53 protein-coding genes (1 of these 53 only partly in view) are annotated in these 56489 nt (G+C 64.2%); 32 read left to right on the top strand and 21 right to left on the bottom strand.

Features of this window, described 5'->3' with window-relative positions; translation table 11 throughout:
• Positions 1–337, bottom strand: the 5' portion of a protein-coding gene (locus tag JQ616_RS12490) for an efflux RND transporter periplasmic adaptor subunit (protein WP_212014682.1). Its footprint begins 833 nt before the window's first position; only the first 337 of its 1170 coding nucleotides appear in the window; the start codon lies at positions 335–337; its stop codon lies off the left edge, out of view.
• 182 nt (positions 338–519) lie between these two features.
• Here JQ616_RS12490 and JQ616_RS12485 point away from each other — a divergent pair, with 182 nt between their 5' ends.
• The 7 genes from JQ616_RS12485 to JQ616_RS12455 all read left to right on the top strand — a co-directional run bounded on the left by JQ616_RS12485 (position 520) and on the right by JQ616_RS12455 (position 7182).
• On the top strand, positions 520–981 hold the full coding sequence (locus JQ616_RS12485; protein ID WP_212014681.1) for a MarR family winged helix-turn-helix transcriptional regulator: 462 nt from the start codon (positions 520–522) through the stop codon (positions 979–981).
• Positions 982–1107: 126 nt separating this feature from the next.
• Entirely contained in the window at positions 1108–1347 is a 240-nt protein-coding gene (locus JQ616_RS12480) for a hypothetical protein (protein ID WP_212014680.1), read from the top strand.
• Between the two features lie 250 nt (positions 1348–1597).
• Positions 1598–4159 carry a TonB-dependent receptor gene (locus tag JQ616_RS12475; protein WP_212014678.1) on the top strand — a complete coding sequence of 854 codons (2562 nt, stop codon included), beginning with the start codon at positions 1598–1600 and terminating at the stop codon, positions 4157–4159.
• A gap of 20 nt (positions 4160–4179) precedes the next feature.
• The gene (locus tag JQ616_RS12470; protein WP_212014676.1) at positions 4180–4869 is read left to right on the top strand and encodes a Fe2+-dependent dioxygenase; all 690 of its coding nucleotides are present in this window, start codon (positions 4180–4182) and stop codon (positions 4867–4869) included.
• Positions 4870–4872: 3 nt separating this feature from the next.
• Positions 4873–5907, top strand: a complete 1035-nt coding sequence (exbB, locus tag JQ616_RS12465; RefSeq protein WP_212014674.1) for a tonB-system energizer ExbB — start codon at positions 4873–4875, stop codon at positions 5905–5907.
• A 3-nt stretch (positions 5908–5910) separates the two neighbouring features.
• On the top strand, positions 5911–6375 hold the full coding sequence (gene exbD / locus JQ616_RS12460) for a TonB system transport protein ExbD (RefSeq protein ID WP_212014672.1): 465 nt from the start codon (positions 5911–5913) through the stop codon (positions 6373–6375).
• Between the two features lie 12 nt (positions 6376–6387).
• Positions 6388–7182 (top strand): TonB family protein, encoded by a 795-nt coding sequence (locus JQ616_RS12455; RefSeq protein ID WP_212014670.1) that lies wholly within the window; start codon positions 6388–6390, stop codon positions 7180–7182.
• A 107-nt stretch (positions 7183–7289) separates the two neighbouring features.
• Here the strand turns inward: JQ616_RS12455 and JQ616_RS12450 are convergent, their stop codons facing one another.
• A complete protein-coding gene (locus JQ616_RS12450) occupies positions 7290–8285 on the bottom strand; it encodes a DMT family transporter (protein ID WP_212014668.1) in 996 nt (331 codons plus the stop codon).
• 80 nt (positions 8286–8365) lie between these two features.
• Here JQ616_RS12450 and JQ616_RS12445 point away from each other — a divergent pair, with 80 nt between their 5' ends.
• Positions 8366–9442, top strand: coding sequence for a helix-turn-helix domain-containing protein (locus JQ616_RS12445; RefSeq protein WP_212014666.1), 1077 nt, complete (start codon positions 8366–8368; stop codon positions 9440–9442).
• A gap of 12 nt (positions 9443–9454) precedes the next feature.
• On the opposite strand, the gene JQ616_RS12440 is transcribed toward JQ616_RS12445, so the two are convergent.
• The 4 genes from JQ616_RS12440 to JQ616_RS12425 form a co-directional block, all read right to left on the bottom strand.
• Positions 9455–10675: an ABC transporter substrate-binding protein gene (locus tag JQ616_RS12440; RefSeq protein WP_212014664.1), complete on the bottom strand. Its 1221-nt coding sequence runs from the start codon at positions 10673–10675 to the stop codon at positions 9455–9457.
• A 196-nt stretch (positions 10676–10871) separates the two neighbouring features.
• The gene (locus JQ616_RS12435) at positions 10872–11279 is read right to left on the bottom strand and encodes a hypothetical protein (protein ID WP_212014845.1); all 408 of its coding nucleotides are present in this window, start codon (positions 11277–11279) and stop codon (positions 10872–10874) included.
• Between the two features lie 101 nt (positions 11280–11380).
• Positions 11381–12061: a site-2 protease family protein gene (locus JQ616_RS12430; protein WP_212014662.1), complete on the bottom strand. Its 681-nt coding sequence runs from the start codon at positions 12059–12061 to the stop codon at positions 11381–11383.
• Positions 12062–12146: 85 nt separating this feature from the next.
• Entirely contained in the window at positions 12147–13049 is a 903-nt protein-coding gene (locus JQ616_RS12425; RefSeq protein ID WP_212014659.1) for a DMT family transporter, read from the bottom strand.
• A gap of 94 nt (positions 13050–13143) precedes the next feature.
• On the opposite strand from JQ616_RS12425, the gene JQ616_RS12420 reads away from it, so the two are divergent.
• Positions 13144–14010 (top strand): LysR substrate-binding domain-containing protein, encoded by an 867-nt coding sequence (locus tag JQ616_RS12420; protein ID WP_212014657.1) that lies wholly within the window; start codon positions 13144–13146, stop codon positions 14008–14010.
• Here the strand turns inward: JQ616_RS12420 and JQ616_RS12415 are convergent.
• The 4 genes from JQ616_RS12415 to JQ616_RS12400 form a co-directional block, all read right to left on the bottom strand.
• A complete protein-coding gene (locus tag JQ616_RS12415; protein WP_212014655.1) occupies positions 14007–14753 on the bottom strand; it encodes an SDR family NAD(P)-dependent oxidoreductase in 747 nt (248 codons plus the stop codon). The two genes, JQ616_RS12420 and JQ616_RS12415, sit on opposite strands and share 4 nt — an antisense overlap.
• A 25-nt stretch (positions 14754–14778) precedes the next feature.
• Positions 14779–15510, bottom strand: coding sequence for an SDR family oxidoreductase (locus tag JQ616_RS12410; RefSeq protein WP_212014653.1), 732 nt, complete (start codon positions 15508–15510; stop codon positions 14779–14781).
• Positions 15511–15629: 119 nt separating this feature from the next.
• Positions 15630–17468, bottom strand: coding sequence for an IlvD/Edd family dehydratase (locus tag JQ616_RS12405; RefSeq protein WP_212014651.1), 1839 nt, complete (start codon positions 17466–17468; stop codon positions 15630–15632).
• A gap of 211 nt (positions 17469–17679) precedes the next feature.
• The gene (locus JQ616_RS12400) at positions 17680–18708 is read right to left on the bottom strand and encodes a LacI family DNA-binding transcriptional regulator (protein ID WP_212014844.1); all 1029 of its coding nucleotides are present in this window, start codon (positions 18706–18708) and stop codon (positions 17680–17682) included.
• A 206-nt stretch (positions 18709–18914) separates the two neighbouring features.
• Here JQ616_RS12400 and JQ616_RS12395 point away from each other — a divergent pair, with 206 nt between their 5' ends.
• The 15 genes from JQ616_RS12395 to JQ616_RS12325 all read left to right on the top strand — a co-directional run bounded on the left by JQ616_RS12395 (position 18915) and on the right by JQ616_RS12325 (position 34466).
• Complete coding sequence (locus tag JQ616_RS12395) at positions 18915–19982, top strand: ABC transporter ATP-binding protein (protein WP_212014650.1); 1068 nt, start codon at positions 18915–18917, stop codon at positions 19980–19982.
• Between the two features lie 91 nt (positions 19983–20073).
• Positions 20074–21393, top strand: a complete 1320-nt coding sequence (locus JQ616_RS12390) for an ABC transporter substrate-binding protein (protein ID WP_212014649.1) — start codon at positions 20074–20076, stop codon at positions 21391–21393.
• A gap of 110 nt (positions 21394–21503) precedes the next feature.
• Positions 21504–22463, top strand: a complete 960-nt coding sequence (locus JQ616_RS12385) for a carbohydrate ABC transporter permease (RefSeq protein ID WP_212014648.1) — start codon at positions 21504–21506, stop codon at positions 22461–22463.
• Between the two features lie 65 nt (positions 22464–22528).
• A complete protein-coding gene (locus JQ616_RS12380) occupies positions 22529–23452 on the top strand; it encodes a carbohydrate ABC transporter permease (RefSeq protein ID WP_212014647.1) in 924 nt (307 codons plus the stop codon).
• Between the two features lie 69 nt (positions 23453–23521).
• Positions 23522–24508 carry a D-erythronate dehydrogenase gene (gene denD, locus JQ616_RS12375; RefSeq protein ID WP_212014646.1) on the top strand — a complete coding sequence of 329 codons (987 nt, stop codon included), beginning with the start codon at positions 23522–23524 and terminating at the stop codon, positions 24506–24508.
• Between the two features lie 24 nt (positions 24509–24532).
• Positions 24533–25489, top strand: coding sequence for a sugar kinase (locus JQ616_RS12370; RefSeq protein WP_212014645.1), 957 nt, complete (start codon positions 24533–24535; stop codon positions 25487–25489).
• Positions 25486–26136, top strand: coding sequence for a bifunctional 4-hydroxy-2-oxoglutarate aldolase/2-dehydro-3-deoxy-phosphogluconate aldolase (gene eda / locus JQ616_RS12365; RefSeq protein WP_212014644.1), 651 nt, complete (start codon positions 25486–25488; stop codon positions 26134–26136). The genes JQ616_RS12370 and eda overlap by 4 nt, the downstream gene beginning before the upstream one ends.
• A 44-nt stretch (positions 26137–26180) precedes the next feature.
• Positions 26181–27353, top strand: coding sequence for an acetyl-CoA acetyltransferase (locus JQ616_RS12360; protein ID WP_212014642.1), 1173 nt, complete (start codon positions 26181–26183; stop codon positions 27351–27353).
• A 1-nt stretch (position 27354) separates the two neighbouring features.
• A complete protein-coding gene (locus tag JQ616_RS12355; protein ID WP_212014640.1) occupies positions 27355–28893 on the top strand; it encodes a class I adenylate-forming enzyme family protein in 1539 nt (512 codons plus the stop codon).
• A 143-nt stretch (positions 28894–29036) separates the two neighbouring features.
• Positions 29037–29240: a hypothetical protein gene (locus JQ616_RS12350; RefSeq protein WP_212014638.1), complete on the top strand. Its 204-nt coding sequence runs from the start codon at positions 29037–29039 to the stop codon at positions 29238–29240.
• 262 nt (positions 29241–29502) lie between these two features.
• Positions 29503–30702: a CaiB/BaiF CoA transferase family protein gene (locus JQ616_RS12345; RefSeq protein WP_212014636.1), complete on the top strand. Its 1200-nt coding sequence runs from the start codon at positions 29503–29505 to the stop codon at positions 30700–30702.
• A gap of 11 nt (positions 30703–30713) precedes the next feature.
• Entirely contained in the window at positions 30714–31880 is a 1167-nt protein-coding gene (locus tag JQ616_RS12340) for an acyl-CoA dehydrogenase family protein (RefSeq protein WP_028344637.1), read from the top strand.
• A gap of 145 nt (positions 31881–32025) precedes the next feature.
• The gene (locus JQ616_RS12335; RefSeq protein ID WP_212014634.1) at positions 32026–33162 is read left to right on the top strand and encodes a thiolase family protein; all 1137 of its coding nucleotides are present in this window, start codon (positions 32026–32028) and stop codon (positions 33160–33162) included.
• Positions 33159–33518, top strand: a complete 360-nt coding sequence (locus JQ616_RS12330; protein WP_212014632.1) for a Zn-ribbon domain-containing OB-fold protein — start codon at positions 33159–33161, stop codon at positions 33516–33518. Before JQ616_RS12335 ends, JQ616_RS12330 begins: the two co-directional genes overlap by 4 nt.
• A 420-nt stretch (positions 33519–33938) precedes the next feature.
• Positions 33939–34466, top strand: a complete 528-nt coding sequence (locus JQ616_RS12325) for a carboxymuconolactone decarboxylase family protein (protein WP_212014630.1) — start codon at positions 33939–33941, stop codon at positions 34464–34466.
• Between the two features lie 181 nt (positions 34467–34647).
• On the opposite strand, the gene glsA is transcribed toward JQ616_RS12325, so the two are convergent.
• Both glsA and JQ616_RS12315 read right to left on the bottom strand, forming a co-directional pair.
• A complete protein-coding gene (gene glsA, locus JQ616_RS12320; protein WP_212014628.1) occupies positions 34648–36507 on the bottom strand; it encodes a glutaminase A in 1860 nt (619 codons plus the stop codon).
• 282 nt (positions 36508–36789) lie between these two features.
• Entirely contained in the window at positions 36790–37011 is a 222-nt protein-coding gene (locus JQ616_RS12315) for an acetyl-CoA carboxylase biotin carboxyl carrier protein subunit (RefSeq protein ID WP_212014625.1), read from the bottom strand.
• Positions 37012–37141: 130 nt separating this feature from the next.
• On the opposite strand from JQ616_RS12315, the gene JQ616_RS12310 reads away from it, so the two are divergent.
• Complete coding sequence (locus JQ616_RS12310; protein ID WP_212014623.1) at positions 37142–38116, top strand: IclR family transcriptional regulator; 975 nt, start codon at positions 37142–37144, stop codon at positions 38114–38116.
• Complete coding sequence (locus JQ616_RS12305) at positions 38046–39605, top strand: acyl-CoA carboxylase subunit beta (protein WP_212014621.1); 1560 nt, start codon at positions 38046–38048, stop codon at positions 39603–39605. The genes JQ616_RS12310 and JQ616_RS12305 overlap by 71 nt, the downstream gene beginning before the upstream one ends.
• 128 nt (positions 39606–39733) lie before the next feature.
• Here JQ616_RS12305 and JQ616_RS12300 read toward each other — a convergent pair whose 3' ends face one another.
• The gene (locus JQ616_RS12300; RefSeq protein WP_212014619.1) at positions 39734–40897 is read right to left on the bottom strand and encodes a patatin-like phospholipase family protein; all 1164 of its coding nucleotides are present in this window, start codon (positions 40895–40897) and stop codon (positions 39734–39736) included.
• Between the two features lie 260 nt (positions 40898–41157).
• On the opposite strand from JQ616_RS12300, the gene JQ616_RS12295 reads away from it, so the two are divergent.
• Positions 41158–41943: an acetoacetate decarboxylase gene (locus tag JQ616_RS12295; protein ID WP_212014617.1), complete on the top strand. Its 786-nt coding sequence runs from the start codon at positions 41158–41160 to the stop codon at positions 41941–41943.
• A gap of 35 nt (positions 41944–41978) precedes the next feature.
• On the opposite strand, the gene JQ616_RS12290 is transcribed toward JQ616_RS12295, so the two are convergent.
• The 3 genes from JQ616_RS12290 to JQ616_RS12280 all read right to left on the bottom strand — a co-directional run bounded on the left by JQ616_RS12290 (position 41979) and on the right by JQ616_RS12280 (position 45208).
• The gene (locus JQ616_RS12290; protein ID WP_212014615.1) at positions 41979–43283 is read right to left on the bottom strand and encodes an MFS transporter; all 1305 of its coding nucleotides are present in this window, start codon (positions 43281–43283) and stop codon (positions 41979–41981) included.
• 135 nt (positions 43284–43418) lie between these two features.
• Positions 43419–44615: an acetyl-CoA C-acyltransferase gene (locus tag JQ616_RS12285; RefSeq protein WP_212014613.1), complete on the bottom strand. Its 1197-nt coding sequence runs from the start codon at positions 44613–44615 to the stop codon at positions 43419–43421.
• Between the two features lie 425 nt (positions 44616–45040).
• Positions 45041–45208: a hypothetical protein gene (locus JQ616_RS12280; protein ID WP_212014611.1), complete on the bottom strand. Its 168-nt coding sequence runs from the start codon at positions 45206–45208 to the stop codon at positions 45041–45043.
• Between the two features lie 278 nt (positions 45209–45486).
• Here JQ616_RS12280 and JQ616_RS12275 point away from each other — a divergent pair, with 278 nt between their 5' ends.
• Both JQ616_RS12275 and JQ616_RS12270 read left to right on the top strand, forming a co-directional pair.
• On the top strand, positions 45487–46746 hold the full coding sequence (locus JQ616_RS12275; protein ID WP_212014609.1) for an MFS transporter: 1260 nt from the start codon (positions 45487–45489) through the stop codon (positions 46744–46746).
• Positions 46713–48296: a sensor histidine kinase gene (locus JQ616_RS12270; RefSeq protein ID WP_349629987.1), complete on the top strand. Its 1584-nt coding sequence runs from the start codon at positions 46713–46715 to the stop codon at positions 48294–48296. Before JQ616_RS12275 ends, JQ616_RS12270 begins: the two co-directional genes overlap by 34 nt.
• A 33-nt stretch (positions 48297–48329) precedes the next feature.
• Here JQ616_RS12270 and JQ616_RS12265 read toward each other — a convergent pair whose 3' ends face one another.
• The 3 genes from JQ616_RS12265 to JQ616_RS12255 form a co-directional block, all read right to left on the bottom strand.
• On the bottom strand, positions 48330–50609 hold the full coding sequence (locus tag JQ616_RS12265; protein WP_212014607.1) for an FdhF/YdeP family oxidoreductase: 2280 nt from the start codon (positions 50607–50609) through the stop codon (positions 48330–48332).
• A gap of 198 nt (positions 50610–50807) precedes the next feature.
• Positions 50808–51401: a DUF1349 domain-containing protein gene (locus JQ616_RS12260; protein ID WP_212014605.1), complete on the bottom strand. Its 594-nt coding sequence runs from the start codon at positions 51399–51401 to the stop codon at positions 50808–50810.
• Between the two features lie 72 nt (positions 51402–51473).
• Positions 51474–52244 (bottom strand): enoyl-CoA hydratase, encoded by a 771-nt coding sequence (locus JQ616_RS12255; protein ID WP_212014603.1) that lies wholly within the window; start codon positions 52242–52244, stop codon positions 51474–51476.
• A gap of 134 nt (positions 52245–52378) precedes the next feature.
• Here JQ616_RS12255 and JQ616_RS12250 point away from each other — a divergent pair, with 134 nt between their 5' ends.
• A complete protein-coding gene (locus JQ616_RS12250; protein WP_212014601.1) occupies positions 52379–52915 on the top strand; it encodes a PaaI family thioesterase in 537 nt (178 codons plus the stop codon).
• Positions 52916–52989: 74 nt separating this feature from the next.
• Positions 52990–53598, top strand: a complete 609-nt coding sequence (locus JQ616_RS12245) for a TetR/AcrR family transcriptional regulator (RefSeq protein ID WP_212014599.1) — start codon at positions 52990–52992, stop codon at positions 53596–53598.
• Between the two features lie 153 nt (positions 53599–53751).
• On the opposite strand, the gene JQ616_RS12240 is transcribed toward JQ616_RS12245, so the two are convergent.
• Together JQ616_RS12240 and JQ616_RS12235 are read right to left on the bottom strand one after the other, a co-directional pair.
• On the bottom strand, positions 53752–54261 hold the full coding sequence (locus JQ616_RS12240) for a ParB N-terminal domain-containing protein (protein ID WP_212014598.1): 510 nt from the start codon (positions 54259–54261) through the stop codon (positions 53752–53754).
• A 254-nt stretch (positions 54262–54515) separates the two neighbouring features.
• Positions 54516–56078 carry a winged helix-turn-helix domain-containing tetratricopeptide repeat protein gene (locus tag JQ616_RS12235; protein WP_212014597.1) on the bottom strand — a complete coding sequence of 521 codons (1563 nt, stop codon included), beginning with the start codon at positions 56076–56078 and terminating at the stop codon, positions 54516–54518.
• Positions 56079–56251: 173 nt separating this feature from the next.
• Between JQ616_RS12235 and JQ616_RS12230 the strand changes: the two genes are divergently transcribed.
• Positions 56252–56485, top strand: coding sequence for a DUF1127 domain-containing protein (locus JQ616_RS12230; RefSeq protein WP_212014596.1), 234 nt, complete (start codon positions 56252–56254; stop codon positions 56483–56485).
• Positions 56486–56489 lie beyond the last annotated feature (4 nt).

Below are 56489 nucleotides of genomic sequence, written 5' to 3'. Positions count from 1 at the left end.
TTGCCTGATAGGGCCGCGGATCGATCTCAACCAGCGTATCGCCCGCCTTGACGAACTGGCCTTCCTTGAAGGCGATCTTGGTAATCTGGCCGTCGACCCGGGTGCGGACCTGGACGGTGTTGAATGCCTGCACGGTGCCGAGACCGGTCAGATAGACCGGAAAATCGGCCTTTTCGACCGGCGATATCTTGACCGGAACGGCCGGGCGCTGGGCGGATCGCTTCTGCGCGGCCTCAATCGCCTGCTGGTTGAGCGAGTATTTTTGCCAGCCGAAATAACCGGCGGCGCCGACCGCAGCGATCACTAAAACCCAACCGATGGTGCGTGACTTTGACATGCGGACTCTTGGGTTCGACGTAACAATAAAGGGTGATCGAAACGGTTCACAGAGCTTGCGGATATAATATGCGTGCACTTAATGTGTAAACACACCAAGGCTTGAGAATCCTAAACATTTGGAAAGGTTTAGGCCAGAAACGAGCAGAAACAATACACCTGGGAAACGCACCGAGGATGCCTATGTCGCGCGATCTCAAACGCCAGTTCATTGCGCAGCTCGTCGAGAGTTCCCGGCTGCTGCGCAACTATATCGATCATCGCGCCAAGGCGCGAGGCACCACACGTGCTCAATGGATCGTGCTCTTCCGTTTGCGCGAGCAGGAGGGCTTGTCCCAGGTCGATCTTGCCGACGTCCTCGAATTGCAGCCGATCTCGCTGGTGCGGCTGCTCGACCGCCTCGTTGAGCATGGCCTGCTCGAGCGCCGTCCCGATCCCCGGGATCGCCGCGCCAATCGCCTGTTCCTGACCAACAGCGGGCGCCGGCTCGTCGACGATCTCGACAGTCTGCGCGATGCGATTGCCTGCGACGTGCTGCGCGATGTCTCGGACAAGCATGTCGAGAGTGGCCTCGCCACGCTCCGCGCGGTCAAGGACCGCATCAAGGCGCTCGGCGAAGAGGCGGAGCACATCGCCGCGAAATAGCGCGCGTCTCGTTGGCAGGCGGTCTGCTCTCTATCGGTTCATCTGTCGGGTTTGCGCGACGCGGTTGAAACGCCGTGGGATGTCGTCCATATCGCGCAGCGACGATATGAGTGGATGAGGACAACGATGGATGAGTTGAACGGGCGCATGATGGCGTGCCAGCTCCTGGTGACAGGATTGATCGCGCGCGTCGCCAACGAGCAGCGTGACCCGCTGCGTTTCCTCACCGACTTCCGTGACGAGATCAAAGCGGTCGCCAACGGCGTCAATATCGCCGGTCTCGAGAACAGCGACCGCGTGCGGCAGGTCGCGCAGCGGACCATCGACGAGCTGTTTTCGCTGATGAAGCCGCCAAGCGCCGAGTGATCGGAAAGGCGCATCGGCCGGTGCCTGCAACCATGCGAGGCATCAATTTAGAATGATTATTAGAACACTTAAAAACTAGAGTTTAGAATGATTTCAAACAAGAGATTAGAATCGCTTTGAATTGGGGCGATTCAAGCGAAGTGTTGCGCTCTCCGCATTGATAAAAAAAGTCACGCTCGATAACCGAAAGAGACAGTTCGTCGCACCGTGATTTCGCGAACGAACTTGGTTTTCTGGGGGCGTGCAAGAGATGAGCAATGTGAAGGCGCCGAGATCGCTGCGCTTCGATGCAGCGGTCGGTTCGGCTGAGGATACGGGTTATTCCGCGACGAAGGTCTCCGCGGTCGCGAGCCTGATCGCGATGGCGTCGTTGACGGGAGCTGAGGCGCAGCAGTCGAGCCTGCCGCCGGTGAATGTCGATGCCCCGGTCGCACGTCCGAAGCCCGTCTCGTCCAAGCCGACATCGGACCAGGTCCGCGCCCGCAACGCGCTGCGCCGCGCCGCGCGCCGCACCAACCAGCAGGCACAGCAGGCGCCGGTGCCGTTTCCCAACGCCGGCGGTCTTCCTGCCGACCGCGACCGCTATGCCGATCCGGCCGCGCCCTACAAGGGCGATCGTTTGCAGGCATCGGGAAAGTATCCCGAGCCGATCCTGAACACGCCGAAATCGGTCACCGTGCTGACCAAGGATGTGCTCGAAGACAAGAACGCCACCTCGCTGAAATCGGCAATCCTGTCGACGGCCGGCGTCACGCTCGGCACGGGTGAGGGCGGCAATGCGTTCGGCGACCGCTTCTTCATCCGCGGCTTCGATGCGCGCAACGACATCTTCATCGACGGCGTGCGCGACGCCGGTGTCAGCGTCCGCGAGAACTTCTTCACCGAGCAGGTCGAGATCCTGCGCGGCCCGGGCTCGTCCTTCGCCGGTCGCGGCACCACCGGTGGCGCGATCAACATCGTCACCAAGCAGGCGACGACGGACAAGAGCTTCTACAACATGGACACCTCGTTCGGCACCGATCGCACCAAGCGCGTGACGCTCGATGTCAACCAGGTGATCAGCCCGACGCTGGCGATCCGCGCCGGCGGCCTGTTCCAGGATGCCGGCGTCGCCGGCCGCAGCTATGTCACCGACAATCGCGACGGTGCATTCGTCGCCGGCACATGGAAGCCGGTCGACGCGGTGACGATCAGCGGTAACTACATTCACACCGAACTCACCGGCATCCCGGACTTCGGCGTGCCGTATTATCGGCCGAGCACCGCGAGCACGGCCGGCGGCCCGTTCCCGGATTTCGGCGTCAACCGCAACAATTTCTACGGCTTCGTCAATCGCGACTTCTTCAGGACCGGGCAGGATATCGGTACGATCAATGCCGAGGTGCGGATCACGCCGGACCTGACGATCAGCAACAAGATCAGGGAATCGCGCTCGACCCAGAACTACATCGGTACGCTGCCGGAATCGCCGACGCTGGCCGCAGGCGCTCCGTTCTCGGCGTATACGCTCAGCGCCAATCCGCAGAGCCGCTACCAGGTCACCGACGTGTTCGCCAATCAGACCGAGGCGACCTACAAGTCGGTCGACGGGCTCGGCTTCAAGCACACCACGACGGCCGGCGTCGAATACGACAACGAGCGCTCCTCGATCGACAGCTATACCGGCCTGGCCTCCGAAATCACGACCGGCGGATCGGCCTTCACGGGGACCGGCTCGCTCTCCGGCGTCAGCGTCTTCAACCCGCAATACACGAACATCCCGTTCACGAACACCGCGAGCCTCAGCGGCAGGCCGACCAAGATCGGGATCGACACCGTGAGCGGATACGTGATGGATTCCGCCAACTACAATGACTTCGTCATCCTCAATGGTGGCGTCCGCTACGACGACTACAAGATCAACACCTCCGGGTACGCATCGTCCGGCGCCTTCGGCCAGCAGTCAGCCGAGTTCGGGATGCCGAACTTCAACCTCGGGCTGACGTTGAAGCCGCTGCCGAACGGCAGTGTCTACGCAGCCTATGCGACCTCGTCCAATCCTGTCGGCGCCGAGTTCGACGGCACCAGCACGGCCTATGGCGGCATCAACCCGGTTCTCAACGGCGGCAACAACCAGATCTTCGGGCCCGAGAAGAACAAGGCCATCGAGGTCGGCACCAAATGGGAATTGTTCGATCGTCACTTGCTGGTGACGGCGGCATTGTTCCAGACCGAGAAGGAAAACGCGCGCGAAGCGCAGAACGTCAACAGCACGACTGCAGCGGCAGCGATCCCGGGATGTGTCTATCCGGCCGGAACGACCGGCAACGTATCCTGTATCACCGCAGGTGCGGCTTATCGCATTCGCGGCATCGATCTCGGTGTCGGCGGCAAGATTACCGACAAATGGAGCGTGTTCGGCGGGCTCGTGCTGATGCAATCGGCGGTGACGAAGTCGATGGCACCGCCGGCCAACACGATCCTGTACTCCAGCAACGTCGGACTGCCGCTGGCCAACGTCGCGCATCAGTCGTTCAGCATGCTGACCAAGTACCAGCTCACCGACATGTGGGAGCTCGGCGGGCAGGCGGTGTATCGCTCGAAGGTCTATGGCGGCACGCTGCTCGCGGCGAACCAGGGCACGTCGATCCCGAGCTACTGGCGCTTCGACGCCTTTGCCGAGGCCAAGATCGACAAGCACTGGACCATGAAGCTGTTCGTCAACAACATCTTCGACAAGCGCTACTACGACGCGCTGTACCAGAGCGCGGCGCCGTTCGTGCTGGAAGCGCCGGGACGCGCTGCGTATCTGGTTGTGTCTGCGCGTTACTGACGGAGGCTTCGCGGCACAAGATGCTGGTCTGTGTTCCCAACGTATTGAGCAAGGCTGATGTGGCGGACTTCCGTCGCATCATGGAGCAAGCCGAGTGGGAGGACGGCCGCTCGACCGCCGGTGCTGCGTCCGCGATGGTCAAGCGCAACGAGCAGCTGCCGCCCGATAGCGAGGTCGCGCGGCAGCTCGGCAACCGGATCCTGTCGGCGCTGTCGGCGAGCCCGCAGTTCATCTCGGCGGCGATCCCGCTTAGAATCTTTCCACCTTTGTTCAACCGCTACGCCGCAAGCGACGGGCACCATTTTGGCCTGCATGTCGACAATGCGGTGCGGGGCGACAAGCTGACCGGCTTGCGGATCCGCACCGACCTGTCGGTCACGCTGTTTTTATCGGAGCCGGAAGAGTACGATGGCGGCGAGCTCGTCATCGAGGACCTCTACGGATCGCATGAAATCAAGCTGCCGGCCGGCGATCTGGTGCTTTATCCTGCTTCCAGTTTGCACCTGGTGACGCCCGTTACGCGGGGAGTGCGGGTAGCGTCTTTTTTCTGGCTGCAGAGCATGGTACGGGATGCTCACGCGCGCAGCCTGATCTTTGATCTCGATACAGCGATCCAGGCTCTGGTGGAGCGGCTGGGGCGCGATGACCCTGAAACGGTCAAATTGACCGGGATTTATCACAACCTGATCCGTCACTGGGCTGAAGTGTAACTGATGATGACATTCAAGTTCCCCGCTGCATCCGCCATGGTCGCCTCGCTGGCGATGTTGATGCTGGCCGCGCCGTCTTCGGCGCAGCAGCAAACGGCGCCTGCCGCGCAGTCCGTGACCCGGCCGCAGCCGGCTCCGGCGGCTCAACCGCCGGCCGCCCAAACCCAGCCTGCAACCGCCGTCCAGGCGGCGCCGGTGGCTCAGCCGGCCGCGCCCGTGGCGCCGCAGGCCCAGGCGGCGGCGCCCGCCGCCGCGGCTCCGGCACCGGCGGCGCTCGAAGCGTCGCCCGCTGGCGGCGACGCCAAGTCGCCGAAGTCGACCGTGACCGGCCTGCACGAATTGTCGCCGTGGAATATGTTCTTGAACGCCGACATCATCGTGAAGGCGGTGATGCTTGGCCTTGCTTTCGCGTCGCTCGTGACCTGGACGGTGTTCATCGCCAAGATGTTCGAGCTGACCGTGGCGCAGAGCAAGCTGCGTGGCGCGCTCGCCAAGATCGCTGAATCGCGGTCGCTGGCCGAAGCTCAGTTCGCACTCGGCGCCAAGGGCAGCGTGCTATCGTCGTTCATTGCCGCCGCGATGCGCGAGGGACGGCTGTCGGCGGGCATCTCGAGCGATGCCGGCATCAAGGAGCGCGCCGCGTCGAGCTTTGCTGAGATCGTGCGCGCCGAAGCCCGCAAGATCCGCGTCGGCATGGGCCTGCTCGCGACCATCGGCGCGACGTCGCCCTTCGTCGGCCTGTTCGGCACCGTCTGGGGCATCATGAACAGCTTCATCGGCATTTCGAAGTCGCAGACGACGAACCTTGCCGTGGTGGCGCCGGGCATCGCCGAGGCGCTGCTGGCGACTGCGATCGGTCTCGTCGCGGCGATCCCCGCCGTGATCATCTACAACCATTTCTCGCGCGTCACGAAGGTCTATCTCGAGCTCGTCAACCGCGCCTCGGGCGCCGCGGGACGGTTGCTGTCGCGCGATCTCGATCGCACCCATGGTGACGTTCCGCGCAGCGCGCATGGACGCGCCGCGGCGGCGGAGTAGCCGATGGCAGTCTCGATCTCCGAGAATGACGGCGACGACGATTTCGCTGAATCCCACGAGATCAACGTCACGCCGTTCATCGACGTCATGCTGGTGCTCTTGATCATCTTCATGGTGGCGGCGCCGCTCTCGACCGTTGACCTGCCGATCGATCTACCGACCTCCAGCGCGACGCCGCAGAAGAAGCCGGACAAGCCGACCTATCTCAGCATCAAGCCGGACCTGACGCTGGCGATCGGCGAGAACGCGGTGAAGCGGGCCGAGTTGATCAACTCGCTGGATGCGGTGCCCGACATGAGCCGGGACAAATACGTGTTCCTGCGCGCCGATCGCAGCGTGCCCTATGGCGAGCTGATGGGCGTCATGGAGCTGCTGCGCGCCGGCGGCTACACGCATGTGAAGCTGGTCACGCTCGAGGGCGTTCCTGGCGCCCCCGCCGCGGCGCCGGCCGAGCCGGCCAAACCCTGACGGCGAGCAGCGATGTCGACCAATCCTGATCTCGATCTGCGGACGTCCAAGCGGCTCTGGGTGATCGCCGCGGTGACGGCGGTCGGGCTGCATCTGGGCGGCGCAGCGCTGGCGCTGACGAATTTGCGCGGTGACGACGGCGACGAGGGGCTTGGTGCTGCCGGCGCGGAGTATGCCATCGAGCTCGCCTCTCCCGATGTGCCTGAGGAAGCGGCACCGCCCGGTGCGCCGTCCGACGAGCAGCAGGCCGTGCAGGAGATGGCGCAGCAGAAGGCGGAGGTGAAGGACACCGACCTGCCTCAGGAAAAGCCTGTCGAGGCTGACGATCCCGATCGCATCGTGACGGAAGACACCGCCAAGAAGCAGAAGGAGGAGGAGGCCAAGGTCGCCAAGGTCGAGACCAACGCCCAGGAAGCGCAGCAGGCTTCAGAAGCGGCCGCGCCAACCAAGCTCGACGACGCGCGCCAGTCGGAGACGACGAAGGCCCCCAATCCCGGCATCGGCAAGGACAAGCTCGCGCTGACTGCCAAATGGGGCAAGAAGATCAGCGCCTATCTCGACCTGCACAAGAAATTCCCGGAGAACGGCAAGGCCAAGGAGGGCAAGGTGAAGCTTGCCCTGGTGCTCAACCGCCTCGGCAAGGTGTTGTCCGTCGCCGTGATGGAGACGTCGGGCGATGTCGCCTTCGACGACGCGGCAGTCTCGATGGTCCACCGTTCCGATCCGGTGCCGGCGCCGCCGGCCGGGCTGACCGAGGACCAGTTCTCCTTCACGCTTCCGGTCACATTCAACAAGCCGAAGAAGTAGCGAGCCGGGGCTCGCCGCATTCCGCGCGCGTATTCTTTCCAGCGCCTCTCGGGAGACCCCGGAGTGACCGCGCGGCGATCGATGGCCGATGCCGCGTTACATACCGGTCATGCGCGCCGCCGCAGGTAGAGATTGTTCAGGATCAGGGCGGCGCCGGTGACGCAGGCGCCAAGGGCCTGCGCGCGCGTCGGCACGACGCCGGTGATAGCCGAGACGATGAATGCGGTGATCGGCACGACGTCCATGAACAGTACGGCGTTCAGGGGCGTCAAAATTCTGTTGCCGAGATTCCAGCACAACACGCCCGCGACGCTCGAGATGAAGCTCATGTAGAGCAGGTGCGGAGCAACGGCGAGGAGATCGGCGGCTGTTGGCAGTGCGATCGCCTGCGTCAAGACCAGGATCGCGTTGATCGCGATCACCGTGGTCAGGCCGAGCGACATTGTCACGGTGGTGTATTTGAGGGCCGACCATTTTGCGAAGCGGTTCGCGCCGAAGGTGTAGACCAGCCAGAAGATCATGCCGAGCACGATCAGCGCGCTGGCTGAATAGTTCTGCGGTTCGCGCAGCAGCCCGCCGAGGTCTCCCCTCGTGATCACGAGCGCAACGCCGCAGAACGACAGCAGCACCAGCGACAGCGTGACGAGCGGCGGCAGGACGCGGCTGACGACCGAAATGATGAGGATGCCGAGCAACGGCTGCGTGGCGGCCATGATTGACGTGGTCAATGCTCCGTCGCGGCCGGCCAGTTGCTGGCCGAGAAACACCAGGAAGCCGAAACCGGCAAAGCCAACCGAACCCAGCAGCCAGGCAAGCGCGATCGGCTCGCCCTCGCGTTTCAGCGCGTCCGGCCCTTCCTTGACCCTGAGCAGCACGAGCGAGACGGCGGCCGCGATCAGATAACGCAGCGAAGTGAAGGTGAAGGGATCGATGTGCGTCAGCGCACTCGACATCACCGGAAACATCATGCCGAACGAGACCGTTGCGGCAAGGCAATACAGGCTTCCCTTGAGATACACGCCTTGCCCGGCCCCGAGCCGCGCGTGTTGAAGGGGGGTCTCGCCGGCGACGGAGGGGACCGGCGATGAGGCGGCGTTGTTCATGAATGGCTCCAGGCGGCAGCTCGGTTCGATAGAGAGGCCGGACCGTGCGCGCGCGAAGCCATTCTTGACCATTGGCACGAATGACATATATCGTGAATATCGTGCCAAAGTCAGCCAACAGGAAGACGCCGCCAAGCGGCAAGCCGGACCGTTCCCGTAACGGGGTCGTCGCGCTGCTCGCCTATGACGGCGTCAACGCCTTCGAACTCGGCATGGCGCTCGAAGTGTTCGGCATGCCCAACATCAGCCGCGATTGGTATCGCGTCGCTGTCTGTGCGGAGCGGCCGGGCATGCCGCTCGTGGCAGGTACCGGTGTCAAGATCGTCGCTGATGTCGGCTTCTCGTTCCTGTCGCAGGCCGGCACGATCATCGTGCCGGGTTGGCTGGACATCGAGGCGTCGCCGCCCGAGGCGGTGCTCGAAGCGCTTCGTCGCGCCCACGCGCGCGGCGTCCGCATCGCATCGATCTGCTCCGGCGTGTTCGTCCTGGCCGCCGCCGGGTTGCTGGAAGGGCGTCGCGTCGCGGCGCATTGGGCTCACGCGGAGCCGCTGCTGCTTCGGCATCCTTCCTTGCACGTCGACGCCAGGGTTCTCTATGTCGATGACGGCGACATCATGAGTTCGGCCGGCCGCGCCGCCGGCCTCGATCTCTGCATCCATATCGTGCGCAAGGATTTCGGGCCCGAGATCGCCAATGACGTCGCGCGGCGTCTCGTGATTCCCGCGCATCGCGAGGGTGGGCAGGCGCAGTTCATTCCAAGTCCTGTGGTGCTTGCCGAAGGCGATCCTCTCGCCGAACTCTGCGCATGGATGCGTGGGCATCTCGATCGGGATTTGACGATCGAGAGCCTGGCGGCGAAGGCCCGCATGAGCCGGCGGACGTTCATTCGGCGCTTCGAGCAAGCGACAGGACTGTCACCCGGTGAATGGGTGCTACAGGAGCGCGTGACGCGGGCGAGGGAGCTGCTGGAAGCAACCGGCATATCGGTCGAGGACGTGGCGACCGCGGTTGGTTTCGGCACGGCGGATACGCTGCGCCACCATTTCCGCACGCGTCTCGATACCAGTCCGATGCGTTATCGGCTCGGCTTCGCTCCCAAGGCAGGGCAGCTCCGCAGGGCGGGGCGGGTGAGCGAAGCTGACCCACCCGTGCGGTAGAATGCCGGCGTCCTAGCTCTTCTTTACCAGCGGGCAGGCGCTCTTCTCGAGCGGCAGGAAGGCTTCGTCCGCGGGGATGGTCGCCATCAGCTTGTAATAGTCCCACGGATATTTCGATTCCGACGGCTTCTTCACCTCGAACAGATAGGCGGGGTGGATCTTGCGGCCGTCGACACGGATCGAGCCCTTGCCGAACAGCGGATCGTCGGTCGGCAACTCCTTCATCTTGGCAACGACGGCACGGCCATCATGCGGATTGCCGCCGAGCGCTTCCAGCGCCTTGAAGTAATGGATCAGCGAAGCATAGACGCCGGCCTGCACCATGGTCGGTGGGTTCTTCTTGAACCGCTCCATGAAGCGCTTCGTGAAGGCGCGGGTCTGATCGTTCATGTCCCAGTAAAAGCTTTCCGTGAAATTCAGGCCCTCCGCAACGTTGAGGCCGAGCGAGTGTACGTCGGTCAGGAACATCAGCATGCCCGCGAGCTTCTGGCCGCCCGCGACGATACCGAATTCGGCCGCTTGCTTGATCGCGTTGGTGGTGTCGCCGCCGGCATTGGCAAGGCCGATGACCTTGGCTTTTGAACTCTGCGCCTGCAGCAGGAAGGACGAGAAGTCAGCCGTGTTGAGCGGATGCTTGACGCTGCCGAGCACCTTGCCGCCGCCCGCGGTAACGGCCGCCGTGGTGTCGCGTTCGAGCGCCTGTCCAAACGCATAGTCCGCCGAGATGAAGAACCAGGTGTCGCCGCCGGATTTGACCAATGCCCTGCCGGTGCCGTTGGCAAGCATGTAGGTGTCGTATGACCAGTGCACCGTATTGGGTGTGCATTGCGAGCCGGTGAGATCGGACGAGCCCGAACCGGAGTTCAAATTGACGACGTTCTTCTCCTTGGCGAGGTTCGCGATCGCGAGCCCGACATTGGAGGCCGCGAGATCGACGAACACGTCGACCTTCTCGACATCGATCCACTGCTTGCCGATGTTGACTGCGACATCGGGCTTGTTCTGGTGATCGGCCGAGATCAGGTCGATCTTCCAGCCCTTGGCCAGCAGACCGGAATCCTCGATCGCCATCTGCGCCGCCACCGTCGAGCCGGGACCGCCGATATCCTGATAGAGGCCGGACTGATCGCCGAGGGCACCGACCTTCACCACCTTGTCCATCGTCTGTGCCGATGCTGCGCCGGCGAATACGAGACTCGTGGTCATGATCAGGGCTGCAATGGAACGCTTCATCTTTCCTCCAGTATGATTTTTGTTTTTGAGTTCCGCATTATGCCCGGCATCGGGCGCATCGCCTAGGGCGCTGGCGTGATTGATCACGCGCGATATTCCACGTTGCGGCGATTGAGCGATGAATGACGCGCGGCGGGATGCCGCGGCGTCCGTCGCCGATCATGAATGTCGGGGATGAAGAGGAGCGCCGACGGCGCTATTTCCAGTAATAGCGGATCGCGACGTAGACCACGACGAGGCAGGCGAAGATCAGCGCCACCGGCATCGGACGCTTGGCGTTCGGATCAGAGGTGGTCGTCTTCTTGGCGGGCAAGCGGCGGAATGCGGTGACATTGCCGGTGTCGGCGACCGGCTCGCGGGTGCGCGCCGGAACCTCGGGCGCCTTGCCGGCGCCGCCCATCTCCGCATAGTAGGTGCGGTACATCTCCTGGATCGTGGCCTCGCTGGCCTCCGTGTCGCTCATCTGCTCCGTGAGCTTCTTGTAGATGGCGAGGAAATTCTGCGCCTCGGGCGGCAGCGCCGAGGCGCCGTTCAGCTTGGCCATCATCTTCCAGGTTGCAAAGTCAGCCCGCGCACGTGTGTCGGCGCGTCGTGCAATCAGCATATCGGCAGCTTTGATCACCATGGCCTCGAAGCGTTCCCGTCTCTGAGCGTGATCCGAAGATTGGCACCGAATTCCGGTCAGATCATGCGCTAGATCAAAGGCTATGTGTTTCCGGTAATGAGGAGAAGGGCATTGATCACATAGCCGGTCAGAGTTCGCAGTATCGTTGAAATAACATCAAGATTTAGGCCGACTTGCCTGCCAATCACGGGCAGCAGGATCAGCAGTCCGATCAGGATCAGCATGCCGTAGGGCTCCAGCCGGGCCAGCGGGATCGCCAGCGGCCGCGGCAACAGCCCGACCGCGACCCGGCCGCCGTCCAGCGGCGGGATCGGCATCATATTGAAGATCGCGAGCACGATATTGATCAGGAACGCGTTTTTCAGGTTGTCCGCGGTCCATTTTGCCGCATCGGCGGGAACCAATGGCAGCGCGTGGAATGCCAGCGCCGCCGCGGTCGCCAGGATGATGTTGGTGACCGGGCCGGCCAGCGCCACCCAGACCATATCGAGCTTGGGATGGTTCAGCTTGCGGAAGTTCACCGGCACCGGCTTGGCGTAGCCGAACAGGAACGGCGAATGCGCAAACAGCAGCATCGCCGGCAGGATCAGCGTGCCGAACGGGTCGATGTGCTTCAGCGGATTGAAGCTGACGCGGCCGAGCTTCCAGGCGGTGTCGTCGCCGAGCCGATGCGCGACGAAGCCGTGTGCGGCTTCGTGAAACGTGATCGCGATGACCAGCGGCAGGACCCAGACGGAGACGTCGTAGAGGGAAATGTTCAATGGCGTGCCGCCTCGGGTTCGCTTGGGAACGGACCGTCAGGCTAGCACGGATTCGCGCGCGGCTTTGCCGGCGCGTGGCCGCGGATCAGTGGGTCTTCGGCGCGACCACGCGTGCCTGGTGCGGTTGGGTGGTCGCGATCCAGATCCCGGCGAACACGGTGATGATGCCGGCCATCAGATTCCAGCTTAGCGGCTCGCCGAGCAGCGCCGCGCCGACCAGCGACGCCGCGATCGGGTTCACGGTGACCGAGATCGCGACCCTGGTCGGCGTCGTCCGCTCCAGGGCGAAGGCCCAGAGATAGAAAGTGAGCGCTGCGCCGAAGGCGCCGAGATAGGCCGCGCCGAACCATTGCGGCGCGCCGAAATCGGCGACCGGCGCAAAACTGCCGCGCAGCAGCGAGGCTGTCATGAGGACCGCGGCGCCAGCCGCCATCGCGAGCGTGGTGAAGGGGATCGGACCGGAGCGGCGGATATAGGGTCTTGACCAGATGCTGTAGAGCGCCATGCACAGCGCGGCCGCGACCATCAGGAGGTCGCCGCGCCAGGCGCCTGGCGGCGCGGTGGCGAGGCCGGACAGCAGCGCCATCGAGACACCGAGGATGGTGACCAGCACGCCGATGGTCTTGCGCGCGGTCAGCGGCTCGGCGCCAAGCGCCGCGCCGACCAGCATGGTCAGCAGCGGCAGCGTCGAGAGCGCGAGCGCGCCGCGCGCTGCGGTCGTGAAGATCAGTGAGGCGTTGAACAGGATCGGAAACGCCGCAAAGAATAGCAGGCCGAGGCCGGCTGTGCCGAGCCAGTCGCTGGGCCGTGGCCAGCTACCACGTTGCAGCAGCGCAAGCGGCAGCAACAGCAAGACGCCGATGCCGAAGCGGAACGCGCCGATCGCCAGCGGATCGATGGTGCCGACCAGAAATCGGGTCGCCCCGATCGAGGTTCCGCCGATCGCACTCGACGCGACCGCCGCCAAAATCCCCCAGAGCTCACCCATCCCGCCACGATCCCGTTGTTTCGCTTGCGCAATCTAGGGAAGGGCCCATAATCAGGGAATCGAATAAATTTGATCGAATAAATCACGGATCGTTATGAGCTCCGTCCTGGACCCGGATCTCCTGCAGGCCTTTGTCGCGGTCGCCGATCATCGCTCCTTCACCCGCGCCGCCTCGGCGCTGAACCGGACCCAATCGGCGGTCAGCATGCAGGTGAAGCGGCTGGAGGAGCGGCTGCAGGCCGAGCTGTTTCACCGCAGCACGACCAGTGTCGACCTGAGCGCGGCCGGCGAGGGGCTGCTCGGTTACGCCCGCCGCATCCTGAGCCTCAATGCGGAGGCAATCGGCCGGGTGCGCGAGCACGGCACTGACGGGCGGGTTCGCCTTGGCGTGATGGACGATTACGGGACGCTGATCGTGCCGCCGCTGCTCAAGGATTTCGTCGCCAACTATCCGCTGATCCATGTCGAGATGGAGACGGGGTTGACGTCGTCGATGACCGATCGCCTCGGCGAAGCCTATGACCTCGTGATCGCGATGCACCCCGAAGGCCGCGGCGAGGGCGAGCTGCTGCGCACCGAGCAGGCGGTGTGGGCCGCAAGCGCATCGCATCGTATCGAGGAGCTCGATCCGCTGCCGGTCGCGCTCTATCCGCAGGGCTGCCTGTTCCGGAGCTGGGCGATGCAGGCGCTGGATGAAGCGGACCGGCCGTGGCGGCTCGCCTTTGTCAGCCACAGCCTGTCCGCGGTCGAGGCGATCGCAGCCCAAGGCCTTGCCGTGACCGTGGTCAAGTCGGGCACCTTTCCGCCGGCACTGCGGCGCCTGACCGCGCGCGACGGCATGCCGCGCCTGCCGCGCGCCGAAATCCGTCTGCACCGCGCGCAAAATCTCTCGCGCGCGGCCTCACTATTGGCAGATCATCTCGTCGCGGCGCTTCGGCAGCCGGCGAAGCGCACGAACTAGTAGGTCGCACGCCCACCGGAGATGTCGAACACTGCGCCGGTCGAGAAGGCGCAGTCTTCCGACGCCAGCCACGCCACCATCGCGGCGAGCTCCTCGACCAGCACGAAGCGGGCCTTTGGAATCTTCGACAGCATGAAGTCGATGTGTTGCTGGGTCATCTGGTCGAAGATCGCGGTCTTCGCCGCGGCCGGCGTCACCGCATTGACCAGGATGTCGTGCTGCGCGAGCTCCTTGCCGAGCGATTTCGTCAGCGCGATCAGGCCGGCCTTCGACGACGAATAATGCGCGGCGTTCGGATTGCCTTCCTTGCCGGCGATCGAGGCGATGTTGACGATACGGCCGTACTTCTGGCCGATCATGGTCGGCACGATCGCTCGACAGCAGATGAACGGACCTTCGAGATTGAGGCGCATCACCCTGCGCCAGTCGTCGAGATCGGTTTCCCACACCGGCTTATTGGCTCCGGTGATGCCGGCGTTATTGACGAGAATGTCGATCTTGCCGAACGCCCGCAGCGTCTGATCGCGCGCGGCGTCGACCGCATCGGGATCGGTGACATCGGTCCTGATCGCGATCACGTTCTCGCCGATCGCCCTGGCGGTCTTCTCCGCCAGCGGCTGGTCGAAATCCCAGATCGCGACTTTGGCGCCGGATGCGACGAAGCGCTCGGTAATGGCGCGGCCAAACCCTTGCGCGCCGCCGGTGACGACGGCGGCACGGCCGTTGAGATCAATCTTGTTCATGCTGGATGCCTTTTGATCGGGAACGTCAGAGCATGAAGCCGCCGTCGACGACCATGTCGACGCCGGTGGTGAATGCGGCTTCGTCGCTCGCAAGATAGACCGCCATTGCCGCGATTTCCTCGGCGGTGCCGAGCCGGCCCATCTTCTGGCGGGCGACGAACTTCTCGCGTCCGTCAGGGCCTGCGGCGGCCGCACGCTCGAGCATCGAGGGTGTTTCGACGGTGCCGGGGCAGATCGCGTTGCAGCGGATGCCTTGCGTGATGAAGTCGAGCGCGACCGCGCGCGTCAGCAGCGAAACCGCCGCCTTCGACGCGCTGTAGACGTAGCGATTGGCCGGCGGCCGCAACGCCGCGCAGGACGAGATATTGACGATGCTGCCGCCGCCACCCTCGAGCATCGCAGGCAGGAATGCCTTGATGGTCCGGTGCATGGATTTGACGTTGAGGTCGAACGAGAAATCGAAATCCTCGTCGGAGCACTCCAGGATGGTGCCGTGATGCACGAAGCCTGCCGCGTTGAGCAGGATGTCGATCTTGCCGACGCGCTTGGCGAAGCCGTTGACGTCAGCGGTGCTGCGAACGTCGAGCCGTGCGGTCTCGGCGATGCCGTCCTTGCGCAATGTGGCGATGCCGCTCTCGTTGATGTCGGTGGCGATCACGGTGGCGCCTTCACGCGCGAATGCGATCGCGCATGCGCGCCCGATGCCTGCCGCCGCAGCGGTGACTACGGCGCGTTTGCCCTTCAGTCGGTCTGACATGCGTTTCTTCCTTCAGCTCTTGTGTGTTTCCGCTGTCATGCGCGGGCTTGACCCGCGCATCCATCTTTCAAAGAGCGATGGATTGCCGGGTCAAGCCCGGCAATGACGGCTTCGATGCTTCAGTGATTATCCCGCGCCACGCCGACCTTGCCTGCGATGTCCTGGTAGCGCGTTGCGAGTTCGAGGCAGGCGCCGGTGGCGTGCTGGCCGACGGTCTGGCGGTAGAGCTCCTGCCACGGCGTCTGGTTGGCCGGGTGCGGGAAGCCGCCCTTGGCCTTCAGCTCGGCGCGGCGGGTGCGCAGCTCGTCCTCCGAGATCAGGATGTTGGCGCTGCCCTTGTTGAGGTCGATGCGCACCTTGTCGCCGGTCTTGAGGATCGCGAGCCCGCCATCGGCGGCAGCCTCCGGCGAGGCGTTGAGGATCGACGGTGAACCTGACGTGCCGGACTGCCGTCCGTCGCCGATGCAGGGCAGGGACAGGATGCCGCGTTTGATCAGCGCCGCCGGCGGCTGCATGTTCACGACCTCCGCACCGCCGGGATAGCCGATCGGGCCGGTGCCGCGGACGAACAGGACGCAGTGCTCGTCGATGTTGAGCGCCGGATCCTCGATCCGCGCGTGATAATCCTCCGGGCCCTCGAAGACGATGGCGCGGCCCTCGAAGGCGTTGAGGTCCTTCGGGTTGGACAGATAGCGGTCGCGGAATTCCTTGGAGATGACGCTGGTCTTCATGATCGCGGAATCAAACAGATTGCCGCGCAGCACGAGGAAGCCGGCGTCTTTCACCAGCGGCTTGTCATAGCCCCAGATCACGTCGCCGTCGGGCTGCGGCGCTTCCTTGCAGTTCTCGCCCATGGTGCGGCCGTTCACGGTGAGGGCGCCTTCATGGATGCGCTTGTGCTTGATCAGCTCGCGCACCACCGAAGGCACGCCGCCGGCGCGGTGATATTCCTCGCCGAGATAGAAGCCGGCCGGCTGCATGTTCACCAGCAGCGGCACGTCGTGGCCATACTGCTGCCAGTCGTCGATCGACAGCTCGACGCCGACATGGCGCGCCAGTGCATTGATGTGGATCGGCGCATTGGTCGAGCCGCCGATCGCGGAATTGACCACGATGCAGTTCTCGAATGCCTCGCGTGTCAGGAAGTCGGACGGCTTGAGGTCTTCCCAGACCATGTCGACGATCCGCTTGCCGGTCTCGTAGGCGATCTGGCCGCGCTCGCGATAGGGCGCCGGGATCGCCGCGCAGCCCGGCAGCGAGAAGCCGAGCGCTTCCGCCAGCGAGTTCATCGTCGAGGCGGTGCCCATGGTGTTGCAGTGGCCGACCGAGGGCGCCGAAGAGGCGACGATCTCGATGAATTGCTCATAGTCGATTTCCCCGGCGGCCAGCCGCTCGCGGGCCTTCCACACCACAGTGCCGGAGCCGGTGCGCTGGCCTTCGTGCCAGCCGTTCAGCATCGGGCCGCCCGACAGCACGATCGCCGGCAGGTTGACGGTCGCCGCCGCCATCATGCAGGCCGGCGTGGTCTTGTCGCAGCCGGTGGTCAGCACCACGCCATCGAGCGGGTAGCCGAACAGGATTTCGACCAGGCCGAGATAGGCGAGGTTGCGGTCGAGCGCCGCGGTCGGGCGCTTGCCGGTCTCCTGGATCGGATGAGTCGGAAACTCCATCGCGATGCCGCCGGCGGCGCGAATGCCCTCGCGGACGCGGTGCGCGAGCTCAAGGTGATGCCGGTTGCAGGGCGACAGATCATTGCCGGTCTGGGCGATGCCGATGATCGGCTTGCCCGACTGCAATTCCTCGCGGGTCAGGCCGTAATTGAGGTAGCGCTCGAGATAGAGCGCGGTCATGCCCGGATTGTGCGGATTGTCGAACCATTCCTGGGAGCGGAGCCGGCGGCCCTTACCCTTTGTGGTCTCGCCTGCGGCGCCGTGCCCGTTGGTGTGGGGTTTTGTCATTTGTTTCTCCCGCAATGCAAACTCTGGATGGGCCCATTGAAGGGCTCTGGTTCAACGCTGTTCTACCTTGCGCAAATCGTCACGCATTACAAACTTCGACGATCACGCACTGGTGTTTCGATGGATGGATTGGACCTTAGTTGAAGGGACTTGGTTGCGCTACCATTTTGTCATTTTTCGATCGTCGTGACGGGCCGGTGTCGGGTCGATGTCAGCTGCGTCGCGCCGAGCTTTGCCGCTCCATGACGCTGAAGCCGAGATCGACGACGGGGGCGGCGGGGCGGCGTCCGTCCAGCGTTTCGAGCACCATCATGGCAGCGTTTCTGCCCATTTCGTAGCGATTGGTACGCACGCTGCTCAGCGTCGGCTCGCTCGACGCCATGAATTCGAGATCGTTGAAGCCGACGATCGCCATCTGCTCCGGGACTGCCATGTGCCGGCGCTTGCATTCGAACAATGCACCGAGCGCCAGGTCGTCATTGACGCAGAACACCGCGTCGATGTCGGGGGCCTTGGCGAGCAGGTCGGCAAACAACGTCCCGCCCAATGTCACTGAGGTCGGGATCGCCGTCGTCACAATCAGCTGTGGATCGAACAGCGCGGCCTCGGCCATCGCGGCGCGATAGCCGTCGAGGCGGCGCTGCACCCGCGGATCCATCCGTGCACCGAGGAAACCGATCCGCCGATAGCCTTGTGCGAGCAGATGGGCGATCGCCGCTTTTGCCGCGTCAAAATGCGAGAATCCGATCATCATGTCGATCGGGGAGGGACCGAGCTCCATGATCTGGACGATCGGGCAATCGACCGTTTCCATGACGTTGCGGGAATCGGCGGTCTGGTTGATACCGGTGATGATCAACCCGGCCGGCTTTTGTGCCAGAAAGAGACGCAGCAGGCGCTCTTCCTGCAGGATGCTGTAACGCGTGTTGGCGAGCTGGATGCTGTAGCGGCTGCCGTCGAGGGCGTCATAGATGCCGCGCAGCACATCGGAGAACACGTTGTTGGTCAGCGACGGGATCAGGACACCGATCACTTCGGTGCGCTGCGACGCAAGCGCGCGTGCCGCGAGATTGGGCACGTAGCCGAGTTCTTTTGCCGCACTCTCCACCCGGGCGCGCTTACCGACCGAAAGCGCCTCCGGATTCCTGAAGAAACGCGAGGCCGTAATCGGACTGACGCCGGCGAGTTTCGCGACTTCCGCGAGCCGGATCTTGCCTGGCGTGATGCGTTTTCGGGCCATTTGCCGCTCATAACACGACGTTGGTCGCAGACAAACCGATATTGACAGCGCTACCAAGCCATTGCTAATCGAACGATTGCCAAAACCGGATAAACTGCGGACAATAACGCCAGTCCAACAGAGCCGCGCACCCAGCGTGGCCGGCACAAAACAGAGCGGTGGCGGCACTCGTCGTACGCCGTCGGGAACTTGAGGGAGGGAAGTGGATGTCGTCGGTCCAGATTCGCGACGTGCGGAAATCATTCGGCAATTTCGAGGTCCTGCACGGCGTGTCGATCCCGATCGAGGACGGCGAATTCGTCGTTCTGGTCGGCCCCTCCGGCTGCGGCAAGTCGACCCTGCTGCGCATGCTGGCGGGACTTGAGAACATCACCTCAGGCACGATCTCGATCGGCGACCGCGTCGTCAACAATGTCCAGCCCAAAGAGCGCGACATTGCGATGGTGTTCCAGAATTACGCGCTCTATCCGCACATGACGGTTGCCGACAATATGGGCTTCTCGCTCAAGCTGCGCGGCGCCAAGCCCGAGGAGATCTCGACCGGCGTCAAGCGCGCCGCGGAAATCCTCGCGCTGACGCCGCTGCTCGAGCGCTATCCGCGCCAGCTCTCCGGCGGTCAGCGCCAGCGCGTCGCGATGGGCCGCGCCATCGTGCGTGATCCCCAGGTCTTCCTGTTCGACGAACCGTTGTCGAACCTCGACGCCAAGCTGCGCGTTGCGATGCGCACCGAGATCAAGGAGCTGCATCAGCGGCTGAAGACCACGACCGTCTACGTCACCCACGACCAGATCGAGGCCATGACCATGGCCGACAAGATCGTCGTGATGCATGACGGCATCGTCGAGCAGATGGGCTCGCCGCTCGAACTCTACGACACGCCGGCGAACCAGTTCGTGGCCGGTTTCATCGGCTCGCCCGCGATGAACTTCCTCAAGGGCAATGTGAAGGTGAACGGCGCCGCCTATTTTGAGGGGCCGAACGGCGTCAAGCTGCCGCTGAAATCGGCGCCGGCCAATTCCGACGGCAAGCCCGCGGTCTACGGCGTGCGGCCCGAGCATTTCACCATCGCCGATGACGGCGCCGAAGCCGAGATCGTGGTGGTCGAGCCGACCGGCTCGGAGACCCAGGTGTTCGCCAAGCTCGGCGGCGAACAGGTCGTTGCGGTGTTCCGCGAGCGCCATCTGTTCAATCCCGGCGACAAGGTTCGGCTCAAGCCGGATCCGGCGCTGGTTCATTTGTTCGACGATTCGACGGGGAAGCGACTGAACGGCTGACGGACTGATTTGATCTGAATGGCCGACCAACAGGCCAGATCAAGAACAATAAAAACACAGCTTAAAAACACAGTCATTGGGAGGAAGGACGATGCACGATTTTACTCGCCGCTCGCTACTTCAGGGCGGCACCGCGCTGGCCGCAACCGGGATGCTGACGGGGCCGGCGCTGCTTGACTTCGCCAAGGCCTGGGCGCAGAGCGCGCCCTGGAAGGCGGAGCCCGGCGCCAAGCTCACCGTGATGCGCTGGAAGCGCTTCGTGCCGGCGGAAGACGATGCGTTCAACGCCATGGTCGTGGCCTTCAAGGCCGCGACCGGCACCGAGATGAACGTGTTCAGCGAGTCCTTCGAGGACGTGCAGCCGAAGGCCTCGGTTGCCGCCAACACCGGCTCGGGTCTCGACCTCGCCTGGGGCCTGCACACGCTGCCGCAGCTGTTCCCGACCAAGGTCCTCAAGATGAACGATGTTGCCGATTATCTCGGCAACAAATATGGCGGCTGGACCGAAGCTGCGGCCAAGACCTGCAAGCAGGGCAATGACTGGCTCGGCATTCCCGTCGCGACCATCGGCGGCTATCTGACCTATCGCAAATCGGCGGTCGAGAAGGCGGGCTTCAAGCAGGTGCCGTCCGACTTCCCGGCCTATCTTGAACTGTGCAAGGCGCTGAAGGCGAACAATACGCCGGCCGGCTTCGCGCTCGGCCACGCCACCGGCGACGCCAATGCCTGGGTGCACAACATCCTGTGGGGTTTCAACGGCTGGACCGTCGACAAGGACGACAAGGTCATCATCAACTCGCCGGAGACGATGAAGGCGCTGGACTATGCCAAGGCGCTGTCGGAGACGTTCATTCCCGGCGTCGCGTCCTGGAACGACTCCTCCAACAACAAGGCGTTCCTGTCCGGCGAATTGTACCTGACCTCGAACGGCATCTCGATCTACGTCGCGGCCAAGGACGATCCGAGCAAGAAGGAGCTCGCCGACGATATCGACCACGCGCTGTGGCCGGTCGGCCCGATCGGCAAGCCGACCGAGCTACAGCTTGCGGTTCCGATCCTCGCCTTCAACTTCTGTAAATATCCGAATGCGGCGAAGGCATTCATCGCCTTCATGCTGGAAAAGGAGAATTTCGAGAAGTGGCTGTCGGGCGCGCGGGGCTATCTCACCCACACGCTCAACGCCTACGACAGCGCGCCGGTGTGGACGGCCGATCCGAAGAATGCGGTGTTCGGCCAGGCCTCCAAGCGCGCGCTGCCGGCCTCCGGCATTGGCACGCCCGGCGAGAAGGCTGCGACCGCGATCGCCGACTTCATCGTGGTCGACATGTTCGCGAACTACTGCACCGGCGCCAAGGACGGCAAGACCGCGATGGCAGAAGCCGAGCGGCAGCTGAAGCGTATCTATCGCTGATGTGATGGGGGGCGGGCGGCGGAGAACCGCCGTCCGCACCATCATTGGAATGCCATCATTGGAAGTTTGCGTAGTCATGCTCAATCCGTTGAGCAATCGGGACATCGCCTATGGCTGACATTGCGCTCGCGCCGCGACGTGCGAAGACCGAAATCCGCGAAGCGTCCGCCTGGGATCAGCTTCGTCACAACAAGAACTGGCTCGGCTTCTGGTTCATGTTGCCGGCGATGGCGTTCCTGATCTTCTTCCTGGCCTATCCGCTGGGCCTCGGGGTCTGGCTGTCATTCACCGACACCCGCATCGGTCGTGTCGGTCATTTCATCGGCACCGAGAACTACGAATGGCTGTGGGACGATTCCATCTTCTGGCTGTCGGTGTTCAACACGCTGCTCTACACCTCCATTGCCAGTGCCATCAAATTCGCGGTCGGGCTCTACCTCGCGCTGCTGCTCAATGAGCGTATGCCGTTCAAGGCGCTGCTGCGCGCCGCTGTGCTGATCCCCTTCATCGTGCCGACCGTGCTGTCGGCGCTGGCGTTCTGGTGGATCTTCGATTCCCAGTTCTCGATCATCTCCTGGTCGTTGAAGCATCTCGGCCTGATCACCCAGAACATCAACTTCCTCGGTGATACCACCTGGGCCCGGATCTGCGTGATCTTCGCCAACATCTGGCGCGGCGTGCCGTTCGTCGCGATCACGCTGCTGGCGGGCCTGCAAACCGTACAGCCCTCGCTCTACGAGGCGGCGACGCTCGACGGCGCATCGCGCTGGCAAATGTTCCGCTTCATCACCTATCCGTTGCTGACGCCGATCATCGCGGTAGTAATGACGTTCTCGGTGCTGTTCACCTTCACCGACTTCCAGCTGATCTGGGCGATGACCCGCGGCGGCCCGGTCAATGCCACCCATCTGATGGCGACGCTGTCCTATCAGCGCGCGATCATCGCCGGGCAATTGGGCGAGGGTGCCGCGATCTCGAGCGCGATGATCCCGTTCCTGCTCGCGGCGATCATGGTGTCCTGGTTCGGCTTGCAGCGTCGGAAGTGGCAGCAGGGAGAGAGCAATGATTGATCTCTGCCGCTTGCTGGTTTCTTTGCGCGAACGGGGCAAGCCCCGCGCGCGCCTGGGAGAAAACAATGACTGATCTCCCTGCCCAGAAGGTCGACCTCAAGTCCATCCTGTCGACGCCGGCGCGCGTCGACAACAGTGAGGGCATGAGCTACCTGCAATCGGTGCCGCGACGGATCGTGACGCTCTACATCCCGCTGTCGATCATCGTCATCATCCTGCTGTTCCCGTTCTATTGGATGGGGTTGACGGCGATCAAGCCGGACGACCAGCTGCTCGACCTCGACAAGTACAATCCGTTCTGGACCTGGAACCCGACCTTCAAGCACATCCACAAGCTGCTGTTCGAGAGCTACTATCCGCACTGGCTCTGGAACACCATGTATGTCGCGGTCGGCGCCACCGTGCTGTCGATCATCGCGAGCGTGCTCGCGGCCTATGCGATCGTGCGGCTGCGTTACAAGGGCGCCAGCGTGGTCGGCGGGCTGATCTTCCTTGCCTATCTGGTGCCGCCGTCGATCCTGTTCATTCCGCTTGCGACCGTCGTGTTCCAGTACGGTCTGTTCGACTCGCCGCTGGCGCTGATCCTGACCTATCCGACCATCCTGATCCCGTTCTCGACCTGGCTTCTGATGGGCTATTTCAAGACCATCCCGTTCGAGCTCGAGGAGTGCGCGCTGATCGACGGCGCCAGCCGCTGGCAGATCCTGATCAAGATCGTGCTGCCGCTGGCGATCCCCGGCCTGATCTCGGCCTTCATCTTCTGCTTTACGCTGTGCTGGAACGAATTCATCTACGCGCTGACGTTCCTGCAATCGACCCCGAACAAGACCGTGCCGGTCGCCATCGTCAACGAATTCGTTGACGGAGACATCTATCGCTGGGGTTCCCTGATGGCAGGGGCGCTATGCGGCTCGCTGCCGCTGGTTATTCTTTACGCCTTCTTCGTTGAGCATTATGTCTCGGCGATGACGGGTGCCGTGAAAGAATGACACGCAAGGCCCGCAGCTGAATTCGAACAACAAGCCAAGACAACAACACAAGAAAAGGAGAGCAGGGTCGTGCACATTCTGATTCTGGGCGCCGCCGGCATGGTCGGTCGCAAGCTGACCGAACGTCTGTTGCGTGAGGGCCGTCTCGGCAAGCAGGACATCAGCAAGATGACCCTGCAGGACGTGGTCGCGCCGCAGAAGCCCGCGAATGCCTCGATCCCGGTCAATGTCATCGCGTCCGATTTCGCCGACGCCGGTGCCGCCGCGCCCCTGGTCGCCGATCGCCCCGACGTGATCTTTCATCTCGCCGCGATCGTGTCCGGTGAGGCGGAGGCCGAGTTCGACAAGGGCTACCGGATCAATCTCGACGGCACCCGCTTTCTGATTGAGGCGATCCGCGCCGTCGGCGGCGGCTACAAGCCGCGGCTGGTGTTCACGTCCTCGATCGCGGTGTTCGGCGCGCCGTTCCCGGAGAAGATCGGTGACGAGTTTTTCCACACACCGCTGACCAGCTATGGCACCCAGAAGTCGATCTGCGAGCTACTGATCAACGACTACACCCGCAAGGGTCTGCTCGACGGGATCTCGATCCGCCTGCCGACGATCTGCGTGCGGCCGGGCAAGCCGAACAAGGCGGCGTCCGGCTTCTTCTCCAACATCATCCGCGAGCCGCTGGCGGGCGAGGAGGCGGTGTTGCCGGTCTCCGAAGACGTGCGGCACTGGCACGCCTCGCCAAAATCGGCGGTTGGCTTCCTGATCCATGCCGGCACCATGGACCTCAATGCGATCGGGCCGCGGCGCAATCTCAGCATGCCCGGGATGTCCGTCACCGTCGGCGAGCAGATCGCGTCGCTTGAGCGCGTCGCCGGCAAGAACGTCACCGCGCGGATCAAGCGGGTGCCCGATCCGACCATCATCAGCATTGTCTCTGGCTGGCCGCGCGATTTCGCCACCGAGCGCGCGTTGCAGCTCGGCTTCACCACCGCTGAGAAGACGTTCGACGACATCATCCGCATCCACATCGAGGACGAGCTGGGCGGCAAGTTCGCCGCCTAGCTCCGCTCCGGCGCGGGTCCTGCCATGACCAGGGTTGCCAGCATCGGCGAATGCATGATCGAGCTGCGCCAGGCGCCTGGCGGGCAGATCGTCGGACTGTATTCGCGCTTCTATGGCGGTGACACGCTCAACACCGCGGTCTATCTGTCCCGGCTCGGCGTCCACATCGATTACATCACGGCGCTCGGCGACGATGCGCTCAGCGATGAGATGATCGCCGGCTGGGCGGCGGAAGGCATCGGGACCAAGCATGTCGCGCGTTTGGCGGGCAAGCTGCCCGGCCTCTACATGATCCAGACCGACGACAAGGGTGAGCGGCGCTTCTTCCATTGGCGCGACAGCGCCGCCGCCCGCGAGCTGATGGATCTGCCCGATACCGAAGATCTCCTGAACTCGCTTGCGACGTACGATCTCGTCTATCTCTCGGCGATCACGCTCTCGATCCTGCGCCAGGAGGGACGAGAACGGTTGATGGCGGCGCTCAAGCGTGCGCGATTGCTCGGCACGCGCTTTGCGTTCGACACCAATTTCCGCGCCCGCGGCTGGCCGGACCTGACCATCGCGCGAAACGTCTTCAGCAGCGCTTTCGAGACCGCCGATATCGTGCTTGCCTCGACCGAAGACCTGGCGCCGCTCTATCCCGGCGAGGACAACACGGCGCTGCTTGCCGGCATCTCCAGCCCCGAGGTGGTGCTCAAGCTTGCCGAGCCCGCCTGCATCGTGCGCTCTGCCGGCGGAACGCGCGAGGTGAGGGCGGAGCCGCTGCCGAAGCCGGTGGTCGATACCACGGCCGCGGGCGACAGTTTTGCGGCGGCCTATCTCGCCGCGCGGCTCGGCGGCGCCGAGCCCGAGGAGGCGGCCCGCGCCGGGCATCGTCTGGCCGGCGTCGTGGTGTGCTATCCCGGCGCGATCATTCCGCGTTACGCCATGCCGCCGAAGAAGGCGCCTCGTCCCCCACCATCCCGCAAGGCCTCGCTATGACAACGACATCGAAGCAGGACCAGATCGCCGAACTGATCCGCCAGGCCACCGTGATCCCGGTGCTGACCATCGAGCGGCTTGAGGACGCGGTGCCGCTCGCCAAAGCATTGGTCGCCGGCGGGGTGCGGACGCTCGAGGTGACGCTGCGCACGCCGGTCGCGGTCGACGCAGCCAAGGCCATCATCGCCGGGGTGCCGGATGCGGTGGTCGGGATCGGCACCATCCTCAACGCGGACGATCTGGCGCGCGCCGAGGCGCTCGGCGCTAAATTCGGCATCAGTCCGGGCGCGACGCCCGAACTGCTGAAAGCGGTCGCCGCCAGCAAGCTGCCTTTCGCGCCGGGGATCGCGACGGCCTCCGAGCTGATGCAGGCGCTGGCGCACGGCTTTGACGTCGTGAAATTCTTCCCCGCCGAGCAGGCCGGCGGTATCAAGGCACTGCGGGCTCTGGCCGGTCCATTCCCGCAGGTCAGGGTGTGCCCGACGGGCGGCATCGGTGAGGCTAATGCGGCGACCTGGCTCGCTGAGCCAAATGTGCTGGCCGTCGGCGGCTCCTGGCTGTGCCCGGCTGCCGATATCCGCGCCGGCAACTGGGCGGGCATAACCGCCATGTGTGCCAAGGCGATGAAAACGCTGAAAGCCGGCTGAAGATACGCTACATAACTCCCGAACAGGAACAGGGAGATACGGCCATGACAGCAGCCAGCATCGTGGGTTGGGCGCATACGCCATTCGGAAAATTCGACGCCGAGACCGTCGAGGGCCTCGTCGTCAAGGTCGCCAATGAGGCGCTCGCCGATGCCGGCATTGCCGCATCCGATGTCGACGAGATCATGCTCGGCCATTTCAACGCCGGCTTCTCGCCGCAGGACTTCACGGCCTCGCTGGTGCTGCAGGCCAATCCGGCACTGCGCTTCAAGCCGACCACGCGGGTCGAGAACGCCTGCGCCACCGGATCGGCCGCGGTGCATCAGGGCATCCGCGCCATCGAAGCGGGCGCGGCGAAGATCGTGCTGGTGGTCGGCGTCGAGCAGATGACCAGGACGCCGGGCCCGGAGATCGGCAAGAACCTCCTGAAGGCATCGTACCTGCCTGAGGATGGCGACACGGTCGGCGGCTTCGCCGGCGTGTTCGGCAAGATCGCGCAGGCCTATTTCCAAAAATACGGCGACCAGTCGGACGCCCTGGCGATGATCGCCGCCAAGAACCACAAGAACGGCGTCGCCAATCCCTATGCGCAGATGCGCAAGGATTTCGGCTTCGAGTTCTGCCGCGCCGAGAGCGAGAAGAACCCGTTCGTGGCCGGCCCCCTGAAGCGCACCGATTGCTCGCTGGTGTCGGACGGCGCCGCCGCGCTGGTGCTGACCGATGCCGAGACCGCCAAGTCGATGGGCAAGGCCGTGAACATCCGCGCCACCGCGCATGCACAGGATTTCCTGCCGATGTCGAAGCGCGACATCCTGCAGTTCGAAGGCTGCACCACCGCCTGGCAGCGCGCGCTGCAGAAGGCCGGCCTGCAGCTCTCCGATCTCTCGTTTGTCGAGACCCACGACTGCTTCACGGTTGCTGAGCTGATCGAATACGAAGCGATGGGCCTCACGCCGAAGGGGCAGGGCGCGCGCGCGATCATGGAAGGCTGGACCCAGAAGGACGGCAAGCTGCCGGTCAATCCGTCCGGCGGCCTCAAGGCCAAGGGCCATCCGATCGGCGCCACCGGCGTCTCGATGCATGTGATGAGCGCGATGCAGCTCGTAGGGCAAGCGCCCGAGGGCATGCAGCTGAAGAATCCGCAGATCGGCGGCATCTTCAACATGGGCGGCGCCGCGGTCGCCAACTACGTCTCGATCCTCGAGCCGGCGAAGTAGCTTGAACATAGCCGAATGGCTGGCGGCGACGGCCCGGGCACGACCCGATGCGCCGGCGCTGCTGACCGGCTTCGACCTCGACGCCGACTACGCGACCTTCGCCCGCCGCGCCGCCTCGATCGGGGCGGCGCTGGCGCGCGATCACGGCATCGCGACCGGCGATCGCATCGCGCTGTTTGCGACGAACTGCACGCAATATCTCGAATGCCTCTACGGCATCTGGTGGATCGGCGCGGCCGCTATCCCGATCAACGCAAAACTGCACGGCCGTGAGGCGGCGTGGATTTGCTGCAATGGCGGCGCGAAGCTCGCCTTCGTCTCGGATGACACGATCGACGCATTGACGGAGGCGAAAGACGACTGCCCCGCCGGCATGACCATGCTGTCGGTCGACAGCGTCGCCTACAAGATGATGCGAAGCGGTGAGGGTCCGCCTGCGCCGCTGCCGCGCGAGAGCAACGATCTCGCCTGGCTGTTCTACACCTCAGGCACGACAGGCCGACCCAAGGGCGTGATGCTGAGCCACGGCAATCTGCTTGCGATGTCGCTGTGCTATCTCGCCGACGTCGATCCGGCGACGCCGAACGATTCCTCGCTCTACGCCGCGCCGATCTCGCATGGCGCCGGCCTCTACAATTTCCCGCATGTCCGGATGGGCGGCCGGCACGTCATTCCGGAGTCCGGCGGCTTCGATCCGGACGAGGTGCTCAACCTCGGCCGGCAGCTCGACAATGTCGTGATGTTCGCGGCGCCCACCATGGTGCGTCGGCTGGTCGATGCCGCGAAGCGGCGCGGCGAGAACGGCGAGGGGCTGCGCACCATCATCTATGGTGGCGGCCCGATGTACACGGCCGACATCCTGGACGCGATGGCGACGATGGGCCAGCGCTTCGTGCAGATCTACGGCCAGGGCGAGTCGCCGATGACGATCACGGCGCTGTCGCGTGATTGGCACCATCAGAGCGATCATCCGCGCTATCTCGAACGGCTGGCCTCGGTTGGCACTGCGCAGAGCGTCGTCACCGTGCGCATCACCGGCAAGGACGGCCAGCCTTTGCCCGCCGGCGAGACCGGCGAGATCGAGGTCAAGGGCGCCACCGTGATGCTCGGCTATTGGAACAATCCGAAGGCCAATGCCGAGACGCTGAAGGACGGCTGGCTGCGCACCGGCGATGTCGGCCGGCTAGATGCCGACGGATTCCTGACGCTGTCGGATCGCTCCAAGGACGTGATCATATCCGGTGGCACGAACATCTATCCGCGCGAGGTCGAGGAAGCGCTGCTGACCCATCCCGATGTCAGCGAGGTCTCGGCCATTGGCGTGCCGGATCCGGAATGGGGCGAGATCGTTGTCGCCTGCGTCGTGCTGTCGGACGGAGCTACGGCCGACGACGGCAAGCTCGACGCGCATTGCCTGGCCTCGATCGCCCGCTTCAAGCGGCCGAAGCGCTACGTCTATCTCGATGCCCTGCCGAAGAACAATTACGGCAAAGTGCTGAAGACCGCGCTGCGGGAGATGATGGCCAAGGGCGTGGGCTAAGGTGCGCTGAGACCGGGTTGAATCGAAAACATCGAAAACAACCCCATGCACAGTAGGGATTGGGGGCACCTGAGCGGTTAAGGGATAGGCCGGAACCTCCCGCCGCGCTAAGCTGTCTCGGCCCAGTCACGGGAGAACAGACCATGGGAATCGAGACGTCTCTGTCCCTGTCGGAAGTGAACGATCGCATCGCGATCCTCCGGGACAATATCAGGCAGCTGATCGAGCAGGCCGCGGGCGCTGCCGGCGCCGAGGTCGAGGAGCGCATCGCCGAACGGCTGGAGCAGCAGAACGCGGAACTGGAAAAGCTTTTGGCGGCGCGGGAGGTGATGACCGGTGGCAAGTAGGGTGGGCAAAGGCGCGTGCGCCGTGCCCACCATCCACGCCGTGCTCGTGAGGGTGGGCACGCTTCCGCCTTCGCTCGTCGAGCTACGGCGGACAAGTCGCTCTGCCCATCCTACCGGTCCTGATGGAGTGCCTGCGTTCCGCCGCGCGGAAGCGGCCCAGCCGCCACGGCGCATACGCCCATACGCCCGGCGCAGCTTGATCTCTTCGAGGACCTCCCGTTACTAGGCTTCAATCCAGAACAGCCGGGGAGCGAGCAGCACGATGGGACCACTGCAGGGTATCAAGGTCGTCGATATGACGACCGTGCTGATGGGACCCTACGCCACGCAGATGCTCGGCGATTACGGTGCCGATGTCATCAAGGTGGAATCGCCCGATGGCGACGTGACGCGGCAGATCGGTCCGACCCGGCATCCCGGCATGGGACCGGTGTTTCTCAACACCAACCGAAGCAAGCGCTCGGTCTGTCTCGACCTGAAGAAGCCGGCGGGGCGCGAGGCCGTGCTGCGGCTGATCGCGAAGGCCGATGTGCTGGTCTACAATGTGCGCCCGCAGGCGATGGCGCGGCTGCAACTCGGCTACGACGTCGTTGCCAAGGTCAATCCGCGGCTGATCTATGCCGGCGTGTTCGGCTTCGGCCAGGACGGACCGTATGCCGCAAAGCCCGCTTATGACGACCTGATCCAGGGCGCCACTGCGCTGCCGGCGCTGATGGCGCAGACCTCGGACGGCGTGCCGCGCTACGTGCCGAATGCGCTGGTCGATCGCATCGTCGGCCTCACCGCGGTCGGCGCGATCTGCGCCAGCCTCGTGCATCGCGATCGCACCGGGCAGGGCCAGCGCGTCGACATTCCGATGTTCGAGACCATGGCCGGCTTCGTGATGGGCGACCACATGGGCGGGTTGACCTATGATCCACCGCTCGACAAGGGCGGCTATGCGCGGCACCTGTCGCCGGACCGACGGCCGTACAAGACTCAGGACGGCTATATCTGCGTGATCGTCTACAACGACAAGCAGTGGGAGAATTTCTTCAAGGCGACCGGGCGAGACGATCTCCGCAGCGATCCGAAATTCGCGACCTTCGCCGGCCGCGCCACCAACATCGATGTCGTCTACGCCGAGCTCGCGCGCATCCTGTTGACCAAGACCACGGCCGAGTGGAACGCGATCCTCGAGAAGGCGGATGTGCCCGTGATGCCGATGCACGATCTCGAGAGCCTGCTGGAGGATCCGCACATGGTCGCGACCGGCGTCTTCCCCGTGGTCGATCACCCGACCGAAGGGCGGATCCGCAGCATGACGCCGTCGGCGCGCTGGTCGGAAACCAAGGTCGAGCCGAGCCGGCTGGCGCCGCGGCTCGGCGAGCACAGCGAAGCGATCTTGCGCGAGGCCGGCTTCTCGACTGAGGAGATTGCAGCGATGCTGCGCGACGGTGCGGCCAAAGCGGTGAAGGCATAGGAGCACGACAGATGGATTTCGCACTCTCTGCCAACCAGGAATCGATCCGCGACGCGGTGGCAAAAATCTGCTCGCGGTTTGACGAGGCCTACTGGCTGAAGAAAGACAAGGAGGGCGGCTATCCGGCCGACTTCCACCGCGCACTGGCCGATGCCGGCTGGCTCGGCATCTGCATCCCCGAGGAATATGGCGGCTCCGGCCTCGGCATCACGGATGCCGCGATCATGATGCGCACGATCTCGGAATCCGGCGCCGGCATGTCCGGCGCGTCGGCCGTGCACATGAATGTGTTCGGGCTTAATCCGGTGGTGGTGTTCGGCACCAAGGAGCAGTGCCAGCGCATGCTGCCGCCGATCATCGACGGCCGCGACAAGTCCTGCTTCGCGGTCACCGAGCCCAACACCGGCCTCAACACCACGCAGCTCAAGACCCGCGCCGTGCGCCAGGGCGATAAATACATCGTCAACGGCCAGAAGGTGTGGATCTCGACTGCGCAGGTCGCCAACAAGATCCTGCTGCTGGCGCGCACCACGCCGCTGGAGGAGGTGCGCAGCCCGACCCACGGGCTGAGCCTGTTCTACACCGATTTCGACCGCAAGCGCGTCACCGTGCACGAGATCGAAAAGATGGGCCGCAAGCCGGTCGACTCCAACGAGCTGTTCTTCGAGAATTTCGAGATTCCAGTCGAAGATCGGATCGGCGAGGAGGGCCGCGGCTTCGAATACATCCTGCACGGCATGAACCCGGAACGCATCCTGATCGCGGCCGAAGCGGTGGGGTTGGGCCAGATCGCGCTGAAGCGGGCGTCGGAATACGCCAAGGGCCGCATCGTGTTCAACCGCCCGATCGGCATGAACCAGGCGATCCAGCATCCGCTGGCGAAGTGCTGGATGGAGCTCGAGGCCGCCTGGCTGATGGTGCTGCGCGCCGGCTGGCAATATGACCAGAACCTGCCGTGCGGACCGGCCGCGAACTCGGCAAAGTATCTCGCGGCGGAAGCCGGGTTCCACGCCTGCGAGCAGGCGGTCATGACCCACGGCGGCTTCGGTTACGCCAAGGAATATCACGTCGAACGTTACCTGCGGGAATCGCTGATCCCGCGCATCGCGCCGATCAGCCCGCAGCTCATTCTTAGTTTCATCGGCGAGAAGGTGCTTGGCCTTCCGAAGTCGTATTGATGATGGGAAATCTGCTCAGCGTCATTCCGGGATGCGCCGTCAGGCGCAAGCCCGGAATCCATCAGACCACATGTGACGTCGGTGAAATGGACTCCGGGCTCGCGCGTCGCGCGCCCCGGAATGACGAAGACGAGAGGGCAAAGCGATGAGCTTCGTCACCGGCGTCGGCCTCACATCCTACGGCAAGCACGAGGGCCTGTCCTCGCTCGACCTGATGAGCAAGGCGGCCGAGCTCGCGATCTCGGATGCCGGGCTGAAGCGCGCCGACATCGACGGCATCCTGTGCGGTTACTCCACCGTCTCGCCGCACATCATGCTGGCCACCGTGTTCGCTGAGCATTTCGGCATTCGCCCATCTTACGCCCACGCCGTGCAGGTCGGCGGCGCCACCGGCCTTGCGATGACGATGCTGGCGCATCATCTGGTCGACGCCGGTGTGGCGAAGAACGTGCTGGTGGTCGGTGGCGAGAACCGGCTGACCGGGCAGAGCCGTGACGCCTCGATCCAGGCGCTGGCCCAGGTCGGGCACCCCGACTATGAGGTGACACTGGGGCCGACGATCCCGGCCTATTACGGCCTGGTCGCGACGCGCTACATGCATGAATACGGCGTGACGCAAGAGGATCTAGCCGAGTTCGCCGTACTGATGCGCAAGCACGCGCTGACGCATCCCGGCGCGCAATTCCACGACCCGATCACGGTTGCCGACGTGATGGCGTCGAAGCCGGTGGCGATGCCGCTGAAACTGCTCGACTGCTGCCCGGTGTCCGACGGCGGCGCGGCCTGCGTGATCAGCCGCGAGCCGACGGGGGACAAGCGGGTTCGCGTCCGTGGCTCTGCCCAGGCGCACACCCATCAGCACGTCACGGCCGCGCCCGCGTTGAGCGAACTCGGCGCCGAGATTTCGATCGCGAAGGCGAAGCAGGCGGCGGGTCTCGCGATATCGGACGTGCGTTACGCCGCGGTCTATGACAGCTTCACGATCACGCTTGCGATGCTGCTGGAAGATCTCGGCCTCGCCGGACGTGGCGAGGCGGCGGCGCGGGTGCGGGCCGGCTATTTCAATCAGGACGGCGAGATACCGCTGAACACTCATGGCGGCCTGCTCAGCTATGGTCATTGCGGCGTCGGCGGGGCGATGGCGCATCTGGTCGAGACCCATCTGCAGATGACCGGCCGGGCCGGCAACCGTCAGGTGCGCGACGCCTCGGTGGCGCTGCTGCACGGTGACGGCGGCGTGCTGTCGTCACATGTCAGCATGTTCCTGGAGCGCGTGCGATGAGCGGACTGATCGTTGACTGGAGCAAGGGCGCCGAAGCCATCACCTACCAGACCTGCAACGCCTGCGGCGCGCGGCAATATTTTCGCCGCAGCTTCTGCGCCGCCTGTGGTTCGTCTGATCTCGCTGAGCACCGCGCGAGCGGGGCGGGGACGGTGTATGCGACTTCGCTGGTCTGCCGGGCCGCGACGCCGGAAACGCGGGCACACGTGCCCTACAACATCGTGCTGGTCGATGCCGACGAGGGCTTTCGCATGATGGCCCATGGCGACAACGACCTCGCCATCGGCGACAAGGTGTCAGCGCGCTTCTCGCAATTTGCGGGACGGCTGGTTCCGTACTTCGCAAAGGCAAAATGAGGGGCTGAACGATCCGGTCAGTACGCGAGACCAAGCCTGAACCAGATCACTCTTGCCCCTCCAGTTGCGGATACTATCGCCAATAAAATACAAAGCTGGCGATGACGAGCATCGCCGTCACCGCCAGCATTTGCGCAAGCGCTTCCGAGGCCGCCCTCTTGGTGGCTTCCTTCATGCGTTTCCCCTAGACTTGGGCGTGACTCATCGTTGCGCGGATGACACGCAAGACGGCCAGATTTTTCTACTCGGAACACCCCGCGTCGAGTATTCGCTTTGATGAGTCCCCACTCAGCGAATATCGACTGTGTCAGGGTTGTCTTTGAATGCGGCGGCAATTTGACTCGGGCGTGTTGCTCCTGCGACGGCCGGCAGATACTGTTTCGAACCCGACAGAAACGACAGCAAGATCAAGGTTAGGAAATGGCCCGCATCGACTACTCCGATCCCGCGAAGGCAAGCCCGCGCACCCGCGAGATCCTCGACAAGAACCGCAACGCCAACATCTTCCGCATGATGGCGCATTCGCCGAGCTATTTTGAGCAGTACTGCCGGCTCGGCGGCGCGATCCGCCACAAGGGCGAGCTCGATCCCATCGTGCGCGAGCTCGCGATCACGCGCACCGGCATTCTCTGCGAGGCGCCTTACGAGATCGTCGCGCACAAGCGCATCGGCAAGAATGTCGGCGTCACCGACGAGCAGAACGCAGCGCTGGATAACTGGCAGTCCGCGACCTGCTTCAATGAGGTGCAGCGCGCGGCGCTGACCTTCACCGACGAGATCGTCAAGCTCAAGAAGCCGACCGACGCGACCTTCAAGGCGATCGCGGCGGTGCTAACGCCAGGCGCGCTGATCGAGCTGCAGCTCTCGGTCGGCTTCTACATCATGACGTCGAAGTTTCTCGAGACGTTTGAGATCGACATGCAGCCAGTCACGGAAGTGGTGAGCTAGGCTCGAATCTTTTCTTCGCCTCGCCCCGCGCGCGGGGAGAGGCCGGAGCGCATGCAGCGAAGCGGAATGCGCTCCGGGTGAGGGGGAGTCTCCGCGAATTCGACTTTGAGTTTTCCTGCGGAAGCAGCCCCTCACCCCGGCCCTCTCCCCGCAAGAGCGGGGCGAGGGGGAAGACTGGCATCTAACCCGACGTCAGTAGGTCCACCTTCGCATTTGCCACGATCAGCCGATCGGCGAGGATCTGCGCGAGGTTGCGCATGATGCGCTCGCCGGCGCGCGGGTGCTGCACGCGGAAGCGCTCGAAATCTGTGATCGCTACCTCATAGGCGGTGGCCGACATGTCGGCGAGGACGTCCGCCGAACGCTTCGGCTCCAACAGCGCCATCTCGCCGAATGCCATGCCGGCGGTCAGTGTCGCGAGGCGGATGCCGTCGGGCAGGGTGACGTGGACGACGCCGCTGCGCAGGAAGAACAGCGTGGTCGCCTCGCTGCCCGCGGCGACGATCTTCTCGTTCGGCTGGTAGGTCCTGACCGTGCAGAGCGCGGCAAGATCGGCGATCTCAGCCTCGCTCAATCCGGCGAGCAGCGGTTGCTCGGAGAGTTCGGTCGTTTCCAGGAAATCAATCGACCCGCCATAGCGGTAGACGATCTGGTCTTCCGCCCACTCGATCGCGGCGTCGAGCAGGTAGAAATCCCTGATGTTGCCGAGCCGCTTGGTCCACTCGCTGATCGTGGTCCATTCACGCGAGGTCCGCTTGATGCCGGACAGGATCACGGTGACGCCGAGCTCGGCCAGTTCCTGGAAGGCCTCCGCCACCAGCCGGGCACCAGCGCGGGTCGTCGCGGTGACGCGGCGCAAATCGAAGATCACGAACTCCGGTCGCGGGCTGCCGGCGAGGCGGCGCGAGACATAGTCGACATTGGAGAGCGACAGCGTGCCGACCAGCTCGATCACGCGCACTTCCTGAAAGTGCTTGGCCAGGATCTCCTGCTCCTGCGGCCGGCGCACCCGCCGCGACGGGTTCTTGCCGATATTGTAGTCGGCGATGATGCTGTGGCGGGCGTCGTCGCTGCGATTGAGCATATGCAGGTCGTAATGCGCCGACAGCGTCTCGCACACCTTGATGCCGCGCACGCTGTTGCCGTGCTTGTCGAGCTTTGGCGAGTAGCTGCCGAGCCCGAGCCGCGCGGGCAGCGCCGCCAGGATGCCGCCGCCGACCCCGCTCTTGGCGGGGATGCCGACGCGGTAGATCCATTCGCCGGCGTAGTCGTACATGCCTGACGAGGTCATCACCGACAGCGTGCGCGCGATCGCGTAGGGCGTCACCACTTGCTCGCCGGTCAGCGGATTGATGCCGCGGTTGGCCAGCGTCGCCGCCATCACTGCGGTGTCGCGCGCGGTGACGAGGATGGCACATTGCCGGAAGTAGACGTCGAGCACCGCAGGCACGTTCTCGGTGATCACGCTGTTGGTGCGCAAGAGATAGCCGATCGCCCGGTTGCGGTCGCCGGTCGCGCTCTCGGAGGCGTAGACCGCCTCGTCGACATCGAGCTCACGGCCGGCGAAGCGGCCTAGCGCCTGGCGAATATAATCGAATGCGACGTCGCCCTTGTCGGCATGGAGCAGGCCGGAGCAGGCGATCGCGCCGGCATTGACCATCGCGTTGAACGGATGGTTGTCGGCGTTGAGCCGGATCGAATTGAAGGGGTCGCCGGACGGTTCGACACCGATCACGCTTTCCACCCGCTCGGCGCCCAACGTGTCCAGCGCCAGCGCGAACACGAACGGCTTCGACATCGACTGGATGGTGAAGGGCACCCTGGTGTCGCCGACCTCGTAGACATGGCCGTCGAGCGTCGCCAGGCTGATGCCGAAATGGGCAGGGTCAGCCTTGCCGAGCTCTGGGATGTAGTCCGCAACCGCGCCGGCGGCCTCCGGGAGGAAATCTGCGTAGCAAGTGTGCAGAAACCGCAGCAGCGGCGGCTGCGAGCGGGCCCAGTTGACGGTGCTGGCGGTGACGGGAGGAGGCGATTGTTTCATCGCCTCCTGTTGTGCAACGCAATCAGGGCGCGCGCAACCGAGCGTCCGTCGTCGTCAGCCGTGCGGTGGAGCCGTACAGGCGCCGGCCGTTGGCTGCCGGTTTTCGAACAGATGTTCACAAAACGAGCGGTTGCTCGGCAAATGTATCGCTATACGAAACTTTACGGCCGATAATGTTTCGAAAGCGAAATAGCATGCGACGCGTGCGACTCCCAAAGGAGCCGCCGTCCATCACATGAGATCTGGGAATTTGGTCCGCGCCGAGCGGCACGACGGTGGCGCTCAGGTCTCGACGACCGCGACGGCCTGGCCCTCGGCGATGACATCGTCAATCTTGACCAGAATCGACTTGATTTTGCCTGCTGCCGTCGATGTGACCGGGATCTCCATCTTCATCGCCTCGACGAACGCGATCTCGTCGCCGTCGCCGATATTGCTGCCGGCTTCAACGGGAAGCGCGCAAACGCGGCCGGCAACTTCGGTCACAATCTTGATCTCTGGCATTCCACTCTCCGATACCGTCTTGCGGAAATTTCATCCGGCGAACGGCTTTTTGTTGTGGCGGCAGATTGCCTGAGGTAGCTTCATCTGCAAGTGGAATTTTATTCCGCATGACGGAATGGAGCCAAACGAAATGGGACGGCGCTCGGAACGGCTAAGTAGGCAGGGAATGCTCGCCAGCGAGACTGGCGATGACGATGTCATCCAGGTGGTGTCGCGCGCCTTCGATGTGTTGCGGTGCTTCGAGGGACATGAGGCGCGGCTCGGCAACCTCGAAATCTCGAACCGCTGCGGCCTGCCGCGTTCGACGGTATCGCGCTTGACGCACACGCTGACGCGGATGGGACAGCTGGTCTATCTGCCGCGCGACCAGAAATACCGGATCGGTCCGAGCGCGGTCGCGATGAGCACCACGATGATGAAGGGATTGCAGCTCCGCAATCTGATCCGGCTGCGCCTGCAGGATGTCGCCGATCAATTGCCCGGCACCGTGGGCTTCGTGATCCCCGACCGCTTCCATCTGGTCTATCTGGAGTTCGCCCGCGCGGCGAACGCGCTGGGCCTGCATGAGGCGACCGGCAGCCGCATCTCCATGGCGACCACCGCCGCCGGCCACGCCTATACCGCCGCGCTCGATCCCGCGATCGGCGACGCGCTGATCGCAGAGATGGAGGGCGAATTGCCCGAGGGCGCCAAGATGCTGACGCCGCGCATCGCCGCCAACCGCCGTCATTTGCAGGAGCACGGCTACGTCGTCGCCTGCGGCCTGTGGAGCCCGCACATCAACGGCGTCGCGGTGCCGCTGTGGTCGCCGCAATACCAGACCTATGTGGTCACCACGATCGGCCTGCTTTCGGCGATGTATGACGAGGCGCGACTGCATCGCGAGGTCGCGCCGCAGATGGTCGAGCTCGCCGCCGCGCTCGGCAGCCTGCTCGAAGGCGCCGACGGCGACATCTTCAGCAATCGGATCGAGCGCAAGTCGCTGCCGGTGACCACCCATAACAATAACAAAATCATCAAGACGGGAGCAGTGAATGAACTGGAAGCCGGAACTCGACGACCTCGCCCGGCGCGAAGCGTTCGCGCGGGAGATGGGAGGCGTTGACAAGGTCAAGCGGCAACGCGACCAGGGCCGGCTCACCGTTCGTGAGCGCATCGACAAGCTCGTCGACGAGAGCAGCTTTCACGAGGTCGGTGCCATCTCCGGCATCGCAGAATACGACGAGAGCAACGAACTCAAGCATCTGACGCCGGCCAACTGCGTGTTCGGCCGCGCCAGGGTCGACGGCCGCACCGTCGTCGTGGTCGGCGACGACTTCACCGTGCGCGGCGGCTCGGCCGATGCATCGATCTCCGCCAAGCCGTTGATGGCGGAGGAGATGGCGCATGACTTCCGGCTGCCGATCGTGCGCGTGATCGAAGGGTCCGGCGGCGGCGGCTCGGTGAAGACGATCGAGACCAGGGGCGCGGCCAATCTGCCCGGCGGCGTCGGTGGCACGCGCTGGTACTGGTACACGACCGCCAATCTGGCGCGTGTGCCGGTGGTGGGTCTCGGGCTCGGCTCGGTCGCGGGTTTAGGCGCTGCGCGGCTCGCGGCCACGCATTACTCGATCATGACCAAGAGCTCCGCGATGTTCGTCGCCGGCCCGCCGGTGGTGAAGCGCCTGGGGCAGGATCTGACCAAGCAGGAACTCGGCGGCGCCGACATCCAGACCCGCGCCGGCGCGATCGACCAGGCCGTCGAGACCGAGGAGGAGGCGTTCGACTACGCGCGGCGTTTCCTGTCCTATCTGCCGTCGTCGGTCTACGATTTGCCGCCGACCATTCCCTGCACCGACGATCCCGAACGCGCCGAAGAGTCGCTTCTGAAAGCGGTGCCGCGCAATCGCAAGCAGGTCTACAAGATGCGGCCGATCATCGAGGCCGTCGTCGACAAGGGCTCGTTCTTCGAGGTCGCCGCCAATTTCGGTCGCCCTGTCATCACGGGCCTGGCGCGGATCGAGGGCAGGGCGGTGCTGCTACTCGCCAGCGATCCCTTCCACTATGGCGGCTCGTGGACTGCGGACGCCTGCCAAAAGGTGGTGCGTTGGGTCGATTTCGCCGAGACCTTCCATCTGCCGGTGGTCTATCTGATGGACTGCCCCGGCTTCATGATCGGGCTCGAGGCCGAGAAGTCGGCTACCATTCGCCACGGCGTGCGGGCGATGGCGGCGGTCAACCAGAGCACGGTGCCATGGTGCACCATCATCATCCGCAACGCCTTCGGTGTTGCCGGCGTGGTGCATCAACCGGCCAACCGGTTCTCGATGCGGTACGCCTGGCCGTCGGCCTATTGGGGCTCGCTGCCGCTCGAGGGCGGCATCGAGGCCGCCTATCGCGCCGAGATCGATGCGGCCGCCGATCCCGCCGCCAAGCTGCGCGAGATCGAGGATCGCCTCAACAAGCTGCGCTCGCCGTTCCGGTCGGCCGAGAAGTTCTGGGTCGAGGAGGTGATCGATCCGCGCAAGACGCGCTCGCTGCTCTGCGAGTTCGCCCGTCTCGCCGAGCCGGTCCGCACCGCCGGGCCGCCGCGCAACATGTCGACGCGGCCGTAAGGGCTTCGCCGCCGACTCAATCCGTCATGCGCGGGCTTGACCCGCGCATCCATCGTCCGCAGCAGCGGACGAGTGAGTCATGCGAAGCGGATGGACTGCCGGGTCGAGCCCGGCAATGACGACCTTATCTACTCGCTCTCCCGATGCACGTCGTGGATCACGATGCCCATGCCGTTCTCGGGCATCTTGATCCAGTCGCGGCGCTTCAGCGAGCGCTTGGTGTCTTCGTGTCCGCTCGCCCAGTGCTCGCGCATCGAGGTGCCGGAGAATTCGTGGTCCTTGGCGTCGCCCTCATAGGCCTTCTGCTGATAGATCAGCTGCAGCAGCGTGATCCCGGGCAGCCGGCTGTTCGCCTTCTTGAGCTGGCGCTCCTCTTCCGACAGGTGATCGTCGGGGATCTTTCCGAGTGCGTTGTGCAGGGCGGTGCGCAGATTGTAGGTCTTGCGGTAGACGTCGGTGTTGTAGCGGGTGCGCGACGAATACATGATGTCCTTGTGCCGGGCCATGACGTCCTGGATGTCGCGCGGCAGCGCGCCGCGCGCCGAGAACAGGTCGACCTGGAACACCAGCGAGTTCATGCTGTCTTCCTGGTCGAGCAGATGCTGCAGCGGCGTGTTGGAGACGATGCCGCCGTCCCAGAAATGATCGGTGCCGACCTTTATCATCGGCAGCGCCGGCGGCAATGCACCGCTCGCCATGATGTGCTCGGGGATGATCTCGTCATGGGCGTTGTCGAAATAGATGAAGTTGCCCGAGAGCACGTTCACCGCGCCGACCGCGAAGCGCATCTTCTTGGAATTGATGCGATCGAAATCGACCAGCTCCAGCAGTGACTCACGCAGCGGTGTGGTGTCGTAATAGCTGGTCGCGGTGCGCGCCCCGGCCGGGCTGAGCCACGGATTGGTCTGATGCGGGGTGAAGAAGCCGGGCTGCCCCAGCGTCGTCGTCAGCCATGAGCTGGTGAAGTTGCGCGCCTTGCGGAAGATGTCGCCGTCCGGCGTGTAGTGCCAGATCTTGCGGCTGGTGATGCGGTCCCAGAAGGTGTGCAGCCGCTCCAGCCGCCTCTCGGGCGGATTGCCGGCGATGATCGCCGAATTGATCGCGCCGATCGAGACGCCGCAGACCCAGTCGGGCTCGATATTGGATTCATGCAGCGCCTGGTAGACGCCGGCCTGATAGGCCCCGAGCGCGCCACCGCCTTGCAGGACCAGGGCGACGCGATCGCATCCCTCCGGACGCCAGCCGGGCGTCGCGTGCTCGATGTCGTCCAAATGAGGGGTCCGCGCGTCCATCTCAGACACTCCAAAAATTTTCGGCGAGAATTCAGGGCGCCGATGACGCCGTGATGACAATTGCGGCGCCCGCGCGTGGCGCATCCGGCATGGCTGCCTGCATGGTTAGCATTGGCCTCCTCGGCGTCGAGGCAGGTCACGCGGGCTCACCGAAGCTATGTAGGCGTCACCGAGTCATGCACCTGACGGAAATCCCTCACATCGCTGTCAATCTCGGCCGCTAGCGTCCGTGCAAACTTTGCCAACAGGGGGTTATTGCGATGCGCAGGGAAGATCTGTTCAAGCTTCCGTCGATGCCGGCCGCCGGTCCGAGTTATCCCGCCGGTCCGTACCGTTTCATCGATCGCGAATTCCTGGTCATCACCTATGAGACCGAGCCGGAGCTGATCCGCGCCGCGCTGCCTGAGCCGCTGGAGCCGGTCGAGCAGGCGATCGTGCATTACGAGTGGATCAAGATGCCCGACAGCTCCGGCTTCGGCAGCTACACCGAGTCCGGCCTCGTGATCCCCGCACGCCTGCACGGCGAGGACGTCAACTTCGTCTGCCAGATGTATCTCGACGATGATCCGCCGATCGCGGCCGGCCGCGAGATCTGGGGCTTTCCGAAGAAGTACGCCCACCCCAAGCTCGAGATCGTCAAGGACACGCTGACCGGCACGCTGGAATATGCCGGCCAGCTCGTTGCGATGGGCACGATGGGCTACAAGCACGAGAGCATGGCGGGCAATGGCGACGCCACCCGTGCGACGCTGTCGAAGACGCAGATCAATCTGAAGATGATCCCCGGCGTCGATGGTCATCTCGAGATCTGCCAGCTGGTCGCGATCAACCTCACCGACATCAACGTCAAGGGCTCGTGGATCGGACCGGGCCGGCTGCATCTGGTGCCGCACGTCAATGCGCCGGTCGCAGACTTCCCGGTCAAGCGCGTCGTCGGCGCGCACCATTACATCGCCGACCTGACGCTGCCGTTCGGCCGCGTCGTGCACGACTACAACAATGAAGCCGCCGAGGCGGCGGCGCCGACCGGCCTTGCGGCCGAGTAGGCTGTCGCCGACATGGACCGCGGCAGGCAGCGGCCTCAGGCCGCCGCCGGCTTCGGCTCGGCCACCGGCTTCGGTTGCAGCCGCGCGATTGCCAGCGTCATCAGCGCGGCGAAGACGCACAGCGCGCCGGCGATGAAGAACGCCGGCAGATAGCTCTGATAGATCGTGCGTGACAGGCCGGCCCCAAACGCGGCGGCGCCGGCGCCGAGTTGGTGGCCGGCAAAGATCCAGCCGAACACCAGATTGGCGCGCTCGGCGCCGAAGCGCTGCGCGGTGAGGCGCACCGTCGGCGGCACGGTCGCGATCCAGTCGAGGCCGTAGAACATCGCAAACAGGGACAGGCCGTAGAAGGTGAAGTCGGAGTACGGCAAATACAGCAGCGACAGGCCGCGCAGCCCGTAATACCAGAACAGCAGGTAGCGGTTGTCGTAGCGATCCGAGAGCCAACCCGAAATGATGGTGCCGAAGAAATCGAAGATGCCCATCGCGGCGAGCAGGCTCGCGGCCTGCACTTGCGGGATGCCGAAATCGAGGCACATCGGGATCAGGTGAACCTGGACCAGGCCATTGGTCGAGGCGCCGCAGACGAAGAACGTCGCGAACAGGATCCAGAACACCGGCGACTTCGAGGAATCGCGCAGCGTGCCGAGCGCGGCCGCCATGATCGGCGCATTGGCCGGCGGCGGGGCGGGAAGCGGCGCGGTGCCCTGGTCGCCGAACGGACGCAGGCCGACGTCGCTCGGGCGATCACGCATTAACATCAGCACGGCAAAGGCGGCGATGCCGAGCATGACGCAGACGAATCCAAGCGCGACGCGCCAGCCATAACGCTCGGTGATTGTCGCGAGCAGCGGCAGGAAGGCGAGCTGTCCGGTCGCGACGCTTGCGGTGAGCATCCCGATCACGAGGCCGCGTCGCGCCACGAACCAGCGGGTGGCAATGGTCGCGCCCAGCACCAGCGCGGTCATGCCGGTGCCGATCCCGATCACGACGCCCCACAGCGCGATCAGCTGCCAGACCTGCGACATGGCGAGCGAGGCCAACAGGCCGGAGACCACGATCAGTTGCGCCGCCAGCGTCACGTTGCGCAGGCCGTAGCGGTTCATCAGTGCGGCGGCGAACGGCGCCATCAGCCCGAACAGGATGAAGCGGATCGACAGCGCCGAGGAGATCTCCGCGGTGGACCAGCCGAATTCTTTCTGCAGGGGAATGATGAAGACGCCGGGCGCGCCGACGGTGCCGGCCGAGATCAGCGCAGCGAGGAAGGTGACGGCAACCATCACCCAGCCGTAATGGATGTTGCGGCGGGCGAGGGCGGAAGCAAGCCAATTCGAGATCATTGGGTTCCAGATCAATTACGGTGAAAGCTTTGCGTGATGCGCAATATGGCACGAGGGAGCTACGTCTAAAATGACATAGTTCCCTCGTTTTCAGACTCGACGTTGCGGCGTCTTGGCGGGCCGTGGCGCTTCTTGTCAGTGCGTGACGCGCTCGACCGCGATTGCGGTAGCCTCGCCGCCACCGATGCACAGCGCGGCGACGCCACGCTTCAAATTCTGTGCCTCCAGCGCGTGCAGCAGCGTCACGATCAGCCGCGCGCCGGTGGCGCCAATGGGGTGGCCGAGCGCACAGGCGCCGCCATTGATGTTGAGCCGGTCACGCGGGATGCCGAGGTCACGCTGCGCCGCCATCGCGACCACCGCGAACGCCTCGTTGATCTCGAACAGATCGACGTCGCCGACGCTCCAGCCGACCTTGTCGAGCAGTTTTCTGATCGCCGGGATCGGCGCCGTGGTGAACCATTGCGGCTCCTGGCTGTGGGTGGCGTGGCCCTTGATCTCGGCCAGGACAGGCAGTCCATCGCGGTCGGCGAGCGAGCGTCGCGCCAGGATCAGCGCAGCGGCACCGTCGGCATTGGCCGAGGAGGCGGCCGGCGTGATGGTGCCGTTGGCGCGGAACGCCGGTTTCAGGCCGGGGATCTTTGCGGGATCGACCTTCAGCGGATGCTCGTCATTGGCGACGATGCGCGGGCCGGCCTTCTCGGCGAGCGTGATCGGCGCGATCTCGGCCTTGAAGGCGCCGCTCTCGACCGCCTTCCGGGCGCGGCTCAGCGTCTCCATCGCGAACGCGTCCTGGTCGGCGCGGGTGAACTGGTAGGCCTCCGCGGTAGCCTCGCCGAAATCGCCCATCGAGCGGCCGGTCTCGTAGGCGTCCTCGAGCCCGTCCATCATCATGTGGTCGATGATGCGGTCATGCCCGGCGCGATAGCCGCCGCGCGCCTTCGGCAGCAGATACGGCGCGTTGCTCATGCTTTCCATGCCGCCGGACAGCACGATCTCGGCTGAGCCGGCCTTGATGATGTCGTGGGCCAGCATGGTCGCCTTCATGCCGGACCCGCAGACCTTGTTGACTGTGGTGGCGCCGGTCGCATCCGGCAGCTTGGCGCCGCGCGCGGCCTGGCGGGCAGGGGCCTGGCCCTGGCCGGCGGGCAGCACATTGCCCATGAACACCTCGTCGATCCGCTCGGGCGCGAGTTTTGCGCGCTCCAGCGCCGCGCCGATCACGTGCGAGCCGAGCTTGTGGGCTGCGAGCGGCGAGAGTTCGCCCATAAAGCGGCCGAGCGGGGTGCGGGCGGCGGAGAGGATGACGACGGGATCGGTGCTGGTTGCCATGGCAGGATTCCCTTCAATGCCGGTGGTTTTATTGGATTATATGCATCATATGATGCGATGCAAAAAATGCAACTGTGACGCCCATGACAAAATGTCGTGTTCGCATGAGTCGGCGAAGGGGCGCCGCCGGCGCACCGTCAATCCCGCTGTCGTCCCGGCGAGGGCCGGGACCCATAACCACCGCATTCATTGTGAACGAGATTGTGGCCTCGGCGTCGCGCGACAATTGAGATTTGGGGTAGTGGGTCCCGGCCTTCGCCGGAACGACAATGAGGATGGTTCTCGATTCAAGACGTCAAACACGCGGTGTCATCACCCGCGAAAGCGGGTGATGACAGTATTCCAGAGGCAGCAATGCTTGAGCCGAGAGGTCCCGGCGTACTGGATCGCCCGGTCGAGCCGGCGATGACAGATGAGGATGAAGCCTAATCCGACCGCCAGGCACCTAACAAAAATCGTCGCTTCGGCGCGGAGCCGGCCTGCTTCTGCACATCGGGCAAATCGATGGCGTACCGCTTCATCGCCAGCTTGATTGCGATCCCGATGATCACAAACGGCGTCACGTAGATCGCGAAAACTTCGAAGGCTGTCATGTGATCCTCCGCGGTTTCGAACCGGCATAATAGCACAATCACGCGGCGGGGGGGCGGCCGCTCCGGAGGCCGCGTTGGGCCAGCCCGGGTGGGCAGTGCAGCACGCCGCCGCCGATCCCGCCGCGCATGGCCGCATGCGGCGGCTTCGATTGACACCGACTCCGCCGGCGCTACGCTGCCGGAACAGCCATATTTCCCAATAGAATCAAGATCTGGAATCAAGACCCCAGAAGAACCAAGAAAAGGGCAGGACACGCCGTGACACGCGTCATCGCGTCGTGAGCGGGACCGCGCGGACCTCCGCGCTCGCGCCATTTCGCATCCGCAGCTATCGCTTCCAATGGCCATCCGACCTGCTCACCTCGTGGGCGTTCGAGGTCGAGACTCTGGTGCTCGGCTGGTACGTCATGGTCGAGACCGGTTCGGTCTTGCTGCTGACCGTGCTCGCCTCGCTGCAATATGTCGGGACGCTGGTGGCACCCGTGGTCGGCATGATCGGCGACCGCATGGGGCATCGCGATCTGCTCGCCGTGATGCGCTTTGCCTACACGGCGCTCGCCGGCACCCTCATGACGCTGGCGCTCTCAGGTCATCTGGCGCCGCTGAACGTCATGATCATCGTCGCGATCATGGGGCTGATCCGCCCGTCGGACCTCGGCGTGCGCGGGGCGCTGCTCGCCGACATCATGCCGCCGGAGCAACTGGTCGGCGCCATCAGCCTGGCGCGTACCACGCAGGACTCAGCGCGGATCGCAGGTGCGCTGACCGGGGCCGGATTGTTCGCGGCGCTCGGCATCGGCTATGTCTATGTCGGGATCGCCAGCTTCTATTTCGCCGCCGCCATCCTGATGCTGTGCATGAACCGTCCGAAGTCGCACGGCACGGTGGATCAGGCGGCGATCGACCTGCCAGGCTCAAAACTGCTGCGCGACCTCAAGGAGGGCATCGTCTATGCCTGGAGCGGCCCGGGCATGCGCGCTGCGCTGTGCGTCGCGTTCCTCGCCAACCTCACTGCGTTCCCGCTGACCAACGGTCTGCTGCCCTATGTGGCGCGCGACATCTTCCATACCGACCAGACCGGCCTCGGCTATCTCTCGGCGAGCTTTGCATTCGGCTCGCTGATCGGCTCGATCACGCTCAGCATGGCCGGCGGCGTGCGCATCGCGCGGCTGCTGATCGGCGCAACGCTCGCTTGGTACGCGATGCTCCTGGTATTCGTCGAGCTCCGGACCATGCCGGTGGCGATGGCGTGTTTGCTGCTCGCCGGCATCGCGCAGAGCATGTCGATGATCTCGGCCGCCGTGATGCTGATGCGCAATGCCAGCGCGCATCTGCGCGGCCGCGTGATGGGGGTGCGGATGATGGTGATCTACGGCCTGCCGCTCGGCCTGCTGGCGGCCGGCAGTCTGATCGACCTGATCGGCTACACCGCGACCGGCACGCTGCTCGCCGCCGCCGGCTTCATGGCGATGCTGGCGATTGCGGTGCACTGGCGGGCCGATTTGTGGCCGACGCATGCGCCGGCGAACGCAAGGTAAAGGGGGCGCGGCGCGATGCCGCGCCTTGGCTGAGATTGCGCCAAAAGGACGCGACAGCGTGGCCAAGCTGTCGTAGATCATTCTCCGCGCTGCAATTTTTCAATGCTAAGATTTTCATCAACCTTTTTGATAGCGGAATGCTCGGCCTTTTGACCCGCTTTGGACTGCGCTTCGACGATATCGTCGAGGAGCGCCGGTTCGTAGACCAATATGTACGGGGGAATATCGGCTGGACGCAGGTGGCGATGCTGCTCGGCGCGTTTACCTATGCCGGATATGCGTTCTGGGATTGGGTGCTCTATTCCGAGGTCGTGTCGACCACGCTGGCGATCCGCGGCGGGGTCGCCGTGCTGGTCCTGCTGCCGCTCACCGCCTTGCTCTCGGTGCCCACCATGAAGTCGTGGGCCGAGACGATCTTTCTGGTCTATTGCGTTGTTCCAGGCTGCGTGCTGCCGAGCGTCTACCTGGTTCTGCCCTCGGGATTCACCTATGCGGCACCCGGCGTGATGATGGTGATCCTGTTCGTCTCGACCATGCTGCCGCTGCGGATCGGGCCGCTGGCCGTGTTCTGTCTCACGACATGGATTGCCTTGTGCATCGCTGAATCGCTCGGGCCGGCTTTGCCGCCGGGGCTGCGCTTCATCAATCATTCCCTCGTCCTCAACGCCTATGCTCTGTCGCTTTATGCCGTCGCCGCCCGCGAGTTCCGCGCGCGCCGGCAATTTCGAACGGCGCAGGCGCTGAGGCAGGAAAAGGAGCGCTCGGAAGCCTCACTGCGCGATCTGCATGCGACGCAATCACAGCTCGTGCAAGCCGAGAAGCTAGCCTCGCTCGGGCAGCTCGTCGCCGGTGTGGCGCATGAGGTCAGTACGCCGCTTGGCCTGGCGTTGACCACGTCGACGACCATGGAAGCCGACCTTCGCGCGATGAGCGAGGCGTTGAAAGGCACCGCCATCCGCCGTTCCGACCTGACAAAGGGCATTGCACGGATCGAGAACGGCGTTCGACTGACCTCGGAAAACCTGCATCGCGCATCCGAGATGGTCCACAGCTTCAAGCAGGTCGCGATCCATCAAGCCGATGAGGAGCGTCATACGTTCGAGCTCGGCGGCTGGTTGTCCGAGTTGCTCTCGAAGCTCGGGCCATTGCTTTCGCGGCAGGGATTGATCGTCGAAGTCAAATGCCCTCAAGGCATCATTCTCAACAGTTATCCCGGCGCGCTGGCGCAGGTGATCAGTAGTCTCGCGTTCAACGCGGCGGCGCATGCCTATCCCGATGGCGGAGGCGGGCGGTTCACCGTGACGGTAACCCAGCCGGATCAGGCGCTCGCGCGGATTGCGTGCGCCGACCAGGGCGTCGGCATCCGCGAAGATTTGCAGGCGCGGGTGTTCGACCCGTTTTTCACGACGGGGCGGGAGCGAGGCAATATCGGCCTCGGCCTGCACATCGCTTTCAACACCGTCGTATCGTCGTTGAGCGGCCGGATCGCGCTGGAGAGCGAGCCAGGTCGCGGCACCCTCGTGTTGATCGAGATACCCGTCTCGAACTGAGCGCGCCGCATTCGCACAGCGCCCGAGCGGATATCACGCCGCCTGGGCCGCCCGCCGAATATGCACCGGCACCGATTTGTACGACGGCGTGCCGCTTTCCTTGTCCTGATAGTCGAGCGGCACCAGGCCGTTGGCTTCCGGATAGTAGGCGGCGACCGAGCCGCGGGCGATGTCGTAAGCGATCGCCGTCAGGGTGAGGCGACGCGGTTGGCCCGAGGGCAGCGCGGTCTCGATCTCGACGAGGTCGCCATGGGCAAGTCCGCGCTCGGCGAGATCGGCTGCATTGGTGAACAGCACGTCGCGTCGGCCGAACACGCCGCGATAGCGATCGTTCAACCCGTAGATCGTGGTGTTGTACTGATCGTGGCTGCGGATGGTGGCGAGCTTGAGCACGCTCTTGTCGGTCAGGACGGGATCTTCCTCGAGGCCCTTGAAGATCAGGAATTCGGCCTTGCCCGACGGCGTGGTCCATTTGCGCTCGGTTGGCGGCAGTGGCAGGCGGAAGCCGCCGGGAATCCGGATCCGCGCGTTGTAATCCTTGAAGTCGGGGAACACGCCCTCGATGGCGTCGCGGATGCGGTCGTAATCGGCGATCAGATCGGTCCATGGCACCTTGCTCGCCGGTAAGGTCGCCATCGCCATGCCGGCGACGATCGCCGATTCCGAGAGCAGATTTTCCGAGGCCGGGGTCAGCTTGCCGCGCGAGGCGTGCACCATCGACATCGAATCCTCGACGGTGACGACCTGCGGCCCCGAAGCCTGGATGTCCTGCTCGGTGCGGCCCAGCACCGGCAGGATGATCGACTGCTTGCCGGTCAGGAGATGCGAGCGGTTCAGCTTGGTGCCGAGATGGACGGCGAGCTCAAGCTTGCGCATCGCGGCGGTGCAACGTTCGGGGTCGGGCAGCGCAATGGCAAAATTGCCGCCGAGGCAGATCAGCACCTTCGAGCGTCCGTCGTCGATCGCCTCCATCGCAGCGACCGCGTCATGGCCGTGATGGCGCGGCGGCTTGAAGCCGAAGGTGCGCTCGATGCCCTCGAACATTGGGATGTTGGGTTTTTCGGTGATGCCGACGGTGCGGTTGCCCTGCACGTTGGAGTGGCCGCGCAGCGGGCAGATGCCGGCGCCGGGCTTGCCGTAATTGCCCTTCAGCAGCAGCAGGTTTGCGATCTGCTGCACATTGTCGGTGCCGCGCATGTGCTGGGTGATGCCCATGCCGTAGGTGACGATGGTGGCGTTGGATTTGGCGTAGGCGGCGGCGACCTCGCTGAGCTGGGTGCGGCTGAAACCGGAGACGGTCTCGATCTTATCCCACGGTGTCGCGCGCAGATCGGCCGCGAACGCGTCAAAGCCGTTGGTGTGCTCGGCGATGAAGGCGTGGTCGAGCACGTCGTGGCTTGCGTCGTCCTTCTCGATCAGTGCCTTCATGACGCCCTTCAGCACGGCGGCGTCGGCGCCGACCTTGGGCTGGTAATAGGTCGAGGCGATCCGCGTCGAGCCGAGCGTGGCCATCTCGATCGGGTCCTGCGGATCGGCGAAGCGCTCCAGCGCGCGCTCACGCAAGGGATTGAACACGATGATCGGCACGCCGCGGCGCGAGACCTCCCACAAGGTGCCCATCATGCGCGGATGGTTGGTGCCGGGATTGTGCCCCATCGCAATGATCAGCTCGCAATGGTCGAAATCGTCCAGCGACACCGTGCCCTTGCCGATGCCGATCGATTGCGGCAGGCCGACGCTGGTCGCCTCGTGGCACATGTTGGAGCAGTCGGGGAAATTGTTGCTGCCGTATTCGCGCGCGAAGATCTGGAACAGGAACGCGGCCTCGTTCGAGGCGCGGCCGGAGGTGTAGAACTCAGCCATGTCAGGATCGGGCAGGCTGCGGAGCGTCTCGCCGATCCGTGCGAAGGCGTTGTCCCAGGAGATCGGCTGGTAGGTGTCGCTCGCGGCATCGTAGGCGAGGGGCTCGGTCAGCCGTCCCTCGTTTTCGAGATGAAAGTCGCTCCAGCCGAGCAGCTCGGTGACGGTGTGGGCCGCAAAGAACTCTGGCGTGACGCGCTTGCTGGTCGCCTCCCAGGTCACGGCCTTGGCGCCGTTCTCGCAGAACTGGAAGGTGGAGGTGTGCTCCTTGTCCGGCCAGGCGCAGCCCGGACAATCGAATCCGTCGGGCTTGTTGGTCCGCAACAGCGTGATCGGCGCCTCGACCAGATCCATCTGGTCGCGCACCGCGATCGCGGTGGCCTTGAGGGCACCCCAGCCGCCGGCCGGAGCATCATAGGGGCGGATACCGGGAACGTCGCGCTTTTGGACCATATGTCCTCCTGCTGCTCTTGAGTTCTGACCCCGTGCGTTTGTCCCGATAGCGATTGTTGTTTGATCGTAGATTTGGCAGGACAGCGCTCCGATCGACGTTCTCGATGTGAAGCCTCTGTCCCGCGATACAGCCTAGACTAATGAGCCGGTGGGTGCGGTCAACAGTCTGTCAATTCGGATGGAGACCAAGATCGGCCTTTAACTGAGATCGTGCAGATCCTTGCCGAGCGGTGGCGTCAGCCGGAACGCGGAGAAGCTGACCTCAAGTCCGGCTCGCTCGGGCGTGCATGCCATCGGGCCCACCAGATAGGAACTGGCCTTCGGGAATGGCGCGAGCCGCATCAGTGGCCAAAGCTCGCCGTCCGCTGAAACCTGCAGGCGCAACACGCCATTCGAAACCGTTACGCGCAGCCGGAAGTCGCGGGCGTCGTGCGCGTAGGGGGCCGTGGTCCAATCCGATTGGCCGCGGGTCAACACGCTCGACAGCATCGCGTGGCCGTCGGAGAACTCGATCCCGGCCTTGACCCAGTGCTGCGCGTCGACCCGCACCATGATGCCGGCTTGATCGTAGAGCGCCGCGAACTTGCCCTGGATGCGCAATTCCGCGGTGAAGGCGCCGGCGGTCGGGAAGCCTAAAAAATGCCCGCTATCGCGCGTGAAGCCGTAATGCGTCTCGCGCCAGAAATCGGTGGCGTTGCCGGTGGCGACACGGAGGCTGTCGCCGTCCGCAGTCCAGCGTTCCGGCTCGTTGAGCCACACGCCGTCGCGCCTGCCGAAGATCGGATCGTTCATGGCGGACCTCGATTGACGTCAGCGTAGCCCGGACGGAGCGAAGCGCAATCCGGGCTACGAGATCTCAGACGCTTACCGCTTCCGATCGAGAAATCCCTGCAACAGCCGCTGCGGCTCGCCGGTCTGGAAGGATTTTCCGAACACGCCGACGCTGAGGTTGACCGACTCGGTCAGCGGCAGCTCTTCCCACTGCCGCAGCAGGTCTTTCTGGATGCGCAGCGCTTCGGGGCCGCATTCCAGCAGCGCCTTCACCGTGTGCTCGACCGCCTCATCGAGGCCACCGGGTTTTGCCACGGTGTCGACGAGACCCCAGGCGAGCGCGGTTGGCGCATCGATGTTTTCCGCGGTCATCATCAGCCAGCGGGCGCGGCCCCAGCCGATCAGCCGCGGCAAGAGCGCTGCGTGGATCACCGAGGGGATCCCGACGCGCACCTCGGGCATGCCGAACATCGCGTCATGCGCCGCGACCCGGACGTCGCAGGCAGCGGCGACTTCGAGACCGCCGCCGAGGCACCAGCCGGGCAGGCGGGCGATCACCGGCGCCGGGAATTTGCGCACGGCCTCGCAGAGATCGCGCAGCCGGCTGATGAACGCTTCGGCGGATGTCTGGTCGAGCGTCGCCATCTCCTTGATGTCGGCGCCGCCGATCATGCTGCGCTCGCTTTCGCCGGCCAGGATCACCGCGCGGACGCTGCGGTCGGCGGCGAGATGCTCAAAGCCTTCGCGCACGCCGTTGGTCACGGCTGAACTGACGATGTTCAGCTTGCCGGCGTTGCAGATCGTGAGGCGGACGACGCCTCTGGAGTCGCGGTCGATGCCGCAGTGGGGATTGAGCATGTCCATGGAAATCGTCCCGGCGCAGGAATTGATCGCGCCATGTCCCGGACAAAGCATGCCTCTGTCAAGGCGCTGGCACCGTGGTTGCGCCGCGCGGCGCTGACATATAGAATTATATTGATCATATAAATGGAGCCGTCATGACCGCTGCCGAGACCACTGATCTTCATTCGCCCGATCTCAAGCGCACGCGCGTGGTGGAATGGCAGGCGCCGGGGCCGGTGGCGAAGGCGGCGCTGCCGATGTCCGGGATCGCGGCGATGCGCGCGATCCGCGACGGCCATCTGCCGCCGCCGCCGATGGCCAAACTGATCGGCTTCCGCGTGGCCGCGGTCGAGGAAGGGCGCATCGTGATGGAACTCGAGGCGCATGAGAGCCTCGAGAACACCATCGGCCTGCTGCACGGCGCGACCGCCGCGGCGCTCCTCGATACCGCGATGGGCTGCGCGATCTCGACCCTGCTGCCGGCGGGGCAGACATCGGTGACGCTCGACCTGAAGCTGACCTATCTGCGCCCGCTCTCGGCGCGCTCCGGAACCATCGCGGCCGAGGGCAAGGTGATCAAGCTTGGCCGCCAGACCAGCTACACCGAGGGCTTGGTCCGCGATGGCAAGGGCAATCTTGCGGTGCACGCGACCGCGACATTTTCCATGCTGGGCGCGGAACCCCAGCGCTGAATAAGACGAAATAAATGCAGCGCCGTGGCTGCAAATCTGCTATTATATGATTGGAAACATTCCATGAGAGCGGCATGCGCTATTCGAAAGAGCATAAGCAGGAGACCCACGCGCGGATCGTGAAGCGGGCTGCGACGCGGCTGCGCGAGAAGGGCGCCCATGGCATCGGCGTCGCCGACCTGATGAAGGACGCGGGCCTCACCCATGGCGGCTTCTACGCGCATTTCGATTCGCGCGAGGCGCTGGTGATCGAGGCCTTCAACTACGCGATGGACCGCGCCAACGAGCGCTGGCGGAAGGTGACCGCGGAGGTGCCGCCGGAGAAGCGGCTGGCGACCATCGTCGACGGCTACCTGTCGGCTGTTCATCGCGATGAGCCCGGCCAGGGCTGCGCGGTGCCGGCGCTCGGCGCCGAGATCGCCCGGGAGAGCCCGAAGACCCGCAAGGCCTTTGCCCTCAAGCTCGACCAGATGATCGACATGATCACCGACCAGATTCAGGACGTGCCGCGCAAGACCGCCCGCAAGCAGGCGATGGCCGCTCTCGCGACCATGATGGGCACCATCGTGATGTCGCGGATCGCGGGTAACGGCGAAATGTCCGACGAGATCCTGAGCGCAGGCCGCGAGGCGGTGCTCGGTCGGCCGGCGGTGGCGAAGAAGCCGCGTGCCAAAGCGAACTAGGGGAGTTCCTGCGACGAGGCGCTGGATCTCCCCGGTTGAGTTTTCGTCCGCGACGAAGGCATGAGGCCCCCTTTGGACGGCCTCAGCGCTGCGAGGCCTTCGGAGTAATGGCCCATTGCATGCTCGCTCCGACTTTGATGGCCGAGGCTGCAGTCAATAGCGACCACCATCGCGCTTCTGTTGTGTGAGCCATTCCGACAGGGTCCTCGTTTTCGATCGTGGATCGACCGACGACCCTCGTCCGGTGCTCGTTCCGGAACGAGCCGACCGAAGCTTGGCTGATTGAGTTTCGATTGCGTCTGCGGAGGCGGAGGATCTCTCGGCAGCTTCTTTTTCGAGGCGCAGCTTCTTCAATCGCGCCATCTTGTCCCGCTCGGCCTCGGCTTCAGCTCCGTCGGACAACAGCGCCTTGTGGTGAGCGGTCTCGCCTGAACCCCTGACTCCGAGAATGGTTGTCTCGCCAAGCGCCTTGCAGGCCTCGAGCCGATGCAATCCCTCGAGTAAAACGAGGCGGCCCTCATCGGGCCGAACGAGAATGGGGACTTGTTGCCCAACTTCCAGAATACTCGCCGCGACTTCCTGAACGAGCTCAGGCCTCAGCGTTTTCCGCTTCTTGACGGGCACGTAAATCTGATCGATTGGAAGACTTTCCGGGTCGGGCACAGTGTTACTCCCTACTCAGGATCCGTCCAAAATACGGTTTAAGGATGAAGCGCCGCGCCGCCAAGGCATTTCTCAAACCAAGGCATTTCCCAAGCTGAGCCCGATGGCCCAGCGCCAGTCAGGTCGTCCCGCAGAACAGCGGGCACTCGGCTTCCACGGTTTCGTAGATGTAATCCGCCACAGCGCTGATGAGGGCGAGGTCCTTGCTGTCGGCGTGCACCGGTTGCAGCTCGGGACGGGTTGCAACCTCCCGATCAGTCCGGGAGCCCCGCTTTGCGAAGACCCTTGGCAAAACGGGCAACATCCTCCGCCCGTTGAAAGGGTGCCAGATCTTCCAGGTTGGAGATGCTTAGATCGGGATTGCGTTCGCGGGCACGAGCGATGCCTTTCCGTGCTGGTTCAAGGCGTCCGGCGAGCGCATTGCAGGCGGCGGACATGCAGATTGCCAGCAGGAAATCCGGGTTGTCCCGCAACGCCTTGTCGGCCCATGACGACGCCGCATCATAGCGGCCCGAGAGAAAGTGAGCATACGACACCGCCGCGTGTACACTGTAGTTCGACGGATCGACCGGGCTCAGGCGCATCGCTCGCGCCGTGTAGTCAAGGACGAGGTCGGGCTCACCTCTAAAAATCCTCACCCAGGCACCAATATTCCAAGCTTGCGCCAAGTTCGGATTGATCGCCAGCCCGCGATCCACGAATTCAATGGCGTCATCGAAATCATGGGCGATGAAGGCAAGCACATACGCACCCATACACATCGCTGCCGGGTCATCTGTTCCCAGATGCACCGCTTTCCACCCTAGCCGCGTCGCTTCGGCAGTTTCCTGCTCACGATCGATCATCCAGCGACGCGCTTTGCGCTGGATGTAGCACCACCCGGCCATGCCATAGGCGCACGCCAGACTGGGGTCGAGCTGAATCGCCTTGCAAAAGAGCTCGAGCGCTTCGCCGTTCGCTTCCCTGGTCCAGCGACGAACGATCGCCAACCCGCGCAGGTAATAGTCGTATGCATCCAGATTTTCGGTTGGTTTGCGCCTGGCTCGCCTGATTTCCTCGCGCTGCAGCATGGGCGCGATCGCGCCCACCACCGTGGAGGTCACCTGGTCCTGCAGATCGAAGATATCCTTGAGCGCACCATCAAAGCGGTCTGCCCAGAGATGCGCTCCGGTCTCGGCATCGATCAACTGACCGGCGATCCGAATGCGATTTCCGGCCTTGCGCACGCTCCCTTCGAGGACATAGCGCACCGCGAGTTCCCGGCCGACCCGCTTGATGTCCACGGGCCGGCCCTTGTAGGTGAAGCTCGAATTACGCGCGATCACAAGCAGCCAGCGAAACCGCGACAGCGCCATCGTGATCTCTTCCACGACACCGTCGGCGAAATACTCCTGTTCCGGGTCGGCACTCAGGTTCTGGAAGGGCAGCACGGCAATCGACGGCTTGTCGGGAAGCGCGACACTGGGCTGTCGCGGTTCTGTCGGGGCGGCGTCCATTGCCGGGGCCCGTTCTTCCCGGACCGCACCGATGAACCGGAAACCCTTACGGGGTAGCGTCTTGATGAGGCGCTGCTCCTCGCCGGAATCGCCGATTGCGTTCCGTACCGCGTTGAAGCGTGTGGTCAGGGCTGCTTCGGATACGGCACGCCCATTCCAGATCGCCTCGATGACATCGTCCTTGCTGACGACACGCTCCCTGTTGCGGATCAGGAAGACGAGCAGGTCGAATACCTGTGGCGCAATCGAGACCATGCCCGTCCCGCGATGCAACTCGCGCCGGTCCATGTCGAGTGCGTACTCCTCGAAGAGATAGCGCAAGCTGCGAATCCCTTGGGTGTGCCTCTGATGAGAGCGTCAGGAGGCGCTTTGGCACTGCGTCCAGCGTCAAGAATAAGCGGCCGGTGAGGAAAATGTAAGCCGCCCGTGAAGCGCGCTCGCTCACGCCGCGGCAAGCTTGTCGGGGTGGAAAGAACGATCCTGGAGGTGCTGAAATGAGCACGACCTATAGCCCAACCAACTCGGCCCAGACGACTGCGCTGCGGGTCCCCAAAGTCTTCAAGGGCTTTTGGGATGCCATTCAGGAATGGCGCAAATGGGAGCGGCTGCGAGTTGATCTCGGCAGCCTGAGTGATCACGAGCTCATGGACATCGGTATCTCGCGTGGCGAGATCGACTATGTCGCATCGAACCGGGATACTGACCCCCGAGGCATCCGATCCGCCTGACGCC

Source organism: Bradyrhizobium tropiciagri, assembly GCF_018130545.1.
GTDB classification, from domain to species: Bacteria; Pseudomonadota; Alphaproteobacteria; order Rhizobiales; family Xanthobacteraceae; genus Bradyrhizobium; species Bradyrhizobium tropiciagri_A.
The sequence above is the reverse complement of the archived record's forward strand: the minus strand, read 5'-3'. Positions and strand labels throughout refer to the sequence as shown.

Excerpts from the sequence above, each read along its gene's own strand:
- JQ616_RS12410 (WP_212014653.1), bottom strand. The coding sequence starts at position 15,510 with ATGTCAGACCGACTGAAGGGCAAACGCGCCGTAGTCACCGCTGCGGCG.
- JQ616_RS12290 (WP_212014615.1), bottom strand. The coding sequence starts at position 43,283 with ATGATCTCGAATTGGCTTGCTTCCGCCCTCGCCCGCCGCAACATCCAT.
- JQ616_RS12415 (WP_212014655.1), bottom strand. The coding sequence starts at position 14,753 with ATGAACAAGATTGATCTCAACGGCCGTGCCGCCGTCGTCACCGGCGGC.
- JQ616_RS12280 (WP_212014611.1), bottom strand. The coding sequence starts at position 45,208 with ATGACAGCCTTCGAAGTTTTCGCGATCTACGTGACGCCGTTTGTGATC.
- JQ616_RS12425 (WP_212014659.1), bottom strand. The coding sequence starts at position 13,049 with ATGGGTGAGCTCTGGGGGATTTTGGCGGCGGTCGCGTCGAGTGCGATC.
- JQ616_RS12245 (WP_212014599.1), top strand. The coding sequence starts at position 52,990 with ATGCGCTATTCGAAAGAGCATAAGCAGGAGACCCACGCGCGGATCGTG.
- JQ616_RS12310 (WP_212014623.1), top strand. The coding sequence starts at position 37,142 with ATGGGACGGCGCTCGGAACGGCTAAGTAGGCAGGGAATGCTCGCCAGC.
- JQ616_RS12450 (WP_212014668.1), bottom strand. The coding sequence starts at position 8,285 with ATGAACAACGCCGCCTCATCGCCGGTCCCCTCCGTCGCCGGCGAGACC.
- JQ616_RS12255 (WP_212014603.1), bottom strand. The coding sequence starts at position 52,244 with ATGGACATGCTCAATCCCCACTGCGGCATCGACCGCGACTCCAGAGGC.
- JQ616_RS12470 (WP_212014676.1), top strand. The coding sequence starts at position 4,180 with ATGCTGGTCTGTGTTCCCAACGTATTGAGCAAGGCTGATGTGGCGGAC.
- eda (WP_212014644.1), top strand. The coding sequence starts at position 25,486 with ATGACAACGACATCGAAGCAGGACCAGATCGCCGAACTGATCCGCCAG.
- JQ616_RS12250 (WP_212014601.1), top strand. The coding sequence starts at position 52,379 with ATGACCGCTGCCGAGACCACTGATCTTCATTCGCCCGATCTCAAGCGC.
- JQ616_RS12335 (WP_212014634.1), top strand. The coding sequence starts at position 32,026 with ATGAGCTTCGTCACCGGCGTCGGCCTCACATCCTACGGCAAGCACGAG.
- JQ616_RS12480 (WP_212014680.1), top strand. The coding sequence starts at position 1,108 with ATGGATGAGTTGAACGGGCGCATGATGGCGTGCCAGCTCCTGGTGACA.
- JQ616_RS12325 (WP_212014630.1), top strand. The coding sequence starts at position 33,939 with ATGGCCCGCATCGACTACTCCGATCCCGCGAAGGCAAGCCCGCGCACC.
- JQ616_RS12340 (WP_028344637.1), top strand. The coding sequence starts at position 30,714 with ATGGATTTCGCACTCTCTGCCAACCAGGAATCGATCCGCGACGCGGTG.
- JQ616_RS12350 (WP_212014638.1), top strand. The coding sequence starts at position 29,037 with ATGGGAATCGAGACGTCTCTGTCCCTGTCGGAAGTGAACGATCGCATC.
- JQ616_RS12485 (WP_212014681.1), top strand. The coding sequence starts at position 520 with ATGTCGCGCGATCTCAAACGCCAGTTCATTGCGCAGCTCGTCGAGAGT.
- JQ616_RS12445 (WP_212014666.1), top strand. The coding sequence starts at position 8,366 with ATGACATATATCGTGAATATCGTGCCAAAGTCAGCCAACAGGAAGACG.
- JQ616_RS12440 (WP_212014664.1), bottom strand. The coding sequence starts at position 10,675 with ATGAAGCGTTCCATTGCAGCCCTGATCATGACCACGAGTCTCGTATTC.
- JQ616_RS12400 (WP_212014844.1), bottom strand. The coding sequence starts at position 18,708 with ATGGCCCGAAAACGCATCACGCCAGGCAAGATCCGGCTCGCGGAAGTC.
- JQ616_RS12380 (WP_212014647.1), top strand. The coding sequence starts at position 22,529 with ATGACTGATCTCCCTGCCCAGAAGGTCGACCTCAAGTCCATCCTGTCG.
- JQ616_RS12360 (WP_212014642.1), top strand. The coding sequence starts at position 26,181 with ATGACAGCAGCCAGCATCGTGGGTTGGGCGCATACGCCATTCGGAAAA.
- JQ616_RS12315 (WP_212014625.1), bottom strand. The coding sequence starts at position 37,011 with ATGCCAGAGATCAAGATTGTGACCGAAGTTGCCGGCCGCGTTTGCGCG.
- JQ616_RS12345 (WP_212014636.1), top strand. The coding sequence starts at position 29,503 with ATGGGACCACTGCAGGGTATCAAGGTCGTCGATATGACGACCGTGCTG.
- JQ616_RS12475 (WP_212014678.1), top strand. The coding sequence starts at position 1,598 with ATGAGCAATGTGAAGGCGCCGAGATCGCTGCGCTTCGATGCAGCGGTC.
- JQ616_RS12260 (WP_212014605.1), bottom strand. The coding sequence starts at position 51,401 with ATGAACGATCCGATCTTCGGCAGGCGCGACGGCGTGTGGCTCAACGAG.
- JQ616_RS12295 (WP_212014617.1), top strand. The coding sequence starts at position 41,158 with ATGCGCAGGGAAGATCTGTTCAAGCTTCCGTCGATGCCGGCCGCCGGT.
- exbD (WP_212014672.1), top strand. The coding sequence starts at position 5,911 with ATGGCAGTCTCGATCTCCGAGAATGACGGCGACGACGATTTCGCTGAA.
- JQ616_RS12390 (WP_212014649.1), top strand. The coding sequence starts at position 20,074 with ATGCACGATTTTACTCGCCGCTCGCTACTTCAGGGCGGCACCGCGCTG.
- JQ616_RS12300 (WP_212014619.1), bottom strand. The coding sequence starts at position 40,897 with ATGGACGCGCGGACCCCTCATTTGGACGACATCGAGCACGCGACGCCC.
- JQ616_RS12330 (WP_212014632.1), top strand. The coding sequence starts at position 33,159 with ATGAGCGGACTGATCGTTGACTGGAGCAAGGGCGCCGAAGCCATCACC.
- JQ616_RS12265 (WP_212014607.1), bottom strand. The coding sequence starts at position 50,609 with ATGGTCCAAAAGCGCGACGTTCCCGGTATCCGCCCCTATGATGCTCCG.
- JQ616_RS12455 (WP_212014670.1), top strand. The coding sequence starts at position 6,388 with ATGTCGACCAATCCTGATCTCGATCTGCGGACGTCCAAGCGGCTCTGG.
- exbB (WP_212014674.1), top strand. The coding sequence starts at position 4,873 with ATGATGACATTCAAGTTCCCCGCTGCATCCGCCATGGTCGCCTCGCTG.
- JQ616_RS12405 (WP_212014651.1), bottom strand. The coding sequence starts at position 17,468 with ATGACAAAACCCCACACCAACGGGCACGGCGCCGCAGGCGAGACCACA.
- JQ616_RS12230 (WP_212014596.1), top strand. The coding sequence starts at position 56,252 with ATGAGCACGACCTATAGCCCAACCAACTCGGCCCAGACGACTGCGCTG.
- JQ616_RS12285 (WP_212014613.1), bottom strand. The coding sequence starts at position 44,615 with ATGGCAACCAGCACCGATCCCGTCGTCATCCTCTCCGCCGCCCGCACC.
- JQ616_RS12395 (WP_212014650.1), top strand. The coding sequence starts at position 18,915 with ATGTCGTCGGTCCAGATTCGCGACGTGCGGAAATCATTCGGCAATTTC.
- JQ616_RS12420 (WP_212014657.1), top strand. The coding sequence starts at position 13,144 with ATGAGCTCCGTCCTGGACCCGGATCTCCTGCAGGCCTTTGTCGCGGTC.
- JQ616_RS12435 (WP_212014845.1), bottom strand. The coding sequence starts at position 11,279 with ATGCTGATTGCACGACGCGCCGACACACGTGCGCGGGCTGACTTTGCA.
- JQ616_RS12385 (WP_212014648.1), top strand. The coding sequence starts at position 21,504 with ATGGCTGACATTGCGCTCGCGCCGCGACGTGCGAAGACCGAAATCCGC.
- JQ616_RS12370 (WP_212014645.1), top strand. The coding sequence starts at position 24,533 with ATGACCAGGGTTGCCAGCATCGGCGAATGCATGATCGAGCTGCGCCAG.
- glsA (WP_212014628.1), bottom strand. The coding sequence starts at position 36,507 with ATGAAACAATCGCCTCCTCCCGTCACCGCCAGCACCGTCAACTGGGCC.
- JQ616_RS12305 (WP_212014621.1), top strand. The coding sequence starts at position 38,046 with ATGAACTGGAAGCCGGAACTCGACGACCTCGCCCGGCGCGAAGCGTTC.